We start from the raw sequence: 57,671 nt of genomic DNA on the forward strand, positions 1-57,671 counted from the left end.
TATCCCATAGTTTTACAGTCTTGTCATCACTAGCAGTTGCCAGCATTTTGCCATCCCGGCTGAAGCTGACGCCCCTAACCGCGTTTGTATGCCCAGTCAGGGTTTTAATTTCTTGATATGTGGCAGTATCCCATAGTTTTACAGTCTTGTCATCACTAGCAGTTGCCAGCATTTTGCCATCCCGGCTGAAGCTGACGCCCCTAACCAACTCTGTATGCCCAGTCAGGGTTTTAATTTCTTGATATGTGGCGGTATTCCACAGTTTCACCCTCTTGTCATTACTTGCAGTTGCCAGGATTTTGCCATCCGGGCTGAAGCTGACGCCAAGAACCGAGTCTGTATGCCCAGTCAGGGTTTTAATTTCTTGATATGTGGCGGTATTCCACAGTTTCACCGTGTTGTCATTACTTGCAGTTGCCAGCATTTTGCCATCCGGGCTAAAGCTGACGCCCCTAACGGTGTTTTTATGCCCAGAGAGGGTTTTAATTACTTGACCTGTGGCGGTATTCCACAGTTTCACCGTGTTGTCATAACTAGCAGTTGCCAGCATTTTACCATCCGGGCTGAAGCTGACGCCCCAAACCGAGGCTGTATGCCCAGAGAGGGTTTTAATTACTTGACCTGTGGCGGTATTCCACAGTTTCACCGTGTTGTCATAACTTGCAGTTGCCAGCATTTTGCCATCCGGGCTGAAGCTGACGCCCCAAACCCAGTTTGTATGCCCAGTCAGGGTTTTAATTTCTTGACCTGTGGCGGTATTCCACAGTTTCACTGTGTTGTCATCACTTGTAGTTGCCAGCATTTTGCCATCCGGGCTGAAGCTGACGCCCCAAACCCAGTTTGTATGCCCAGTCAGGGTTTTAATTTCTTGACCTGTGGCGGTATTCCACAGTTTCACTGTGTTGTCAGCACTTGCAGTTGCCAGCATTTTGCCATCTGGACTGAAGCTGACGCCATTAACAGCTTTTGCGTGTCCTCCTAAAGTGTTCGGTGCTGCGACATTGTGAACTGTATCCAGTAATGCCAGTTCTACCTGTGTGCGGGTATCAGCATCTACCAAGGGTATATGTTGCATTTGCACAACAGCTTTTAAACTTGCTTTCAGGGCTTTTCGCCCATCTGAGTTCAGCAGCGCATCTGAAGTAATAGTAAGAGAATTAATTTCTCTTATTGCAGCACTCCACCAACCAACACTAGCTACCCCAGCTAAAATTAGAGTAACCGCAGAGAAGCTACCTAGTGCGATAATTGTCCTTTGCCTGTGGCGATCGCGTTCTTGCTTATCCCGAACCCGTTGACTTGCGCTAGCCTGAATAAAGTCTCGCTCCTCCTGCGTCATTTCCAAAGCGCGTTTGTGCAACCAATCTTCTGCTACAGCCAACGGCACACCTCGCAACAACGCCCCAGCGTCATAATTGCTGTTTTTCCACTCCCGTAATGCTATCTTAAGCCGCTCTTGCCAAGTGCGAAACTGACGGTTGGCATTTATCCACTCGCGCAGGGTTCCCCATTCCCGAATTAGTGCTTCATGCACCACCTCTACAGTATCATCCAGTTCATTACGTCTGGTCACTACCAACCGGGCTTGATATCCTGCTAAATAAATCACTAATTCCCAGTTATTTTCCCCAACTTCTGCACGGGTAGCGATGCGGCGAGTATCTTCCGTTCCCTCTCCTGGATGCACTAATTGTAAAAAAATTCGCTGTGCTTGTTGTTGTAGATTCTCACTGAGTTTTTGATAAATTTGCTCCGCATGATTAGCTATAGCTTTTTTGACACCGCCAATTTCATCGTAGGCTTGGTGAGTTAAGACCCGGTTTTGCTGCTTCTCCCACAGTCGCGTCAGTGCAAATTCTAACAATGGCAAATTACCAGGCTCTTGCCCCACATCATCGAGAATGCGTTCTGTTAAATGAGAATCTAACTGTACTTCCAGCTTTTTGGCAGGTAGCTCAATTGCCGCTTGTAGCTCCTCTCGCCTCATGGAACTCAGGAACTGAGGTGTAAACTGTTGCAATACATCCCGAAATGGGCGATGGGAAAGCATATCGTCCAAAAAGTCAGCCCGTAAAGTTAATACCAGTGTGAAAAGTTTCTGATGGATAGCTTCTAGCAATATGTCAGCAAAGCTTTCCTGTTCTTCCTTCTGGCAAAGAGTGTAGAGCTCCTCAAATTGATCGGCAACCAGCAGAAGACGTTTATCTGGGTTACGTTCTATAATGCAAGACACTACCTGCTGCAAGGTCACTTTACCCTGCTGTATATCTGCTGCTAGTCCAACCGCTGATCGCAATTTTTCAGTTTCACCAATTTCTGGTTCTAATTGACGCACCAATGCCGAAGCAAGCTGATAAAATGGCTGATGACTAGGACGGAAAGATTCAATCAGCCAATTTCCTTCACCTCGCAACTGTGGAATCAGTCCTGCAAATACCACCGAAGATTTGCCGCTACCAGAAGGACCAATCACTGCTACCAAAGGCTCTTGGTGAGTTGCTTGCACTAAGCCATTCACAAACGTCTCTCGTCCAAAAAAGAATGCTGCATCCTCTTCCCCAAATGCAGACAATCCTTGGTACGGGTTGGGAGGAATAACTTCTGTTTGGGGTGCTATGGGGATAATTAACTGTTTTTTTCTCAGTACCGGAGTTTGCTGTTCCAAAAAACCAATCATTTGAGAGCAGCCAAGCTCATAAGCAAACTCCACCTCTTCCCCTGCGGCGATCGCATCATAAAACGCCACTGCAAAAGCAACAGCTGCTTTATCCCCTACTGTCGAATTCATGCCAATCACATAGTTTACGTGTTGGCTAATTGCTTCTGCTTGCACGAGTGAGTAACAAGCGTTTAAAAGGACACATTCAACTCCTTTGGTAGCAAACAGCTTAAACATACTCCCCAGTGCATCTGCGGAGATTAATGCAGGCTGTCCCATCTCATCGTTTAAAACAATACCATCTTGCCCAGCACCATGTCCGCAGAAGTGAACAATTTGCGGTTGACAATCTAACATGGCGCGGTAGAAGTCACGCTGACGCACTGCCCATTTTTGCTCTAACTTGAATTCCTCTCGTTTGTTAGCGCGTCGTAATCCTTCATCAATTTCCCGTACCTCTTCATCAAGTCGCAGCCTTGAGGTACTTGTCGGATTTGCTGCCAGAATTAAAATGGTTTTGACATGGGTGTTACTCATTTAATAAACGCCTCATCTCCTCGCACACTAGGACTTAGGCCAAAAATATGATTATGTGAATAAGACTTGTTTGCTGCCCTTCCTTCTTTAATTAAGTGCAAGAAAAATCAACTTATGCATGAGTGAGATAGAAATGGGAAATTCTTGCTCGCTCTGACTATTGCAGAACCGCACGGAAGTTGGCACTAGAGCGACTGCACACAATAGTTGATTTGTAAAGTGCGTAACCCCTAATTTATTTTCGTGGGTTCATGCCCAAACTCTACCGTGCTGGCTATCGTGACAAGTTTCGGCTGTTCGACAAGGATGCCATCTGCGGATTTCGGGTTGCCCTATCCTCAGCGCGGGTATTGTCAGGAAAAGTCTCCGGCTGACAGGAGATGGCAAAGGTAAGATTAGCAATCTGCTTAACGGGGCGCGCTTGTTACCAACTAAATTGACATCAAACACTGAAACGCTCTTAATAGTCTCAGTGTGCGTGTTCTTCAACATACATTACCATCTAATAAGTGTTGAAAATCCAACAAGGAGATCCGTCAATGGCATACATATTAAAAGTCACATTCTCAAGTGGAACGAATTTCAAACAGAGTCTCAAGGACTCAAGTCAGCTTGGACTTTGTGAGAAGTATAATGTTAGCAGTGGGAAGACATTTAGAGTTAGGGATAGAGCAGACGCAGACACAGACCACTACAGAGTCACTCTGTTTGATAAAGTCGGAAATGCTGGATGTCCTCAGTACGACACTTGGTATGTCTTTAAAAACCATGTAAGTATCCAGCCTGAAACATCTAGTGGGTCTGTTGCAGAAGTCATCGTCATCAATGCTACAAGTGGTTTGAATGTTCGGGAACAACCGGACACGAGTGCTCGTGAACTTGGTAAGATTCCCAATGGGTCAAGAGTCACCGTGTACGGTGAAGGCAAAGATAATGACAACTTTCGTTGGATTAAGGTTAAATCTAACCAATGGGTTTCTTCTGAGGGTTGGGTGGCTACTGAGTATCTGAAGATTTTATCTGTGCGTTGAGGCAAATATGATTCGGTGGTGCGGTACTCTTGCGCTTCGCACCCTACGCTGTACCTGTCGGTTGAGGCAAATTTGATGAGGTGGTGCGTTAAGGGACTTCCAAATTAAAAATATCCAACTTTTTTTTGTGGGATGGGCTTCTAGCCCGTCCTATAAACTGGGGGGACTAGATGCCATTGGTGTCAACTTAAGCTGAAACTCTTCTAAAATCTCGTTTCCAGGTTCTACCTGGAAATGCGGTTTAAGCGGCTCTGCCGCAAGTAAGGGAGGCAGAGCCTCCCAATGGTATTCCCAGCCAGAGACTGGGAACAAGGCAAAAATGCACCTACGCTGTACCGTGGTTGACAAATCAGCTGGTGCTGTACTCTCGCGCTTCGCACCCTACGCAGTACGAAAACGCGCTAATTCCTCACCCGTCTTTGCATCATGGGCGTGAACGGTGCAAACCAAACAAGAGTCAAACGATCGCGCTACATGACCCACTTCCACTGGATCAGTTGAGTCGTAAATAGGTGTCCCAACTAAAGCTTCCTCAATGGGTCCACGTATTCCTTCAGCGTCACGCGGTCCAATATTCCAGGTGCTGGGAGCCATAATCTGGTAATTTTTAATTTTACCACCTTCAATCTCCAACCAGTGACACAGGGAACCCCGCGCTGCTTCTGTTGCACCCCAACCGCGTCCATCTTTTTCTTTGGGTTTGATATACCAAGGGTCATTCAGGTGGAACTCGCGTAAGCAGCGTTCGGCTTGGCGATACAACTTGACAATTTCGTGAACTCGTGCTAATTGTCGCAGATGGATACTTGCCCCACCCATTTGCCTGAAAGCATCCAGAATAAAGCCGTCGAAGTGCTGCCAAGATTCTCCATGTTTACCACCCGCCACTAACTGACGTGCGAGTGGTCCTGCTTCCAAGCGTCCGAGTTCTTTGTGACGCACTGCTGTTGACCAAGAGTATCGCCCTGTGAAGTCTTTGATATTATCTTTGCTTGGTTTTGTTGTGCGATCGTACGGGTGAATGTCTGATGTCAGTTCCTCATACCAGGAGTGAGTGGTGTTTTCGCGGACGAAAGTTTGATCCATGAGAGTATGAGTGTCGGTGAAACTGTCGTAGACTCCACTCTTCATAATCAAGGCAGAATTGCGCCCTTCAATTGTCGGCTTTTGGTATTTTGCTTCATGAGGTAAATATCCCCAACTGACATATTTACCTACACCAGCACCATATTTATCCAAACCAATATCTAAACCCATGCGCCAATAAAAACCTAAATCAGAATTGGCATGGCTTGGGTTTTCGTCCAACCATACCATAAAGTCTTCATAAGTTTTGATTTCTTCGTAGCGTTCTAAAGAACAACCCAACCACACGGGTTCTAACCAATTGGTGCGGAAGTATTCCAGAATCGACCAAGCGCGAGTTACATCTGTTAAAGTCGGGGCGCACATCACGCCACCAGGAACCATGTAGCTAGAATGGGGCCATTGACCGCCAAATAAGGCGTAAATTTCTACTGGTTTGGCAGAAATTGTGATGCCAAGTTCGTAAGATTTGCCAGTAAAGGCAGCAAAGCGTCTGCATGCTTCTTGGTAAAAAGGGCTGTACCGATACTTTTTATTGGTCAAATCAATGGCATATAAACCGTAAAAGTAGCGGGGTATGCTTTGAATTGACTCGACAATTTGACCTAAGTTTCTAGCCAAAATCGCATTGCGCGGAACTTCTGTTCCCCAAGCGGTATCTAACGCCCAAGCTGCACTGGTGAGATGAGAAGCACCGCAAATACCGCAGACGCGAGGTGTGACAATTAATCCTGCTTGGGGGTCTTTACCGCGCAGGATAACTTCAAATCCTCGGAAGAGTTCGGCATGTGTCCAAGCGTTTACGACTTGTCCATCTTCTATTTCCACTCGGACATCTAAATCGCCCTCGACTCTCCCTAGGGGTGATATGTCTAATGTTTGGATTCCCATTTGTCCTTTGTCCTGTATCATTCGTCCTTTGGTGAAATTTATAGTGGTTGTTACTTGGTTCTCATACAGCCGGAACCTCACCCCCCAACCCCCTCTCCGCTAAGCAGAGAGGGGGAAGTATTTTCCCCTCCTCGCTTGCGGGGAGGGGTAAGGGGTGGGGTGAAAATCGTACTGCACCAAAATGGAAACCGCCATAACCACTAACTAAGGTGAAATTTATAGTGGTTGTTACTTGGTTCTTATACAGCCGGAACCTTACCCCCCAACCCCCTCTCCGCTAAGCAGAGAGGGGGAAGTATTTTCCCCTCCTCGCTTGCGGGGAGGGGTAAGGGGTGGGGTGAAAATCGTACTGCACCAAAATGGAAACCGCCATAACCACTAACTAAACTGTGAAAAAGTCGTCTTCTGCCCACTCGGGCATTGTGTCTTTTGCCACGATGGAGAGTAGGGCATAGTCTTTTTTGTTTACTCCTGCGGGCAAGTCTTTGGGAACTCCCATCACGGTCTGTGTCTTAAATACGGTTCCTGGTTTGAGGTCGTAGAAGGGAAATTCGGGTTCGGTGCAACCTAAACAGGGCATCCCGGCGCGGGTTTTGGAGGAAACGCGGTTCCACAAAATGCGGTTGCAGGAAGAACGAGTCATTGGTCCACGACAACCTAAGTCGTAGAACAAGCATCCTTTACGCTGACCAAAATCGGTGGTTGATGCTTTGTAGGCAAAGTGGATGTTACGGGTGCAACCTGTTTGGGTATAGGTGTTGAAGAAGGTTTGTGGACGATGCAGTTCATCAAGAACAATATCGCCAATTCGACCTGTGGCGATCGCCACTAATATTTGGCTAATCCAGTCCGGGTGCGAAGGACATCCAGGAATGTTGATCACGGGTAATCCAGATTTTGACCGGAATTCTTTCCCTAAAAAGCCCCCTTCTTTGCGTTTGAGAAATTGCAATCCCTCGGATTCGCTAGGGTTGGGTGCCATTGCGGGAATTCCTCCCCAGGTGGCACAGTCTCCCACGGCGACGACATAGTTGGCAACTTGCGATAAGTCGTTTAACCAGTCTTTCATTGGGCGATCGGCAAAACGGTTCCATTCTCCAGTGCCATTGGGCGCGTTGATCACGCTGCCTTCAAATACCAGGATATCCAAGGGTATTTTGCCCATAAGACATTCCCACAGCATCGTCTGCAAGTTTGCACCTAGTTCCAATCCTAGGGATGGATGCCAAAGGACGTTAATGCCAAAGTCAGTGACCAAATCACAAACTGTGGGTTCTTCAGCGTTAAGAAATGACATGGTGTTGCCTGAACATGCACCACCTTGCAGCCATAGTAAGTTCGTCATCAGCTATCTTTATTTCTATTGTTTACCCTGCATGATTCAGGTGGCGTTGTTTGTAGCCTCTCACCTGTTTTTTTCCCTTTATTTCTAATATCATGTATTTTTTGATTCAATTGTTTATTTCTTACATAAAAATTTATCTTGTTTGAATTTGAATATATTCATTTTTTGCCGAAACAGTTATTCAGTAACATTTTTATAGAAAAATTAGAGTTAATATATTAACAATATGGCGTTAATAAAAAATAAAAAATATCCCTCGTAAACAATTTTTCAATTTAAACTTCTAGTAAATCATTTTTTTAGAAAATAACTTTTGAAAGAGAAAAAAAATACAAATGTAGTTTTATGAATATGTTTTAGATGAAAGTTTACAAAAACATCTATTTCTTTTAAACGAAATGTTTTATATTAAAAGAAAATAGACTGAATAAATTCAAGGAGTATTCATCAGACTTCTGGCAAAAATACTAAGCGCTTAAAATCGCTGTACCTCCTTTGATCCATAAGCCTCTCACTCAAAGGGAACTCAAGCGCCTAATTTTGCAAAGAGGCGATTAACCGCAGTTGACTCATCATCTGTGTAAACAAGTTTGGTTGGGACAGCCCAAAGAGGTCCTCACTTTTCATGCCATGTGGAAAAATCCACGAAAAACCTAACCCCCTAGCCCCCTTCCCTACTAGGGAAGGGGGTAAGGTAAAAGCCTCTCTCCTTGTAGGAGAGAGGAATGGAAGCGAGGTTTTCCTATTCAGAAGTGAAAAGTAACAAAGACGCCATGTTCGTTGCTTCTTAACGGTGTGCGGGCTTGAAAGACTCAATAGACTTTTTGCAAAAGTCATGTATTGACAAGGAAAGTAGTCAGAACTGGTGAATTAAGAATTTCTCCTGCGTTCTGCGTTCTGTGTTCTCCCCTTAGGAACAATCTATTTTTGCCTGCATATTTGATTTTCTCCAACCTGCTTTAGGAAGGTAGTAATGACTCCCAGCATGACAGATTCAGCAGTGAAGGCGGCAATGGCTGTCATTGCTTCGTCTTCAGCAACGACACAAGAAAAAATTGAGATGCTGATTGAAATGGCGCAGGGCTTTCAAAAAAAGCCAAAAACTGCCCAAGATTTATGGAATGCAGTTTCGCTGTGTCATCAGGCACATGATTTGTGCGCTGAGGATAATCTGCTGTGGAAAGCTAGGGCAAAGGCAGGAATGGCAACTGCCCTAAAGGCAATTCCTGATGTTGGGGAACAACTGTTGTTAGAAGCGAAACAACGATTAGAAGAAGCCCTACCTATTTTGCTGGAGTTTGCCCCGCAAGAGGAAGTGGCGGAAGCCCAAATGAATTTAGGGTTAGTATTGCAATCGCTTGTACCATTCAATTTAGCGCGGATGACCGATAGCATCCAAGCTTATCAGAAAGCTTTGCAGGTGTTTACCTGGCAGAAGTACCCGCAGGAATATGCAATTTTACACAATAATATTGCAATTGCTTACCTTTCCATGCCCCTGACATCAGAAAAAGAATCGTTGCGTCAAGGGTTAGCAGTGCAGACATTTGAGGAGGCACTGAAGCATATTCGGTTAATAAACCATCCAAGGGAATATGCGATGTTGCAAAATAACTTGGGTAACGCTTTGCAATATCTACCGAGTTCGCATCCTTTGGAGAATATTTTGCGGGCGATCGCTGCTTATGACGAAGCATTAAAAGTGCGTGATGCCAAAGACACACCTTTGGAATACGCCAACACTATTTCTAATAAAGCCAACGCCTTATTCAATTTACCAGATAACCCGGAAAAACCAGAAGCCGGGAATCTGAAAAATATGCGGCAAGCGCGTACCTATTATCAAGAAGCTTGGGAAATTTTCACTCAACATGGACAAATAGAACAAGCGGAAGTTGTACTACAGATGCTGCAAGAACTTGAGACAGAAATAGACAATAGTTAGTGGTGCTTATTGTGTAGAGACGCGCTAGGGCGTGTCTCTACAACCAACAACTAACAATTTCCATTCAGGAGATGAGAATGACAGATATTCTGACAAATCAAACTTTGAGAGATTTCCTCACAAGCTTAACGGCTGGGGATTTGAATCTCATGACAGGATTTGTGTGGTTTTTAGTAGCAACAGCTTTATCTATAGTAGGCGGTGCTATTGGCGGGATGATTTTAGCCGGGAAAGATTTAGGCTATCAGTTAGCGGCACTGCTAGGCGGATTTTTTGGTCCGGCGGGCGTCATTCCTGGAATTATCTTAGGACTCATAGTGCTGAATGCCTTGAGAAACTTTTAGGAGGAATCATGTTAGAGATAGGATGGTTTAGCGCTAGGTTATTTTTTAGGGGAAAGCTACTGCGCGATCCCATGCAATTTGTCAAGCAAACTGCAATTGGTATTGGCTTCAGTGCGTTACTATTGTTTTTACTTGCACAAACTAGAGTTAGCCTTTGGATACCAGTTGTCATCTCAAGCTTTTTGACTGGTATACTTATGCCATTTCTACATAAAGATATCAAGTTGAAGTAATTTTTTAGCTTTATTAGTCTTGAAAAACTTCAAACTGAAAGCTAAAACCTGTTTTTACAGATTACAGACGATTAACTATCAAAGAGATTTCCATTATTTTCCACTTATTTGAGATTTTTGCCCAAATTTATTTGAGGGTAAAAAAGCCGCATAATCCCAAATCTACCGATGGACACAGGAACTGAAATGACTCTTACACCAATAGATGAAACAGAAGCGGCAAAAGTTCCCCAACTTTTACCTCTTTTTCCTCAAGGTGCAGAAGTCATTTTAGGAAAGACTCTTGAAGGTCAATTAGTCATGCCTGTTGCACCTAGCAGCAGAGAAATGTTTGGTCCTCGCGGTGCCTGCTTGATATCAGAAAATGGACCATTGTGGGTATCAGATACAGGACATCATCGTTTATTAGGATGGCAGAATTTACCCACTCAAGATAGTCAACCTGCTGATTGGGTGATTGGACAACCTGACTTTAATCATGAAGGACAAAATGCTAAAGGCAACCCTGGAAGGGCAACACTTAGTGTACCAACTGGAATTTGTGCTTGTGGTGAAGGTTTAGCAGTCGCAGACGCTTGGAATCATCGCGTTTTAATTTGGAAAAAACTGCCAGAAGACAACAATGTTCCAGCCGATTTAGTATTAGGTCAATCCCATTTTACGGAGAATGAACCCAACCGAGGAACCCAAAAAGCAGCAGCCAACACTTTGAACTGGTGTTATGGAGTTTTCTATCATCAAGGAAAGCTATTTGTTGCTGATACAGGAAATCGCCGAGTATTAATTTGGCATCAATTACCAGAAGAAAATGGTCAACCTGCCGATTTAGTCTTGGGACAACCAGATATGATCTCCCGCGATGAAAATGGCGGCGGTACTCCCTCAGCATCTAGTATGCGTTGGTGCCATGACATTACGGTTTGGGGAGAAAATTTAGTTGTCACGGATGCAGGGAATAACCGCGTGATGATTTGGCAGGGCATACCAACAGAAAATAATGCTTCTTGTGCGGTGGTTTTAGGACAAAAAACTTTTGATTCAGTTGAAATCAATCAAGGAGTTTATTTCCCTAGTGCCAAGAGTTTGAGTATGCCTTACGGGGTAGCTGCTGCTGGTGAGTGGCTGTTCGTTGCCGATACCGCTAATTCAAGGGTTTTAGGCTGGAGAAAGCCACAATCAATTCTGTCTTTACAAGGTGCTGAAAGTCATGCGCTTGTTGGACAAATTGGCTTTCAAAGTAAAAGCGAAAATCGCGATTTTGGACTTCCAAAACGAGATAGTTTGAATTGGTCTTATGGAATAAAAGTATGTGGAAATACTGCGGTCATAGCTGACTCTGGAAATAACCGAATTTTACTTTGGAAGATAACTAATAACTCAGAATCCCACAGTAGGAACACATAAGAAAAGGTTCTGTGTGACTGAGTAGCGAGTAGTAGGATGGGTTAGCAATAGCGTAACCCATGCTGTTCAAAGGATTGATGCCCTGCGGCTGCGCCTAACACATCCTACGTTTAATTATGTCTGTTTACTTAGCTAATTTATTTCTGGAGTCATTCTGTATTCTGCATTCTGAGTTCTGAGTTCTTTGTCTTCTTTGCATCTACGTGATTCATTAAAATCTTATGTCTACTGAAGAAATCAGGGTTCGCGGTACTGTTCAAGGAGTGGGATTCCGTCCCACTGTATATAGACTTGCAAAAGCATACGGATTGCAAGGCGAAGTTTGTAATGACGGTCAAGGTGTCTTAATTCGGGCATCTGGTCGTGAAGAATCTATAGAAGAATTTGTTCAAAAATTACAGAAAGAATGTCCGCCACTGGCGAGAATTGATGAAGTAACGCGCAAGCGTTATGAAGGCAAATCAATTTTCCATGATTTTGTCATTTCTCAGAGTGTCAGCAGCGTGGTGACAACAGAAATTCCTCCCGATGCTGCCACTTGTGAAAAATGTAAAGCGGAAATCTTTGACCCCTTCAGCCGCTGGTATCGTTATCCCTTCACGAACTGTACTCATTGCGGTCCCCGACTAAGCATCATTCGCGCCATACCTTACGATCGCCTTAACACAAGTATGGCTAGTTTTGCCATGTGTGCAGAGTGTCGTCGGGAATACAAGGATGTTGAAAACCGTCGGTTTCATGCCCAACCGGTAGCGTGTCAGGTTTGCGGTCCTAAAGCTTGGTTAGAACGTTCCGATAGTAAACCAATTACACCTCATATGTTTTCTATGCTTGACGATGTTGATGCCGTTTGTACCCTGTTACAAAAAGGCGAGATTGTTGCCATAAAAGGGCTAGGTGGATTTCATCTCGCTTGCGACGCCACGCAGGAAAACGCTGTGCAAAAACTGCGCCAGCGTAAACAGCGCAATCAAAAGCCTTTTGCTTTAATGGCGCGAGACATGGCAATTATTGAAGAGTACTGCACTCCCAACGCCAAAGAAAGAGAATTACTCGAAAGTCCCGCTGCACCTATTGTGTTAATTCAGGCAAAAGGGGGAGACGACGACGAAAGGGGAAGTGGGAGAATACAATTCAAAACCCAAAATTCAAAATCCAAAACCCCCCGCCTAGCGCCCTCAATCGCGCCCGGGCAAAACACCTTGGGTTTTATGCTACCTAATACTCCCTTACACCACCTCATTTTGAGGCGGATGAATCGCCCCATTGTTCTGACAAGTGGCAATCTTTCTGATGAACCGCAATCTATTGATAATGTCGAAGCGCGTGAGAAGTTAGGAAAGATTGCTGATTATTTTCTCCTACATAATCGCGACATTGTTAACCGAGTAGATGATTCGGTGGTACGGGTTGTTGATGATAAAGTGCTAACCATCCGTCGTGCTAGAGGATACGCACCAGCGTCTATCAATTTACCACCAGGTTTTGAAAGCGTTCCTCAAATTTTAGCAATGGGCAGCCAGCTAAAGAATACTTTTTGTTTATTGCGAGATGGAAAAGCAATTTTATCTCAACATCAGGGAGATTTAGAAAATCCAGTAACTTTCCAATCTTATCAGGATACGCTCAATCTGTACTTAAATATACTTGAGCATCAACCAGAAGCCATTGCTGTTGATTTACACCCTGAATATCTATCTACCAAACTTGGTGAAGAACTCGCAGTTTCCAATCAGTACGGGCACGGCAGTGCCGTGCCCCAACTCCACATCCAACATCATCACGCCCATATTGCTGCTTGCATGGCAGAAAATGGTTTACATATTAACTCACCACCTGTTTTAGGTATTGCATTAGATGGATTAGGTTATGGCGAAGATGGAACATTGTGGGGCGGAGAATTTCTGTTAGCAGATTATCGCCAGTTTACAAGGCTGGCGACATTTAAGCCAATAGCAATGATTGGTGGAAAACAAGCAATGAAAGAACCTTGGCGTAACACTTACGCCCAGTTAATATCTGCCTTTCCTTGGGACGAATTAAAACAAAAATACGGAAATTTAGAAATTGTAGAATTTCTTGAACAAAAGCCACTGAAACTTTTGAATCAGCTTATAGAAAAAGAAATTAACTCTCCTCTATCTTCATCAGTAGGACGTTTATTTGATGCTGTAGCCGCTGCAATTGGTATCTGCCGAGAAGAATGTAGCTATGAAGGACAAGCAGCAATTGAAATGGAAACTTTAGCTGATACCACTATTTTAGATAATAAAGAAAATTTAAATTATTATTTTAACTTTGTTGTTTCAGATAGTATTTATCATATAGATTCACGTTCCATGTGGCAAGCCTTGCTAAATGATTTACAGCAGCATACTCCTCAAGCAATGATTGCTGCTAAATTTCACACAAGCTTAGCTCATGCCATTGTAGAAATGGTTGATAATCTCCGTCAGAAAAATGACATTCATCACGTTGTCCTAACAGGAGGAGTTTTTCAAAATTGTATTCTGTTAGAACAAGTTACCAAACGCTTACAAGCATTGGAAATCAATGTCCTCACTCACAGCGTAGTTCCAGCTAATGATGGGGGTTTATCCCTAGGACAAGCTGTTATTGGCGCTGCACAATTAATGAATTAATACTTTTTGTTAGTTAATTGTTACTTGTTAATTTTATAAAAATTACAATATAGCAACACTAAATGCTTTACGCAATACTCTCTCTTTTTTCCTTGCTCTGCGTCCTCTGCGTCTTGGCGGTTCATAAAAAAACAGAAAATACAAAATGTGTTTAGGAATTCCCGGTCAAATCATAGAAATAACCGACGTTAAACAAAAATTAGCTGTTGTCAACGTTGGTGGTGTCAAGCGTCAAGTTAATATTGCTTGCATTGTTGACGAACAGCATCCTGTTGAATCTTGCGTTGGCGATTGGGCATTAATTCATGTGGGATTTGCTATGAATAGAATTAACGAAAAAGAAGCTATGGAAACCTTGCAAATTTTGGAAGAATTAGCAGAAGTCGTAGCAATGGATTCCTAGTCAGCGCTGATTACAAGTCAATCGAAAATTTTCATAAAAACTAGATATGAAATACGTTGATGAATTCAGAGAACCGAGAAAAGCTGACGCTTTACTTCGTGCCATTCAAGAATTGTGCCAACAGCTAGAAAAGCCTATCAAAATCATGGAAGTATGCGGCGGTCATACTCATTCTATTTTTAAATATGGTATTGAAGATGTTTTACCTCAAGCAATTGAATTAATTCATGGTCCTGGTTGTCCTGTTTGTGTGATGCCAAAGGGAAGGTTAGATGATGCTATCTCTATCTCCCAAAATCCTAACGTCATCTTCACGACATTTGGAGATGCCATGCGCGTTCCCGGTTCCACAACAAGTTTGTTGCAAGCCAAAGCACAAGGTGCAGATATTCGCATGGTTTATTCTCCTTTAGATAGCCTGCAAATTGCTAAAGATAACCCCGATAAAGAAGTTGTCTTTTTCGCCTTAGGCTTTGAAACAACCGCCCCTAGTACTGCTTTGACTATCCTGCAAGCAGCATCTGAAAAAATTTATAACTTCAGTATGTTTTGCAATCACGTTCTCGTGATTCCCGCCCTAGAAGCACTGTTAGATAATCCGGATTTGCAACTTGATGGATTTATCGGTCCTGGTCATGTCAGCATGGTGATTGGTACTGAACCTTATCAGTTTATTTCCCAACAGTATCAAAAACCTATTGTGATTTCTGGTTTTGAACCTTTGGATATTATCCAATCAGTTTGGATGCTATTGCAACAAATTGTTGAAAAGCGTTGTGAAGTAGAAAATCAATATAATCGATTGGTAGAGGAAGCGGGAAATTCTGTGGCGATCGCCGCCATGAATCAAGTTTTTGAAGTCCGAGAAAGTTTTGAGTGGCGAGGTTTAGATGAAATTCCCAATTCTGCATTTAAAATGCGTCCTGAATATGCTGAATTTGATGCAGAAGTAAAATTTACCATTCCTAATCTAAAAGTTGCTGACCATAAAGCTTGTCAATGTGGAGAAATCCTCAAAGGAGTTTTGAAGCCTTGGCAATGCAAAGTCTTTGGCACAGCTTGCACTCCAGAAACACCGATTGGAACTTGTATGGTTTCTTCTGAAGGTGCTTGTGCAGCGTACTACAAGTATGGTCGCTATTCTCATGTTGCTAAGAAAATGATGTCTAAGAGCGTGTTTATAAAATAAATTTTAAATATGTAGGGTGTGTAAAAGCGCAGCGTTACGCACCTTCAAACGTGCGGTGCGTTACGGCTCAAAATAATTGTAGGCAACCCAAAATATTTGTCGAGCCGTAACACACCCTACTTAAGATTTTCTTTATAAACACACTCTAAGAAATAGTGGTAGATATGGTGAGAAAACCATAACATAATTACGAATTACGAAGTAGGCATTACGAATTATTTTGTCACTTTCAGTATTAAAGTCAATCCTGTAGACTTTAACACTGTGACACAGACAACAACAGAATCATCTCCATGCAACTCAACCACGGCATCACACAACACAACTCAAAACGCCTCCGCGTCGTAATTGCAGGAGGTTCAATGGGTGGTTTATGTGCAGGGTTAGCCCTACGCGGCATCGGTTGTGATGTAGAAATTTTTGAGCGTGGTTCCTACAATGAAGCAAATCTTACGCCTAGTACTGTGCAAAGTCGAGGTGCTGGTCTTGTCCTACAAATGGAAATCAATCGGTTTCTGGCAGAACATGGTATCACGACAGCAGAAGCCCTGGGTGTGACTTCGTGGAAGAGACAGTACATTATTGGAGATGGCAGCATTATTTGGGAAGAATCAGCGCCTCAATTGATGACTTCTTGGGATATGTTGTATCGTCAACTGCGGAAAGTTTTCCCAGATCAACACTACCATCAAGGAAGTAAGGTTATTGGTGTTGAGCAGAGTGACCACTGTCTAGTAATCCGCTTTGAAGACGGACGGAAAGAAAAGTGTGACCTACTTATTGGGGCTGACGGTGTTGATTCAACCATACGCCAACAACTGCTACCGGATACCGTTCCGCAGTATGCAGGGTATGTAGCATGGCGAGGACTGATAGACGAAAGTCTTCTTTCCTCAGACGTTGCGAAATTTTTCGCCGAACAATTTACCTTGTTTCACGGACCCGGTATGCAGGCACTATGCTATCTGGTACCTGGACCAAATGGGGAATTAGACGAAGGGAAACGTCGCATCAACTGGCTTTGGTACTTAAATGTCGTAGATGGTGACGAGTTGAAGACAGTGATGAGTGACCGCGAAGGACGAGTGCGGAAGTTTTTCTTGCCTCAAGGAGAAGTCCGAGAGTCAGTCATCCAACAGATGAGAGTGGCGGCAAAGGGATATCTACCAGAAATCTTTCAGTATCTATTTGAACTGACAGAAAAACCCTTTATTCAACCCATCTACGACTTATCAGTGCCGCGTCTGGTTTTCGGGCGGGTGTGTTTAATCGGCGATGCTGCATTTGTAGTTCGACCTCATACGGCTGCTGGTACTTTTAAAGCTGTCACGAATGCGATCGAACTGGCACAAGAGTTACAGGAATCTGGCGGTGATGTGGTGGCGGCGCTAGAAAAATGGGAACCAATCCAGTTAGCGATGGGGAATTACCTTAGGCTTTTAGGAGTCAATCTCGGAAACCGTTCTGGATTGGGTCAGTATGTTTTGCCTAGAGTAAAGTCTAGGGTGTAGAAACTTTGTGGAGTAGGCATCTTGCCTGCCTCAAACCAGACGCCTGATATCATGTTCGCTTAGGTTTTCTGTAGGGTGGGCATTGCTTATTAATATTTCAAATGTGGATCAGACTTTTATGGGCAATGCCCACCCTACGAAGTCAAATATTTAAACAGAATTTAGGATGAATTCCTTCTCTAACTCAGCACAGCATTTCCTGTTTCAAAAAGTTGAAAAAGTTCGCCGCCATCCAAGTAAAATGCGAGATACTCATATCACCCTCGCGCATGGTAGCGGTGGCAAAGCAATGCGCGATTTAATTGATGATATCTTTGTCAAGAATTTTGATAATCCTACTCTCTCTCAATTAGAAGACCAAGCCAGCTTTGATTTAGCGAGTCTTATGAAACAGGGAGACAGGCTTGCTTTTACCACTGATTCTTACGTTGTAGATCCTTTATTTTTCCCAGGTGGTGATATTGGAGAATTAGCCATCAATGGTACAGTTAATGATTTAGCAATGAGTGGTGCCAAACCGTTATACCTTAGCTGTAGTGTCATTTTAGAAGAAGGGTTTGCTGTAGAAACTTTGCGGCGTGTTGCCGAAAGTATGCGAACAGCCGCAAAAAAAGCTGGCGTACAAATTGTCACTGGTGACACGAAAGTTGTTCATCGCGGTGCAGCAGATAAATTGTTTATTAATACTTCTGGTATTGGTGTCATTCCCACAGGAGTTAATGTTTCTGCCCACAACATTCAACCAGGAGATGCAGTCATTATTAATGGTGAATTGGGCAATCATGGCACAGCAATTTTAATTGCCCGCGGGGAATTAGCATTAGACACTGATATTGAAAGTGACTGTCAGCCGTTGAATGGTTTAGTTGAAACTATCCTCAATGCCTGTCCCGATATTCATGCTATGCGGGATGCCACACGCGGTGGTTTAGCCACAGTCTTAAATGAATTTGCTCTCAGTTCTGGTGTGGGAATTCGTTTAGATGAACAGTCTATACCAGTGCGTGAAGAAGTCAATGGTGTTTGCGAAATTTTAGGTTTAGACCCATTGTATTTGGCAAATGAAGGTAAGTTGGTGGTGGTGGTAGGACGCGAAAATGCTGACACTGTTTTATCAGCGATGAAATCTCACCCAGCCGGAAAAAATGCTTGTATTATCGGTGAAGTTATTTCCTCACCTCCTGGTGTTGTCTTGTTAAAAACTGTTTTTGGTACTGAACGTATTGTTGATATGCTTGTTGGCGATCAGTTACCAAGAATTTGTTAATTACGATTTTTTGCAAAAATTATGATGAATGGATATTTAGAACCACAGATGGACACAGATGGACACAGATAATTTATCGGTGTTCATTTGTGTACCCTCCAAAAAGTCGCCTTTGGCGTCTACATCTGTGGTTTCATTTTCCTAAATTTTATTTTTGCAAAAGGTATATTGTGGTACGTTACATTGCAAAAATATCCTTTGGCTATTGAAATTCAATGCACGAATTAGGAATTACTCAAAATATTGTGGCTATTGTATCTGAATATGCAAATGGTGTAAAAGTCAGAAGAGTATTATTAGAAATTGGTAAGCTTTCAGCCATTATGCCAGATGCAGTGCGATTTTGTTTTGATATTTGTACTCAAGGTACTGTTTTAGAAGGGGCAAATTTAGAAATTTTGGAAACTCCAGGATTAGCCAAATGCCGCCAATGCCGTGCAGAAATTCCTTTAGAAAATCCTTTTGGAAGCTGTCAATGTGGTAGCGTGCATTTGGACTTAATATCTGGGCAAGAACTGAAAATTAAGGAAATAGAAATAGAGGAACTATGTGTGTAACCTGTGGTTGTTCTGATGATGCCGAAGTCAAAATTACCAATCCTGAGACAGGTGAAGTAGCAACCATGAATTCTTCAAGTGATACTCAGCACCATCATCATACTCACACTTTACCAGATGGCACTGTCATAACTCATTCCCACAGTCACGACCCTATCACTGAAGCATTTCGAATTCATGCCAAGATACATAATACAACTCTCTCTTTAGAGCATGATATCTTAGCAAAAAATAACTTAATAGCCGCCCAAAATCGAGGATGGTTTAAAGGTCGAAATATCCTCGCATTAAATCTTATGAGTTCTCCTGGTGCAGGAAAAACGACTCTGTTAACTCGAACCATCAATGATTTAAAGCATCAGTTACCTATTAACGTTATTGAAGGCGATCAAGAAACCACAAACGATGCCAAAAAAATTCAAGAAACCGGTTGTCAAGTTGTTCAAATTAACACAGGAACAGGTTGCCATCTGGATGCAGCGATGGTGGAACGAGGGTTAGAACAACTGAATCCACCTTTAAATTCAGTAGTGATGATTGAGAATGTTGGCAATCTTGTTTGTCCGGCTTTATTTGATTTAGGAGAACTTTTTAAAGTCGTGATTCTCTCGGTTACAGAAGGAGAAGATAAGCCGATAAAATACCCCCATATCTTCCGCGCCAGTCAAGTGATGATTCTCACGAAAATAGATTTGCTGCCTCACGTACAATTTGACGTTCAGCGTTGCATAGAGTACGCCCAGCAAGTTAATCCCCAGATTCAAGTTTTTCAGGTTTCTGCACTAACTGGAACTGGATTAGAAAATTGGTATGAGTGGCTGTTACAGAAAGTGCTATATAGCTAATCTTACAGTAATTAGAGAGTACCAAAAAGTAAATTATCCATATATGTAGGGTGGGTTAGGCGCACGACAGTTAAGGTTTTACATACAGGACTTGCATTGCGCCGTAACCCACCATTGTTTGGGTGACTACAAATTGGAGATTTTTTTAATTGCAAATCCCTTTTCTATGATTACACCATACATCGTAAGGTGGGCATTGCCTACAAATCATCAGGTGGGCATTGCCCATAAAAGCTTATCTAATGGACATTTGAGATATCACTGAGCAATGCCCACCCTACAGAGAACTATAGCTAATAAGCTAGATGAGATGGAAGTTGAACTGCGAAATCGTTAATGTAAGTTTTGCCATTTACCAGAAAAGATACTTTCAGTTGCGATCGCTATTCTTAATAAATCTTCCTTTAACAGCGGTGGCCATTCAACTCCTACTCTGCGCCCCGCTGCAAAAAGCTGTTGACTTTTGATGCTTAACTGGTATAAAACATAAGCTAATTCTTTGTCTACAACAGTAGCATCTTTTAGACCTTCAAATACTACTTTCAATGCCAACAAAATCGAGGTTATCTGACCAGGTACTGGTGGTTTTCCTTGCTGTAGACGCATTAACAAGGCATCTGGGTTTTCCTCGTTTATGACTGTTTGGTCTATCAAAAATTTATACGCAGTTTCGTAATTCATGTTTGAGGGGCATCCATCACACCGTTGCCTACTTATTCTGTAGAGACGTTGTATGGAACGTCTCTATACGTGTGAAATTTTCACAAAAAATCCTTAACTCAACGGTATTGCATTTTAACGGATAAGCCAAAAAAATATAGAAACGCAAAATTAGGCGTTTCTACCTTGTATCTCTGCATTTTTCCACGAAATCATCCCAAAATCTGGGCAATCATCCGGTTCGCTTGCGACAGATAACCGCCACCGAATAAATTGAAATGATTCAAGACGTGATACAGGTTGTATAGAGTTTTTCTTTGCTCATACCCTTCATCTAACTGCCAAACTTCGTTATAACCCCGATAAAACGCTGCTGAAAAACCACCGAACAGTTCAGTCATGGCGATATCAACTTCGCGATCGCCAAAATAAGTAGCTGGATCAAAAATCACTGGTTCTCCTGAAACAGTACATCCAGCGTTTCCTCCCCACAAATCACCATGTACCAAAGAGGGCTGCACTTTGTGCGCCAAAAGTTCAGGAATTGCCTGTAGTAACTCTTTTTCTTGAGGAAAATGACCACCCTTGCGCCTTGCTAACTGGAATTGATACCCCAGCCGATGTTTGGCATAAAACTCTGCCCAATCTGCTGTCCAAGTATTGATCTGAGGCGTGGAACCGATAGTATTGTTGATGTCCCAGCCAAAATCCCCCTCACTTCCCCCCTTACCAAGGGGGGACTGAGGGGGGTTCCATCGGTGCATCGCCGCTAACTTTCGCCCCATTTCTTCCCAAGATTTGGTATTACCTGAACCTATTTCCAGCCACTCCAACACCAAATAGCTGGAATTACCAGCAGTACCCCAACAAATGGGTTTGGGAACGCGGATTGTTGCTGTTTTGTACATTTGCTGTAAGCCCAGCGCCTCAGCCTCAAACATACCAACTTGCGACGCTTGGTTAAACTTAACAAAGTAGGTGTGCTGACCATCAGAGATACTATAACCTTGATTGATACATCCGCCACCAACTGAACGCCGTTGCGACGATTGAAATTTTTCGCTCCTCGCTTGGCTAATATGGGCATCAATTTCAGTCCACATCATGGGAATAGGGAATAGGGGGATGAGGGAGATGAGGGAGATGAGGGAGATGAGGGAGATGAGGGGGATAATTTCCTCATCATCCCCAGTTTAAAATGGTTTGAGGACAACGACACCGTAAGCATCTGGGGAAAGAAATTCTTGTGCCGCTTGCATCAAGTCAGTTGCATCATGTGCCTGAATGCGGGCTGGATAGTTAAATGCTGGTTCCAAATCTCCCACCATTGATTGGTAGTAGCCGTATAAATTAGCGCGATCGCTTGGTGTTTCATTGCCAAAAATAAATCTGTTAGCCACTTTCGTCCGCACGCGAGCAATTTCCGCTTCTGTCACCATCTCTGTTTGTAAATTGCGCATATGTTGGACAATACCAGCCTCTACAGCTGGCAAGTTCTCCACCGCACAATAAGCTGCAATGTAAAAAGTTCCCTGCAACTGTTGCGTGATATTACTGACAGAAATACCGGAAACCAGCCCTCGTTCTTCCCGCAAATCCCGCACCAGCCTTGATGTCAGTCCATGTCCTAGAATTCCCGCTAAAATATCCAATGCATAAGTCTTCTTTAATTGCTTTAACCCAGGGACTCGCCAAACCATCACGAGTCTTGCTTGCTGGAGGCTTTCGTCAATAAATTCTCTACGGACAATTTCTGTAAACGCAGGTTCAGGGTTAGCGAGTAAGTGGTGAGTAGTGAGTGGAGAGTGCTGATTTTTAGCGACTTTTTCAAATCCATCCGCAACAATTTCAATCAACTCTTCCACGGGTAAATTGCCTACAGCCACAGCAGTGATTTCGCGCGGTTGATACCAAGTTGCATGAAAATCTCGCATCTGCTGAGGTTGCAGTTGAGAAATAACAGTTTCTGGTCCCAAAACGGAACGCCGATAAGGAAGCTCATCAAAAGCTGTCTCCATCGCCCGCCCAAAAGTGCGGCGACGGGGATTATCTTCCGAACGCCGAATTTCTTCCAAAACTACCAATCGTTCGCGTTCAAAAGCTGGGTCAGGTATGCTAGCGTTCAGGACAACATCAATTTGCAGAGGGGCAAGGTCTGCAAAATCCTTGGGAGCAGTCGTAATGTAGTAATGGGTATAGTCTTGACTTGTAGCAGCATTGGTAACAGCACCCCGCTCTTCTATTTGACGTTCAAACTCGCCGCTTGCTAGTCGCTCAGTTCCCTTGAAAATCATATGCTCTAGAAAGTGAGCCATACCGTTAATCGTATCTGACTCGGCGGCGGAACCAACGTTAACCCACAAGCTTAGGTTAACTGCTTCAACTGGCATCTGCTCTGCTATTATGGTCAAACCATTAGGCAACTGGTGCAGCTTTGGGGCATTAAGACGAGGAAAGTTCAGCAGGGTTGAGGTCATTTGTACTTGTGGGGTGAGCCTATACTTTTTTAATTTTACCTACCACTGAATTTCGTACCGAACTTCTCAGTACATAGCTAGGAGTTTGCTGAAAAAAGGTCTCACACCACAAAAACAGACAAATTGCCCCAATGTCTGCGAACTTGGTCAGCTTGCTTGGTGTCGGGTAGAGCTATGCTTTTCCTTAGAAGGGAGGGAGCCAACTTCGTGACTTTTTAATCAGTCAAGGAGTCTGAGCAAAATCTACGACTTTTATCACTTAATATAAAATTATAATTATAAATATTAAGAAATATGTCATAAACATCAATGCCAGGTTATCGTATTGGCAAAAGCAAATCCCGCGTCATAGTTATCGGTGCCGGAATAGGCGGACTCACTGCTGGGGCATTATTAGCACATAGAGGTTACAGTGTCTTAGTTCTGGATCAAGCCCTCGTACCAGGAGGGTGCGCTTCTACGTTTAAACGTAAAGGGTTTACCTTTGATGTAGGAGCCACCCAGGTAGCAGGGTTGGAACCAGGGGGAATTCACCACCGGATTTTCACGGAATTGGAAATTGACTTACCGCAAGCAACGCCTTGTGATCCCGCTTGTGCAGTGTATTTGCCTGGTGAAGACACACCCATTAACGTTTGGCGAGATCCAGACAAATGGAAAGAGGAACGACAAAATCAGTTTCCTGCTAGCGAACCATTTTGGCAGTTGATGGCAGCTTTGTTTAAAGCCAGTTGGGAATTTCAAGGACGCGACCCAGTGCTACCGCCACGTAACCCGTGGGATTTATTACAGCTTACCAAAGCAGTGCGTCCTAGTACATTCAAAACTGTACCCTACACATTGTTTACAGTTGGGGATGCATTGCGCGCCTACAAGTTGGCAAACGACCACCGCTTAAAAACATTTTTGGATTTGCAACTCAAGCTCTACTCTCAGGTAGATGCAGAGGAAACAGCTTTGCTTTATGCGGCAACAGCGTTGAGTGTGTCGCAACTGCCGCAGGGGTTGTATCATCTTCAAGGTAGTATGCAAGTCCTGAGCGATCGCCTAGTAGAAGCCCTAGAAAAAAATGGTGGCAAGTTGCTTATGCGCCACACGGTGGAACATATCAAAGTCGAAAAGGGCAAAGCGAACACTGTAGTCATTCGCAATCAGAAAACTGACGAAGTCTGGACAGAAGGTGCTGACCACGTAGTTGCCAATGTTACCGCACAGAATTTGGTGCAGTTGTTGGGGAATAAGGTTCCCAATGGTTATCAGCGACGAGTAGAAAAACTACCACCGGCATCAGGTGCTTTTGTTGTGTATTTGGGCGTAGACGAAAGCGCTATTCCTTCTGGATGTCCACCTCATCTTCAATTTATGTATGATGCCAATGGTCCGATTGGCGAGAATAATTCTCTGTTTGTTTCTGTGAGTCATCCAGGAGATGGGCGCGCTCCAGATGGAAAAGCAACAATTATTGCTTCTTCGTTTGTAGATGCACAACAGTGGTGGCTGACTGAGGATTATGAGGGGTTAAAGCAACAGTATACACAAGAAGCTATCTCCAACCTGGCAAAGTTCTTTTACCTGAAACCAGAAACCATTGTTCATGTAGAAGCAGCCACTCCCCGCACTTTTGCAAGGTACACAGCACGCGATCGCGGTATTGTTGGTGGTATTGGTCAAAGGATATCCACTTTCGGTCCTTTTGGTTTTGCCAATCGTACACCCATCAGCAACCTGTGGCTTGTTGGTGACTCCACCCATCCAGGCGAAGGGACTGCTGGTGTCAGTTACTCAGCGCTGACAGCAGTCAAGCAGATTGAAGCTCAAAAATATTAAGAACGCAGAACCCAGAACACAGAATGCAGAATAACAAGGAAAAAGCGGGGGTAAAGAACTGTAAGCTTAGCTTAGCTTGTTGGGTTTTCATACGGTAAACCCAACAGACTTCCTTTGTCTGAATCTAGTGCTTCATGTCATTAATAGTGAGGGTTTGTAGAGACGTTGCATGCAACGTCTCTACGGAATTTCTGCAATTTAACAACGTGTCAAAACTAATGACACAGACCACTAGGCGTTCCACTCAGCCATCCTGGACAGCAAATCTTCAAGTTGCCTATTATCCTGGATAACGTCCAAATCGGGGTCAGTCTTGACAAATATGTGAAAATTCGGGTTAATTTTCAGCGCTGTCTCAAGGCTTTCAATCGCTAGCGATTCTTTTCCTAATCGGGCTGCACAACAAGCGCTATTATACCAAGCATACTCATCGTCTGAGTTCAGTTCAATTGCTCTTTGATAGCTTGCAAGCGCCTCATCATAGCGCTCTAAATATCTCAAAGTATCTCCTATTTTGTAGTAAGTCCAAAATTCATCTGAACGGATATATTGGGCTTCGTTATAACTTTTGAGCGCTTCTTCATAGCGACCCAAATGTCTCAAGGCATCTCCCCGACGAAACCACGCCCAATAATCGTTACGACGAATTGATAAAGCCTCATCGTAATCGGAAATTGCTTCTTCATAGCGTTCCAAATGTCTCAAAGCATCTCCGCGACGAAACCAAGCCCAATAATCATCGCGGCGAATTGCCAAGGCTTTGTCAAAATTGGCGATCGCTTCCTCAAATTGCTCTAGTTCTTCTAGGAAAATATTGCCGCGATTATACCACGCCCAGTAATCATTAGGGCGAAGTGCCAATGCTCGGTCAAAGCTTGCGATCGCTTGCTCATATTGACCCAATTCCCGCAGGACGCTACCTCGGTCATACCACAGCCAGTATTCATCAGGGCGAATTTCTATAGCTTTGTTGTAATAGGCGATCGCTTCTTCGTAACGTCCTTGCTTTTCAAGCCGTTTCCCCTGTCGATACAAGTCTCTATAGTCTTGTGTGACGAGCGATGGAGTATCTGCCTCAGTTGGTGCTGCTGGACTCATTCTTGATTCCCCAAAAAGTTACTATCGTTACAGACAAGCGCACTATTTATATTATGGGAAAGTCCTAGAGTAATTTAAATATTCGGGTAAGAAGGCAAACAGATTGGCTAGTATTTCTGAGAGTGCAATGTTTCCCCACATGCTGTGATTGTATTTACACGCTTTTCACCGTGTTTTCACAGTGCATTAGTCTTTAAGTTCAGTTTCTTGGTTGAGCCTTAGTTTCTGTTAAGACAACCACCTAAATAATACGATGCAAAAGCTAGATAAGGTTTTTACGTACTCCCGCCCAACGTTAAGTTGGTGTGCAAAAACAAAGATTTTAATTTTCTGGAATGGGCAAGCCCCTAGTTGTAGAGATTATTAGAGCATTTTATTTATAACTAAACTCTATAACTAACCGAAGGGGATATAACCCCACTGTTGTAATCAAAAGCCCGGTCGTCGTGACTGGGCTTTTGACATAGGTGAATGTTCTGCTGTTTCAGGGTTTTGGGCAGCTAGCAGCAGGAGTCGCCATAGCATGAGCTTTGGATGCATCGGAGATCAAGGTTACTTGACCCTTGCCGTTGAATACCCAACCGGTAGCAGGGACAAATTTTATAGCCTCAGGTTTAGACTGTGGTAACTCCGCAGGTTCCTGTTTCGCTTGCTGTTGTGTTGTGATAGCTGATAGACGAGTATCTAACCATACGACATCAGTGCTGAGGGGTTCGTTAGGACTGGGGGGTAAACCGCCACGTCCCGTGACAATAAACTTACTACCTTCTGCTTCAGCAATAGCTGTACAGCTTGTGTTTATTACGCTTGACATATCTGTTAACACCGTGGGTAGTTCCACAAATCCTTTGCTTGGGTCAATATCTGGTGTATTGATAATTACTTGACCTTCTAAAGTTGGGCTGGTTTGGGAAAATGCCGTGATATCGTTTGTTTGTGAATTTTCAGGCTTCAATTGGTTTGGATCGGTGGTTCCCAACAGGCGGCTCAAGTCTTCTCGACTACGCTGTTGGATACCAAAATTACTTAAAGATGTGATTTTGATTTTGCCACCACCGCCAGTAGATGCATTAGCGGTAATGTCGCTGTTTTCATTCGGGACAGTAACAATAAAGCCATTGGGAATATTGATGTTTATGTTGCCACCATTACCACTACCAGTTGCAGTGGTGGAGATAGAACTTCCAGTATTCTGACGACGCAACAAAAGTAAGTTTCCTATCTGTAGCTCAATATCTCCACCCCTACCTGTATTGCTTGCATCGCTACGAATACTCGCATCTTGCATCTGCAATTTCTTTGCACTAATGTAGATTTTTCCACCGTCAGCCACGCCACTAGTGTTTGTATTTATACTTGCAGACTTGATATCAAAAGAGTCTGTGACTTTAAAGTTGATTTCTCCAGCTTTACCTGTGCTCTGTGTCACGCTATCAATCTTGGCACTTTCAATCTGCACATTCTTGGCAGTGATGCTGATAGTTCCAGCATCACCTGTACCTTCACTCTTAGCAGTTATACCTGATTTAGTCACCCGAAAAGAGTCTCTGGCATTAATAAATATGTTGCCTGATTTACCCGAAGCAGACGCACTGCTATTGATACCTCCATCAATCTGCACATTGTTGGCATCAATCCTGATAGTTCCAGCATCACCTGTACCAGAACTGTTAGCATTTATAGCTCCTTTGGTAACCCCAAAAGAGTCTGTGGCATTAATAAATATGTTGCCTGATTTACCCGAAGCAGACGCAATGCTACCGATCCCTCCATCTGAAATCTGCATATTTTTGGCACTTATGGTGATAGTTCCAGCATCACCTGTACCAGAACTGTTAGCAGTTATACCTGCGCGGTTCACGTTAAAAGAGTCTTCTGCCTTAATAAAGATGTTTCCTGATTTACCATTGTCAGTATCAGTCTTAATATTCCCATCTTCAATCTGCAAATTATTAGCGGTAATCTGGATAGTTCCAGCATTACCTGTGCCGGAACTTTTTACATTGATATCTGGATTATTGAGTACAAAAGAGCCTCTGACATTAATGTTAATTTCTCCGCCATTAGCCGTGCTATCTTTCCCCGTAGTGCTAGTAACAGCGGCAGATTGCAGTTGAAAAGAATTTGCATCGATCTTGATTTTTCCACCATTACTTCCCAATGAAGATTCATTTCCAATACCAGAATTGCGCATTAGCAAATCGCCAGCTTTGATCTTGATTTCGCCGACACTGCCTATACTAGTAGAAGTCGCATTAATACCAGATTCCTGTTCAAGCTGCAGGGAAGAATTACCTTCAATGTTTATCACTCCGCCATTACCAGTACCAGAGGTTTTGCTCTGTAACGCACTGTTATTCCTAACAACAAAAGAATTAGCTTTAATGTTTATCTGTCCACCATTACCTGTGCTATTTTCCCCCGTAGTGCTGTTTAGCCCACTTTTATCGCTGAGAACAAAAGAATTAGCTTCAACGTTTATGACTCCGCCATTACCTATATTAGAGGTAGTGCTGCCTAGCCCACTTTGATTGCTAACAACAAAAGAATTAGCTTTAATGTTTATAACTCCGCCATTACCTGCACCAAAGGTTTCGCTGCCTAGCCCACTTTGATTGCTGACAACAAAAGAATTAGCTTCAACGTTTATCACTCCGGTATTACCTGCACCAAAGGTTTTGCTGCCTAGGCCACTTTGATTGCTGGTCTCAAAAGAATTCTTAGCTATGACGGTAACGTCTCCTGCGCTTCCCGATGCTGTTGCCTGAGTTCCTCCGCCACCATTATTCTTAAACGTAATGTTGTTGGCTTCCAGCTTTATTTGTCCGCCATTGCCAAAACTGAAGCTGTTAGCGCCGATGTTAGATCTATCGACAACGATGGCATCGCCAACAATGCTGATTTGTTGGCCATTTTTGTCGCCCAGCGTATCAGATCGTACTATTGATTCCGAAGTGAAATTAATATTTCTACCAGTAACTGCAATTGCACCACCGCGATCGCCTGTAGCACTCAGAAACGATTTTTCTCTTAACTCGATGTCTGCAAAACTGGTTGTGCCTTCATAACCCAGCTTCCAACCTTGTTCTATCGGGACAAGACTTACTGTCCCATTGCTACCAACACTGCCGATTTCAATACGTCCTGCTGGTGACTTGAGAACGCCACCCGAAATTGACACATTCCCTCCCACCAGTGCTAAGGTTTTTCCCACCTCTAATCCTGGAACGTTACTGTTAAGACGGGGAGCGGCTTCTTTGTTTTTAGAGCCATTACTATACTCGATGATATCTTTTTCATATGAAAATTCGTGCCCTGGTCCGTTCACCTGAATTTCTTTAGGATTTGAACCAAATTGCAACCCCAATGGAACGCTGATCGTTAATAGAGGAGTGGTACCAGGATTGGTTGCGCTAAATTCCGTACCATCAGCAAACTTCAGACTGCTCGCAGTACTACCAATAAACGAACCTCCAATATTTAACCGTGCATTCGGTCCAAAAACAATGCCATTGGGATTTATTAGGAATAGGTTAGCAGTGCCGTTAGCTCGGATGAAACCATCAATATTAGATCCTAACCCACCTGTGACACGGCTAATAATGTTGGCAATATCAACCCCATTGTTAAAGAAAGCTTCGCTACCAGTGGGAACAGAGAACTGTTGAAAGCTGTGGAACAAATTGCCACCCGCTTGAGTTCCGCCAGTGATATTTATGGTATTACCAGAGCCTGTGATGATAGAATTATTAGGTAGAGTAGTATCCGGCGTAATTTGAGCACAAGCGCAATGTGCACTCCAAATATACACACCACCCATCGCAATTCCTGAGAGCCAACCCCAACCACGACCTAACTTGGACACTGCACCCTCCAGATTTTTACGGTATCTGCACTAATACTCAGTAAATCATAATTGCTACTGACATCGCTATTTACGCATGGTGCTGTAAGCAATAACTTTTGTGTACACTAGCAGTAAACCATTTAATGCACAGTTATGACTTCCCAAGGAACGTCAGTTGAGGATTTAGTACTCGTTGCTGGTGCTACAGGTGGAGTGGGGCAACTTGTGGTCAGCAATCTGTTAGAGAAGGGCTATAAAGTTCGTGTCCTCACACGCAATGCCGCAAAAGCCCAAAAGATGTTTAATGACAGAGTAGAAGTTGCCATTGGTGACATACGCGACGCGAATACACTACCAGCAGCGATGCAGGATGTCACCCACATCATATGCTGCACTGGAACTACCGCCTTTCCTTCTGCTAGGTGGGAGTTTGACCAAACTCCTAACTTAATTGAATGGGTTCAGGTGTTTCTTGACCCCAAATATGGTGAAGCAAAGGCAAAGAATACTCCTGCAAAAGTTGATGCACAAGGTGTCAGCAATATAGTAGCAGCAGCACCTCGCAACTTGAAGCGGTTTGTTTTTGTGTCTTCCAGCGGAGTTCTTCGCAAGGATAAGCTTCCTTTTAGTATCCTTAATGCATTTGGCGTACTTGATGCCAAACTCAAAGGTGAGGAAGCTGTCATGAGTTCCGGATTACCCTACACCATCATCCGTCCTGGACGTCTCATTGATGGTCCCTATACCTCATACGACCTCAATACCTTGTTAAAGGCAAAAACAGGAGGGAAGTTTGGTGTTGTGTTGGGTAAAAACGATACACTCTCCGGTCAGACTAGCCGGATTGATGTGGCAGCCGCCTGTGTAGAATGCATTTCTAGCCCTTTTTGTCAAGGGTTAGTTTTTGATTTAGTAAACCAGGGACCAAGACCGTCTGTGATTGACTGGGAAGCGCTTTTCTCCCAGCAAGGCAACCCTTCTGAATAAGAGCGTAAAGCGCTAATTGTCACTGCAAAAAGTGCATCAACTCTGACTGATTCGCGGCTGTTGCTTGCTCGACAGAGTGAAGCACCTCGCGTTGGAGTTGAGTGCGATTAGCAATGCCTGTGTCCCTTGAGTGATGGCGCAGCGGTTGAAATTCCTGCCAAATTTGCTCCCGCACGCCTTGTAAAAAGATTCGCCATTCACTCTCTACATCTTGAGTACGAAGTATGCAATCTATAAATTCTTCTACAATTGCGTAAATCGCTAGGCTAGGTTCGCTCAGCAACTCTTTCAAGGCTTTTTCGCACTTACCAATAGTTTCTGCATAAGCTATCTTAAGATTAAGTACTACTTGTTCAGCAGAAGGCGAGCCGGAAAGCTTTAGGGTTGCAGGCTCATTTGGAGTGAGTCCATCCAAATGTTTGCGAATACGGTACTGTAATAATCCCCGGTAAGAAAGCTTAAACTCAGCGAGCGTTTGGAACCCATACTTCAGTTGACTCGGTATCCCTGGTACGAGTTCATCGGGTATCTGGGCAGCAATGTCTGCAATAAATTGAGTTCCTTTAGCTTGCGTCAGTTTTCCCAAATGTCCCTTTTCCATCAGTACGTAAGCCACTTGCGATTTGACTTTGTCAAGCGATCGCTCCAAACCCGTATCTATTAACAACAGATGTTTCGATAAATGGGCGCGGATTTGATTGAGGTACTTTTCGTATACAATGGCGTAGCTCTTTTCAACACAAAAGCGCTGTTCTATTTCTTGAATTGACGGAATTCCTGTATCACTTCGACAAGCCTGCAAAGCTACTTCTACTTGCTTTTTAAAGTCCATATCAACTGCTTCTCGCTTTTTCCTCAGATCCTTAAGCAGTTTCTCCAAACTATTTGTCAAAGTCCACCAAAGCTCCTTGAATTTTACCTCGAACAATGCAAACCTATGAATATCATCATGGGTTGCTAAATCTATAGCCTTGCTGACTTTCTCTAACTCAGCTTTCACTTGGTTTTGGAGTAAAATTAATCGCTGTTGGCACAAGGAAGCGTATTTGTAATCTAAATCAGTGATGTTTGCCTTCAAGTAATCAAGAACTCGCTCAAGAACTTTGTCAGCTTCTTGAGTATTAGCGCAGTTAGCTGTTACGCATTCAACAACATCGATATTTTTGTTGGCAATGTCGCTCGCCAAATCTTGGCAACTTTTTGAGTTGTCGCGAAAGCGTGAATCAACTTCCGTACGGTTGAGTATCATGAAGGACCACAAGTTGATTGGCAGATCAGCTTGTAGTGCACGTACCGTGTCATACAGGCGTACATCTACATGTGTCCAAGAGTCGCCAGTTGACTTTGGCATCCGCACAAACAAGATCACATCAACTTGTTCCCCTAAAATTTTCATCAGATGCTGTTGCTCGCAAATGCCTGTATCACCCAAACCAGGCATATCGACAAAGGCTATTTGTCCAACATCAGCGTTAGGATATTTACAAACAATCTTCACTTCCCGTACTGCCAGATAGTGAAACTGCGGTGCTAATGATGGGTTTACCGAGCCAGGCGACGGCGTAAGCGCTACGCGCACACTTGGTGTTAGCGTAAGCTCTTCGCTCCGCGACGAGCCAGGCGCAGCGTCTTTGTACGAGAACCCCGAAGGGTTAAAAAATATACGCTGAACGTAGGGACTTTCCTGAGCCACATACTTCCGAATCTGATCTTTAGAAATGCGGCGAGGTGAGGGTTGCTGAAATAAGTGGCGATACTTATCCCAATGTATGTGATACTGTGCTAGTTGTTCATACATCCCTCCCTGCTCAGGATATTTAGGATCGTCACTGGGCAACAAAGGCAGAGGTTTTGCGGCAAACTCATCAATTGTCTTCGGCTTTTCGCTTAAGCGAAGTTTTTCATAACAAGGACTAATAACTTCATTTAGGAATGACTGCTCTGAGTGAAACCAAACCTCAGCGTAAGTTTCTTCATTATGATTGTTATAAATAATACTACGAGCCGCCGTGCAATAATGCCTTTCTCCATCTGGAATTTCAGCACCCGTCAGTCCTGTTAAACTTTGTAGCAGCCGACTCTTACCTTGCTTTGCTCTTCCAACGACTCCAATATTGAGTGTCTTGCGGCAAAAGCGCTCTTTGAGTTTCACTAGCGCTTCCAATTCAGTATTAATACTAGATTGTAATGTTGCCAAATTAATTTCTCCCAAAAGCCCAGCCACATTTGGGTCATCAACTTGTCTAAGCAACTGATAACGATATTTTTGAAGATGACGAATTGCTGAGTCAAGAGATTTGAGTTCCGCCTCTATACCTGCTATTTTTTCAGCCAAAGGTAGGCGCTTTTCAATAATGCTGGTAATGCTCGCAGTCTTATTTGTGTTCATTTAACAGCGTATTTTTCCGTTATTAAGTATATACCTAAAATTAGACTAAACCGATACATATAGCAGATACGAAAATCTACTTATACTTTTACTAAAGAAAGATTGATATTTGATATCATTTGGCAGCGCTAGTCATATTTTTCCCAACCAAACCAGCAAAATGAACAATCTTGTATAAAGAAACGGTAAAATAGCACAGGTTCTGATGCCGATAAGAAACGCTGACACCTATGGACAGTGACATACAACTTCCTTGGCAGCAAGAGAGAGTGATTCGCCACAGCCAACGCCTGATGCAAAGTTTTTACTATTGGACGGGACGTTCTCTGTTATATGCTAACGGTTCACCACAGGAAATAGCGCAGGCACTGTTTGATGCACCGTTTGTTTTAGTTTCTCATGGCACGCAATCAGATCCAATCTTTAATTATGGCAATCGTAGGGCGTTGCAACTATGGGAGCTTTCTTGGGAGAAATTTACCCAAATGCCTTCTCGTCAGACAGCTCAAGAGGTCGTGCAGGAAGAGCGTAATAGATTATTATCTGATACGGCAACCAAAGGTTTTAGCAATTTTTCTGGAGTCCGTATCACGAGTACTGGTAAGCGCTTTGAAATTCAAGACGGTATCCTTTGGAATGTTATAGGTGAGGAAAATCAGATGTTTGGTCAAGCAGCTGTCTACTCAAAATGCAAATTTATAACTTGACCTAGAAAAAATTTAGATGATAGCGGTTTTCATCCTACAGAGGCGTTTTGACAAGCTGAAGGCAGCAATTGCTACCCCATTAGAAAGATGCGGTTATCACCTTTATAGTTCTAGACTATTTCACGAAAATTCATTCCAAGTCAACACCCCTGCTTAAAGGCTATTGGCTCTCTAGCCTCAAACCTTTAGGATTAGTTGACCAGACTCAGTACCTTCGGGTACTACGTTATTGGTAAGTGTTTAAGTTCCTACCTTGGAATGCGTAGCTAGTTCCAAGCTCTAGAACCAAAAGATTAAACAAGTTTAGAGGGTTAAGCTAGTGTCTTTTGGAAGTGCCGACCAATAACATTGTCAAAGCTAACTTAACCGCGAAAGCGAGGCTCATTGGAGCAAAAGCATTATGCGTACAGGTGAGTCCAGTCCTGAAGGAGGGTTTCCCTCCGCAGGGAACTGGCTCTCCCGTTGGGGTGAAAGATATCAGTTCATAATTGCCTGAACGAAAGTAGATTGCAATACTACACGGTATTGAGTAACCCCAAGGCGGTAATGGAAAAAGCTAATAAATTAGCCGTGTCGTGTTTCCTCCTTGGTTTAAACACACAAGGTTTCCACACTCCCGGAGATTTTTAGATGAAGGATAAAAATTTTTATACTTCATACTTTTGCCTTTAGTAGCTCAGTCTTCTCCTATCAACATTTAAGGTAAAGATGCCGTGAAAGCAAGAAGCTTACTCATCAGTTGTGCTTTACTGTTGAGCATAACCCTTCCTGGCAATGCACAACAAGCGCAGGAACCAAGGGTAGAGCAAGTTGAGGGCTATTTGGTAACGCCTCAACAACTGCAATTTGACGAATCATTGCTGCAACAACTCCAGGTACCTGCGGGATTCCGCATCAATGTATTTGCCAAAGACTTGGGTAATGCCCGGATGTTAGCAGTAGCTCCCGATGGTACGATCTATCTTACCCGCCGCGAACAAGGTGATGTGTTGGCTCTGCTTGATTCTAATCAAGATGGGCGTGCTGACGAAATACGAACGGTTGCGTCAGGTTACAAATACATCAATGGCATCACGGTTGATCAGAATCGTCTTTACTTTGTCACAGACAGACAACTTTATGCTGCAGATTTGCAGTCGCCGGGGGTCATCGGCGAACCGCAGGTGTTGATTAATGACTTGCCAGATGCAGGACAACACCCAAACCGCACCCTTGCTTTTGGTCCTGATGGGTTGCTTTACATTACAGTGGGTAGCACTTGTAACGCCTGTAGAGAGACGAACCCAGAAAGCGCGACTCTGCTACGGGCGCAACCTGATGGTAGTAATCGCACGATTTATGCCACAGGCTTACGTAATACCATCGGCTTTGGTTGGCATCCGGAAACTGGAGAACTGTGGGGTATGGATCATGGTTCTGACTGGCGTGGTAATGAGCAACCGCCAGAAGAATTGAATCTCATCGCTGAGGGCGGAAACTACGGCTGGCCCTTTTGTTATGCCGATCGCCGTCCGGATGTGTACTTACCAGCAAATCCCACAGGTACGACAAAGGAGGAATACTGTGCTAATACACAACCGCCAGCACTCACTTACACGGCACATAGTGCGCCGTTGGGAATGATATTTTATACAGCATCCCAGTTCCCTGAAGAATATCGTAACGATGCTTTTGTGACTATGCGCGGTTCATGGAATCGCAACCCTCCCTCAGGTTACAAAGTTGTGCGGGTGCGATACGAAAATGGCAAACCAGTAAAATTTGAGGACTTCATCACAGGATTTTTGAACGAAGAACAATTGACACAGTTTGGCAGACCAGTGGGTATTGCGATCGCACCGGATGGTTCGCTGTTGTTCACAGATGATACCAACGGTGTGATTTACCGGGTGTCGTATGTAGGAACTAGCAACTAGCAAACATGTGTCATTTTTTCTTTTTTCTAGGTAAATAAACCATATCTTTTACCTCTCTCCAAACCTCTCTCCTAAGAGGAGAGAGGCTTTTACCTTAGCCACTTCCCTTGTAGCCAAGGGGATTGAGGGGGGATAACACACACCCTATTAACTATCTTCTGATTCCATTTGCAACGGCTTGCGATTGTTCTTCTGGTGGATAGTTTGACCTAAGAACTGATCCAGGCAGAGCAAGGCTGACATCAGCACCGTTGATCACAACTCCTAACAACCCAAGGTCAGATTCGATCAATTGGTCGATCGCCTCAGTCAGCATATTTTCCTGTGTGTGATTTGGTCTTGCCACCAAGACAATGCCATCGCTATAAGGTTGAATTAACAAAGCGTCGTTCGATAATCCTAAAGGAGTTGTGTCTAAAATCACCAAGTCAAAACGCTCGCGCACATCCTCCATCAGCCTTCGCATTTCACTAGATTCAAGAATTGCGGCTGATTGACGCACAGGACCAGCGCTGGGCAGGATGTATAAATTTTCGATATCTGGCACTAAGCGAATACATTCGCTCAAGCTGCCGTAATAACGCAAAGGTTCAACTGTGGCATCGGGGTCAGAAGTCACGCCCAAAGAAGAAGAGCGAGAGGGCGATCGCAAATCGGTTTCCACAATCAAGGTTCGTTTTCCAGCACGAGCAGATGCTATTGCTAAGTTATAAGCACTTACGGTCTTCCCTTCATAACTGCTGGTACTGGTAATCAAGACGACCTTCAAGTTTCTCCCACCAATGCGGCGCACATTACTGCGAAACCTTTCATAAAATTCCAGATAATAAGACTCTGGAGAAAGAACCACTGGCACTTCACCAAGATGCAACCCATCCACTGGCATCATAGGCAATTCCCCCAGCAGAGGAACTTCTCGTTGTTTGAGGGTGTCGCGGATATCTTCCTTGGTTTTGAAGGTTCCTTCCAATGAGCCAAGTAAAAATATCACTCCGCCACCTACCAACAATCCTAGTAAGCTGCCTACGCCCAAGGTCACAGGCACACCCAGACCCTGTCTTCTCGCTGCAAGCGCTACCGGTGGTCTTGCTACACCGAGACTGCTGACTGTTTCAGCTTCTGCTGTTTTTGCATCGGTGAGTTTTACCTGCATTTGGTCATAAACGGCTCTTTTAAGTCCAACTTCCTGTTCTAGACGCGATCGCTCTAATTGCTTATTAGGTATCAGAGAATACTCTCGCCGCAACCGTCCTTCTTCTTGCACTAAGTCAGTCTGTTGCTGTTGCAATGTCTCACGTTGGGTTTGCAAAGCCACCAGCTGGTTCGCCAGTTGTTGTCTAGCTGGATCTAGGTTGCTTCGAGAGCGAATTGCCACAGTCGTGGGAAGCGGTGCTGTTTCTTGATCACCGCCTACAACTTCACCACCTCGTTGCCGCAATAAGGTTTCATAAGCGTCTTTCTGACGCCGCAACTGAACCATTGTTGGGTGATCCGGACGCAAGTCTTTTCTAAAAACTTCTATTTGCGATTCAATTTGGTAAATTTGCGCTCGTAAGTTAGCAATAATCGGATCAGCGCTCAAAGCAGAAGAGACATAAGCTTGGTTGACGTTTAAGCCCAATTTTTCTTGTAGACTGCGAATTTGAGCATCAATTCCAGAAACAGTGAATTGAATTTGCCGTTGCTGTACTTGGCTACCATTAATGGCGTTGAGCAAACTTCCATTCTCAGCCGCCAATATTGCTGGTCGCTCTTTGCGATCGTACAGTTCTAGCTTCCGTTCAGCGACTTGCAATTCCTGTTTTGCTTGTGGTATGCGTTCGTTAACTTTGGTAATAATTGCTTTTAATCGCCGTGTATTTATTTCCGCGCTCAACTGTATCATTGCTTGCATCAATTCCTGCAATGTTTGTTCAGCTCGTTGGCTATCGCTATCCTGATATCTCAGTTCTATGAGTGTGGAAAGTAGTTGTCCTGTCTTTGGTTCTCTCTCAGGCATAGTCAGGACAACATTTGCACCTATCTTTGCTGGCTTAACATTGAGTTTCGCTGCCACACCATCAATGATTGGGTCTGATAACAAAATATCCCGGCTCAGTTCCTGCCCTTGCTGATTAATTTCACTACCTGTTGTCGAAAAAGACACTGTTGGACGATTGTAGGTGAGTGCGCCGTTCGCTACATATTTAGATTGTTGTGGTTGCAAAGCCACCACCGTTGAACCCGCTACAACTAAGGCGAAACTAGCTAGTCCAATCCACTTATACTTATCGAAAGCAATGAGGTAGCGTTTAACAATCGGTGGAGTCATAGCAGCAGCAAATAAAAACTAGGTATAAATGAGGCTACAGTTATTATAGGTTTCGGTTTTTACGACTTATAAATTATAAATTAATTCATTATGAATTCTAAGAAAAATTTTATGATTCATAATTGAAAGTTCATAATTTTACCTTGTCTCTCCCTTACCTTCTCTTCTAAAAAACCTACAGACACTGACTTGAGAAAGCACCCTGACTTGGGGAGATGAGAAAATTTTTCTTCTCTCTTGAGTGTACGCACTTCATGACGGCTACTTATCTGTCATATATATCAAAGAATTCCAGGAAGCTGCGAACATCGAAGAAAGGACGGGTAATTGTACTGAGGATATTAGTAATTTTAGCAATCAGGTTTCGACCCACTACGATAATATCGTTATCTTGAAGTGGCACATTTTGAGATACATCCCCTGCCAATACCTTTTTACCATTAATTGTTTGCCTGACGGCTCGACCTCTTTCCGGGTCAAAGCGAACTAGTGCTATTTCACTGAGGTTTGCACTGTCAGTATTGATTCCTGTCAATACGTCTATAAAAGTACTACCGTTAGGCAGCGGCACAGTGACAATCCCCCCTCCAGCATAATTTAACACACGAATTCTAATCTGTGGTGATGCTAAGGTTGAGCGAGACACTAAGGTGCGGTCATAACTAGCATCGTTTGCGAGTTCTCGACGCGGCACAATGACCGCATCGCCATCCTGCAAGCGGAAGTTAGGTATTTCTCCTCCATTTTGTAACGGAGTATACAGGTCAATATTTTGTGAAACCACAGAACCATCAACCCGTTTCCGACGGACTTGTACTTGCCGCAGATCTGCCATCATTGCAGAACCACCAGCTAAGAATAACGCATCACTTACACGAGGTGTTGCAGACCCAATCGGATAAATTCCAGGTCGATTAACTTCCCCACTGATTGTGACTTGAACTGGTCGCTGTCCTACGAGTGATACTGACACAACTGGGTCAACTAATTCGCGACTTAAAGCCACGCGGATTTTTTCTTGCGCTTCATCTAACGTCAAGCCTTGTACGGACAGTGTCCCTACTTGCGGCACGAATATGTTACCTTCTGGGTTAATTTGAGCCGAAAAATTTAACTCTGGACGCTGTCCTACTAGTGACAACGTCACAATAGGATCGACGACAAAACGATTGTACCCTGAGCGAATTTTTTCTTGTGCTTTTTCCAGAGTCAAGCCTTTGAGTGACACTGTTCCTAGCAACGGCACGACAATGTTTCCTTCTGGATTAATTAGGGATTGAAAGCTTAAATCTGGGAAGCGTAAAACTGAGACTGCAATGGCATCTCCTTGTCCTAAGCGATAGGCACCCGGAGGACGCTGAGTCAAAACATTAATGGCATCTCCAGGTCCTAAGACGTAGCGGTTCAATTGGGGTGACGTCCCATCTATGGAACCTGGGGCTACAAAGTCAGTACTACCAGGTGGAGGTGCGGGAGGTTGTCGTGGCGATTGTTCTTGTGGAGTACCAGGTACAAGCGCAGGAGGTTGTTGTGGCGATTGTCCTTGTGGAGTAACAGGTACAGGTGCGAGAGGTTGTTGTGGCGATTGTGCTTTTACACTACGAGGTACAGGCGCGGAAGTCTGTTTTGAGGGTTGTACTTTTACACTACGAGGTACAGGCGCGGGAGTCTGTTTTGAGGGTTGTTTCTGTGTTGGTCTTTGAGCAACAACAGGTTGGGCAATTGTTACCAAAAAAACGCCTACATAAAGACCAACAGAAGAGAGGGCGTTGAATACACGCATACGACAACCAGCAATTATGGACAATAGCACTTTAACTTACTTAATGTAACTTACTTAAGTAGTATAAAGTGCGGAAACAACAGAGCTTTAATTCTACTTTATTGACGATGCTAAAAATTACCCTTTTGATCGCAGAATTTTACTTTCTTTTATACAAACGCCTTAGTGAACGAGTCTATAAAAGACCTGTCATCAAAGCAGCTTGCACTGTTTGACCAATAGACTTAGCTTGATTCCAAGTTGTTTCCACTTGCCCCAATGGCTCCATAGGAATGAGAATACTCACAGCAACCCAAGGAGCGCGTTTTTTGTGCCACTGTGCTACTTGATCAACTACGAACCACCGTAAAGGTGATGAATGACCACCGTTGGACCAGGCATACCATTGTAAGACAGCGAAGGTTTGCTGCCCAGTTGAGGCACGAAAGAACCTAGCTTCTACCTTTGTTTCAGCATTTGACCCCGATCTTTGTGGTTTCACAGTAAAATCAGCAGAGCGATACTGAGCTATCTGCCACTGCCAAAAGCTGTTTATTTCTGTCCACTCCACCACAGGTTGGTCTTTTGATCCTGTTTGCGGTAGCAAAAGCAGAACTGCTTTGGTTTGGTCACTTTGTTTTTGAATGAGCTGGTAAGACCATTTGCGTTCCCCTATCTGTTGTTGGCGCTGTTCTACAGTTTGCCAACCAGGAAGGCTCAACCCTTTTTTAGGTAAATTTTGCAACTCCTTAAGATTAGTGATTCGTGGTAGTTCCTGCCAATTCCAGTGTGCTGTTAGGTAACCAGGAATTGCTCCTAGAACCAACAGTAGTAATAGCAACAAAAGCGCTACTACCTGAGAAAACTGGCGTTCCTTAAGAAACTTGGTAAAGGAAATCATTGGTGAACTCTACAGTACTTAAACTAAATTTTACTTTGAGAATCAACATCGTGAAACTAGCAATATTTATCTAGATTGAGAAAAATCGATACTCAAAGGTGATGCTCCAATACGGTTCGGATAAGCATGGGAGCAGGGAGAGGGGAGCATGGGAGAGAAAGAGGAAAGCCATTATTGGGGCGATGTTGCACCGGATCTTCGTGCCATTGATATCTGGATTGGGGAAGAAACAGATTTGGGCAAAGGCTACGGCACAAGAATGATGCAGCTTGCCCTAGCTCGATGTTTTGCCGACCCGCGTGTGACGACTGTCCTCATCGATCCACTTGCCAGCAATACTCGCGCTCACCGCTTCTATGAACGTCTTGGCTTCCAATTTGTTGAACCACGAAGGTTTGGCGACGATGAGTGTTTTGTTTATTGCCTGAACCGAGCAGATTGGCATCCTGAAAACACTTTAGCATCGGGGTAGCGGCAGCTAGTGAGCGATACCTTCTCCTGTCGGAGACGCTTTGCGAACGGCACACTTCGTGAACGCCGCATAACAACGCCCCACCGACCGCCGAGAGTCGATCGGTTATGATGCAAAGGTGATCTGCGGCGGGTGATGGGCACCGTTAGGCGCTTGAAATCATATTTAGGAGTTGCATACAAAAATGAAAACTCAGTACTTCACAGCGACAAGTCTTGATGGCTTCATTGCTACTGAGAATGACTCACTAGATTGGCTGTTTCCGCTTGGTGACCTGAATGACTCCAGCTATTCAGAGTTCATTTCAAATGTGGGTGCGTTGGCAATGGGATCAGCAACTTACGAGTGGATGGTACGCAACGCGGAAAAGGTTACCACTGAGACTGGCTCCGCGTGGCCATACACTCAGCCAGCCTGGATATTCTCTAGTCGCAAGCTTCCAATAACCGAAGGTGCGAACATCCGATTCGTCAATGGAGATGTACACCACGCCCACACTGAAATGCGAGCTGCTGCCGGCACCAAAAACATCTGGATAGTTGGAGGCGGAGATCTGGCTGGTCAGTTCTACGATGCTGGTTTACTGGATGAGCTTATCATCCAGGTTGGCTCGGCCACCCTCGGCAAGGGTAAGCCGCTATTCCCTCGCAGAGTGCTAAGCCCAGTTCTGCGCCTAGTGTCTGTTCATCAAATGGGTGCTGGCATGGCTGAGTTGCGCTATGAAGTACACAAAGGCGGTTTGAGTGGAGCCGCCTAACAATTGCAATGCAGCGGACTGTTGAAGATCCTGGTTGTGATGCAAAGGCTGTTTGCCGCCGCTGATTGCAACCGTAGTATGAATTGCTAAAGGAGGGAAACTGATGAGTTCATTTGTGCTTTGTTTTCAAGATATTGATAAAACAAAACTCAAGGTTGTTGGGGGTAAAGGCGCGAACCTGGGGGAACTTTCCAAAATTGAAGGAATCCGCGTACCGGAAGGCTTCTGTATTTCTACTGAAGCCTTTAAAAGAATCATTGGGGAAACGTCGTCGATTAACGAATTACTTGATCAGTTATCGCATCTATTGGTAGAAGACCGGGATAAAATCGGTGAACTTAGCGGTGAGATTCGCTGGGTCATTGAAGGGATAGCCATCCCTGAAGACATTAATGAAGAGATCACCCACCACCTCTCCGGGTTTGATGAAAAAAATGCTTATGCAGTACGATCCAGCGCAACTGCGGAGGATTTACCAACCGCCTCTTTTGCAGGTCAGCAGGATACGTATCTGAACATTATCGGAAAAGAGGCAATCTATCAGCATATCAGCAAGTGCTGGGCATCGTTATTTACCGAGAGGGCAGTCATTTACCGCCTGCAAAACGGCTTCGACCACCGTAAAGTCTACCTGTCTGTGGTAGTTCAGAAGATGGTCTTCCCGCAGGCAGCAGGAATCTTGTTTACTGCCGATCCCGTCACTTCTAACCGGAAAGTGTTATCCATTGATGCCAGCTTCGGACTTGGTGAGGCTTTGGTCTCCGGACTGGTGAATGCTGATAACTATAAAGTGCGGAACGGCAAGGTTATCGATAAGAAGATATCCACCAAGAAGCTGGCTATTTACGCCTTAAAAGATGGCGGTACGAAAGAACAGGAGATTTCGCCTGAGAGACAGAACAGGCAAGCGCTGACGGATGAGCAGATTGTACAGCTTGAGCGCATAGGCAGAAAGATCGAAGCACATTTCGGCAGTCCCCAGGACATCGAATGGTGTTTGGTTGATGACACATTTTATATTGTCCAGAGTCGTCCGATCACTACGTTGTACCCGATCCCTGAAGCAAATGATCACGAAGATCACGTCTTTGTTTCTGTCGGTCATAACCAAATGATGACCGATGCGATGAAACCATTGGGATTGTCTTTTTTCCTGTTAACGACCCGGGCACCCATGCACACTGCTGGTGGAAGGTTGTTTGTTGATGTTACAGCTATGCTGGCTTCACCTGTCAGCAGAGAAACTGTAGTAAATGTCACATTGGGAAAATCTGATCCGCTCATGAAAGACGCACTTACAACCATCATAGAGCGGGGAGATTTTATAAAATCGTTACCAGATGATAAAAAAGAATCAGGTGCCGGTAAAAGCAATAAAGGTCGATCGCCTGTGGATTTTCAAACCCTAAACGACTACGACCCAGCGATCGTTTCTGATTTAATCAGGAGTAGTCAAACATCGATAGAAACCTTAAAACAAAACATCCAAACGAAATCAGGATCGGGTCTGTTTGATTTTATCCTGGAAGATATCCAGCAATTAAAGAAGACCAACTCTGATTCACAGAGTTTTGGTGTGATTATGACTGGGATGAATGCTTCCTCATGGATCAATGAAAAAATGAACGAGTGGTTAGGCGAAAAAAACGCAGCAGATACGCTTTCTCAATCAGCACCCAACAATATTACTTCGTCCATGGGTCTGGCACTATTGGATGTTGCCGATGTGATTCGTCCTTACCCGGAAGTCATTGAGTATTTGCAACAGGTAAAAGATGATAACTTCTTGGATGAATTGGTGAAGTTTGAGGGTGGACAGGAAACCCAGGACGCTATCTGTGCTTATCTCAATAAATACGGAATGCGATGTGTCGGGGAAATCGATATTACGAGAACTCGTTGGAGCGAAAAACCAACCACACTTGTCCCTATGATTCTCAGTAACATCAAAAACCTAGAGCCTGGTGCAAGCGATCGGAAATTTGAGCAAGGGCAACAGGAAGCTTTGAACAAAGAACAAGAGTTATTAGATCGATTGAAGCAATTACCGGATGGTGAACAAAAAGCCCAAGAAACAAAACGAATGATCGACCTGATCCGCAATTTCGTCGGTTATCGTGAATATCCAAAATACGGCATAGTTAATCGCTACTTCGTTTATAAGCAGGCTTTACTGAAAGAAGCCGAACAACTTGTACAAGCCAACGTTATTCATGAAAAAGAAGATATATACTATCTGACTTTTGAAGAATTTCGCGAAGTCGTACGCACAAATAAACTTGATTACCAGATTATCAGCAAACGAAAAGACGAGTACAAATTATATGAAAAACTAACTCCCCCACGTGTTATCACGTCTGATGGTGAAATCATTGCAGGTCGGTACAAACGAGAAAATCTCCCTGCCGAAGCTATTATAGGTCTACCTGTTTCCTCCGGAGTTATAGAGGGACGAGCACGTGTCATTTTAAACATGGAAGATGCTGATCTAGAAGATGGAGATATATTAGTCACCTCCTTTACTGACCCTAGCTGGACACCATTGTTTGTATCCATAAAAGGCCTAGTCACCGAAGTTGGTGGACTGATGACCCATGGAGCAGTTATCGCACGTGAATATGGCTTACCAGCAGTTGTCGGAGTAGAAAGTGCTACCAAACTGATCAATGACGGACAGAGAATTCGGGTTAATGGAACGGAAGGCTATGTAGAAATCCTATATTAAATATTGATGACCAGACAGATCACTAAATGTGAAGGTAAAGCCCGCTTCCGTTCTTCATTACTATGTGTGTCTGTGATTGCCCTTGGGCACTGTGCTCCGCGCAATCGCTTGAGAAACTGCTCCTGTTGGAATAGCCGTTTCTAATGCTTTGAGTACCGTACCTGATTCAATCACTGGTAGTTGCGGTGAAAATTTTTTGAGTTGCATTCTTACTCAGTACACTCCAGGGCTAACCCTCAGTTTATCTGGTTTTTGGCTTAACCGAAGCGTATTGGGCGATGCTCCATCTTAGGATCTTAGGGTAGCTGTAGCGATCGCGTAGGAGGCGTGAAAAGTTACTATGCAAGGTCTGAGAGAATTTATCAATGAGGCGATGCAAGAGTGGAAAGTACCTGGGCTGGCGATCGCCATCATTAAAGATAGCCAAATAATTTTTTGTGAAGGCTTTGGCAAGCGAGATGTAGAACAAAATCTCAGTGTTACACCACAAACTCTCTTTGCGATTGCTTCTTGTACGAAACCCTTTACGACAATGGCGATGAGTATCCTAGTAGAAAGGGGTCTTTTAGACTGGGATAAACCTGTCAGAAATTATCTGCCCACTTTCAAACTTTATGACTCTTATGCAACTGAACATATCACACCCCGTGACCTCGTGACTCATCGGTCTGGTTTACCCCGTCATGATGCTGTGTTGTTTCAAAGTCCCTTCACCCGTAAAGAAATAATAGATCGCTTACAATATCTCGAACCCACTCACGAATTGCGTACTGTTTTTCAGTATCAAAATTTGATGTACATGACCGCTGGTTACTTGGTTGGTGAAATTACCGAGAGTAGCTGGGAAGAATTTGTGCAACAAGAAATTTTTAATCCTTTAGAAATGAGAGACAGTAATTTGTCTGTAGAGAAATCCCAAAAAGCTGCTGACTTTGCACTTCCTTATGCAGAAAAAGACGACAAAGTTGACAGATTACCCTTTTGTAATGTCGATGTTAGTGGTCCAGCAGGTTCGATAAATTCCAACGTTACTGATATGGCTAAGTGGCTTTTACTCCATCTTAATCAGGGTAAGTATGGCGATAAACAAATTATTTCACCAAGTCATCTGCAAGAGATGCACTCTCCACAAGTCGTGATGACTCAAACACTAGAATATAATGAACTTTTTTATTATTTTTATGGTTTAGGATGGGCGATTACCTCTTACCGAGGTCATAATTTAATTCAGCATGGCGGTAATATTAATGGATTTTCTGCACGGACAACTGTACTACCTCAAGACAATATTGGTATAGTGGTTTTGACTAATATGGATCAAAATCCAGTCATAAATACTGTGACTTATTATGTATGCGATCGCTTGCTCGGTCTAGACGAAGCTCTTTGGAATGAACGAATGCAGGAAAAATATGCTCAAGCCAAAGAAGCTACTGCAAAAGCTAAAGAGCAAATCACTTCAGATCGTAAAACTCCAACCCAGCCTTCTCATCCTCTAGAAGATTACACAGGCTATTATGAGCATCCAGCATACGGAATCTTATCAGTTGAAATTCATGATAATCGTTTAACAGCAACTCATAATTCAAATATTTTTAAATTAGAACACTACCACTTTGACATTTTTGTTGAATATGAGTTATTTGAGCAACCAAAACTTATATCTTTCTTAACTGATACCAAAGGCAATATTAGTAGCCTGAGCGTTCCCCTAGAGCCAACTGTGAAAGAGATTTTATTTACCCGGATGCTTGAAAGCAGATCTCGTTAAACGTAGGACGTATGTCCGGAAATATGCAGCAATATCAAAATTCACCTCAATTGCCTATGCTTCACCTTCGTGTTGAGTTTCTGAAACTTCTGAAAAATATGCATCAATCCAATTAAGAACAGGTATTAATAAAAGCAGCATAATCGCAGAATACACATCACCACCCCAACTATCATGCAGCCAATGAAAAGCCCCCTCTTGTCCTGTCCCATGAAAGAACGAGAGTAATGTGTTGCGAACAATATTAGCGGAAATACTCATTAAAACTGCAATAGATAAAAACCAGATACTTTTGCGGCGGGAAGACAAAGCACCCGTCCAATAAAGTAGCATCAAGCCAACGTAGAGAGTCGTGAATAGCATCTTTAACCCTGCACAGTAAGGCGCAACTTCTACAATCCTTCCTCCGACATATATATTTATCCCATCCACAATAACTTGCATCCCAATCTGAGTGAGTATAAATCCAGCAGTAGCGGCGATGAAACTTTGCAGGGGTAACGTGTAGGGAGTGATCAGATATGGAACGGAGGTAGGTGTTGCTAAAAGCACTAGTACCAGAGGAAATCCTTGCAATTTGAAGCCAGGAATTCCTTTAAGCCACAGGCACAATCCTGCCAGTATAGCTGGAAAGGAAATGTTTACCCACTCGCTGACACCGCTTAGATAAAAAATTCCCCCCACTACTAACAACGCAGCGCCCAAGGGATGGGAAATATTTGGCAGTCTTTGCCACTTTTTTCGGTTTAGCCAGCATAAATAGGCAGCGAACGGTAGACCAATAATACCGTGGCTAAAATATTCGTGTTCTATACTGATACTTTTTTTTACCCAACCGTCCCACCAGTACAGTAGCAGAGGAGCATAAAGCAGTACCAAAATACCTAATAGAGCTAGACTCATCAACTGTGAAGAATTTGTATTTTTAAGCTGACGCTGAATTTGCATGGCTTTATTTAGTAATAAATTATGAATAAAGAACTATGAATTATTAGTATGACTTTAATTCATAATTCAGTATTTCTGAGTCATAAATTTTTCAAATGCAGAGCAAATGCATGTTGTTCAGCACTGAGGCTTGATGCAATTGCTGCAACCACTTCCTTGACTTGGCTATGACTCAAACCAGGATACATAGGTAAAGATAATATTTGCTTCGCCAGCATTTCAGCATTGGGAAAGTCTCCGACTTGATAGCCTAGGTGGCTGAATGCTGGTTGGAGATGACAAGGAATTGGGTAGTGAACACCAGTTTGAATTCCTGCGGCTGTGAGTTCTTCTTGGAGTTGTTGACGTTGTACGGCACAAGAATCATCGACTTTGATCACATAAAGATGATAAATGTGTCCCTCGCCGCTGTGGTTTTGTATGGGAGTTATCCCGCTTGATGCTAAGGGCGCTAGTTCAATATTATACTGCTCGGCAGCATTAAAGCGATCGCGATTCCACTGTGGCAGATACGGTAATTTCTGCTGCAACACCGCTGCTTGCATTGTATCTAAACGGCTGTTGGTACCCTCTTCAACGTGAATATATTTTTGAGCCGCGCCGTAATTCCGCAAGCGTAACATTTTTTGGGCGACATCTGGATCTTGCGTGAGTAACATCCCTCCATCGCCAAATGCCCCTAAATTCTTGCTGGGATAGAAACTAAAAGCTGCTGCAATTCCCACTGAACCAGCGCGATATCCTTCGCGTTCGGCTAGGTGTGCTTGTGCGGCATCTTCAAAAATTAGCACTTTGTAAGTGTCAGCAAAGTCTAACAACTCGCGTGGTGATACCATTTGACCGTAAAGATGCACGGGAAGAATCGCTTTGGTTTGAGGCGTCACTGCCCGCGCCGCCGCCTGCAAATCAATTAAAGCTGTTTGTGGATCGCAATCGACAAAAACCGGCTTTGCCCCTGCACGTATCACCCCAATCAATGTAGCAACAAAGGTGTTTGCTGGTAAAATAACCTCATCTCCAGGACCAATCTGACACGCTTGTAAACCAAGAGCGATCGCATCAGTTCCCGAGGCAACACCAACGCCATATTCTACACCAGAAGCTGCTGCAAAAGCTGCCTCAAAATCTTTCAGTGCTTGCCCTAAAACAAAATCTCCCCGTTCGATTACAGCCTGGACTGCCTGTTGTAGCTCAGTTTGAATTGGTTGGTGCTGTAACTTCAGGTCTACAAAAGGAACCCTAATCGTCATATTATTCATTCTTAGGCAAGCCCCTAGTATTTCATCTTAGAAATGCTATTTTTTTAGCAGTTAATCCATTCTTGACTGAATACTATAGTTTGGGCAAATCTTCCTTATGAAGAAACAGTAAATTTTTTATTAAAATTATTTATAGTTGACATTTTTTTAGATTTTTATGAATAAACAGTTGTTTTTACCTGAGATTTTGACAAATTCAATATATAAAATTTACGAAACTAGAGCTATTCATTTTTGAATCAGTAGTCATTAGTCATTATTTTTTTAGTACATACCTCGCTCTTGGTGGGCGAAAAAACAAAGATTTTCAACTGCTTTAAACCACGCTTTCTTGTGGACATGGTTTACTCATGACTAGACCTGTTGCATAAATCTTATTTTGTCTGGCGTACACTCTAGACGTAAAGAAAAACACTAAGAAGCGGTTCTCAATTGTATGCATTAGATGATAAAGGCACGGCAATGCCCTGGTTTAGTATAAAAACATCAAAATCAGACTGATATTTCTGAAATCAGTAGCGTTGTGACTTGTTGTACTGCAGTCTTCGCTCCTAATAGAAAATTATTACCTACGCTGTTGTGGACTTTTTTACTACCTGCACCAGTTGTAAGTACAACGCTCAGTCATTGCAGATAGCGATTCAACACGACTTAATCATTTGGTGAAATAGAGGAAGCTAGAGGGTGGTGTTTTCCGTGACATCCCAAGACTTACGAGAGAAAAAATTTTTACTTCTGGCTTGTTCATTTAAGACAAAATTAGGGAATCTTAAGGATAGCAAATAACCGATCAACAGTGGTTATATAAATTACTGTAGCCAGAGAATATTAAGGTAGCGATCGCAATGGTAGATCCTGAGAACAAATTGTTTGCCCTAAAGGACGACTGGGTTTCCCAGGAAACGAGAGAACGACAACGTCTCAAGGTATTGTCAGATTTGGGTTTACGTCAACCAGAAACAATTCCAGTTTTTGAAGAAGCTACTCAAACTGCTGCCCATTTCTTAGAAGCGCCAATTTGCATTTTGGGATTCGTGGATCAAGAACGCCACTGGTTCAAATCATCTGTAGGTTTATCCAAGCTACGGGGAGGAATCATGAATCAGCTGGCACAAAGCCGTGAACTGTCACGCCAAGAATCCTTTTGCACTAAGGTAGTAGAGAGTTTGCAACCTTTCGTCATTAATGATACAGACACATTGACTGGTGCATCTGCTTACAGCAAGTTGATTGAGGATTATGGCATTCGCTCTTACTTAGGAGTGCCATTGTTTGATGCTTTTGGGTATTGTTTAGGTGCATTGGCAGTCATGGATACAAAACCACGCGATTTTACAAATAGAGACATTGAGTTTTTACAAATCATTGCTCGTTGGAGCATGAGCGAATTTGAGCGTAACCGTCTGTTGCAAGCAATTCCGAGTAGCACCATCCCCAAGAGTGCTTCTAACGAGCCACAGAAAGATGTTATCAATAGTACTGAAATCAAAATCAGTCCATCTATTTTACAAAAAGATTTAGTTCCTACCAACCAACTGAAATTGGAACTGTTAGGACAACTTATTCAAGAGTTGCGTACCCCTTTAACATCGGTGTTAGGCATGGCAAGTGTTTTAGGGCGTGAGATTTACGGTCCCTTAACAACGAAGCAAAGAGAATATCTAGAGATTATTCAACACAGTGGTCGGTACTTACTTTCGTTGGTTAACGAAATTTCTGAACTGGGGACAATGGATGAAAACCCCACAGAACTGAATCTAGTTCCTGTAGATATTGAAATGCTGTGTCAACAAGCTATCAATACCTTAGAAGAAGCAGCCCACCGTCGTGAGCAGGATATTCGCCTATCTGTAGAACCAGTGCGCAATCGCATTTGCTCGTTAGATAAAGACAAGGTGCGACAAATCTTATATCACCTAGTTTTTAGCGTGATTCAACTTTCTGCTACAGGTAGTGTTGTTCGGATTCATGTTTCTTCCAAAGACGATACGCTAAACATCACAGTTTGGGTATCACATCCTTGGCTGGGGGACGGTATGACAGAAATTGACCCCTACTTTCGCCTGAGCAATACACTACCAATGCTAAAGCTTATAGGTGCTATCCCAACTCATAAAGGTCATGCGGACAACCAAGAGCAAGCAGGGGACTTATCAGTCGTATTGGATAACTCAAGCGTAAATTCAAATCAGCCGCATGGTAATTTTTCTCGTGAAAGCTTGGGTCTTTTGCTCAGCTGCCATCTAGCAGAGTTGCATAATGGACAAATTGTTATTCAAGGGTCATCAGAATCAGGATATCGTTATGTGCTGAGTTTGCCACTGGATTTAGACGTAGCAGAAGCGCCTAGCGATACCTAACTCCGGTTTGCTTGCGTTGACGCCCAACTAAAAACGATTATTCAAATCATAGGCAATGGCTCTGATGGCAATGAGCAACGAGTGAATAATAAGAAGCTATCTGCGGTGTGAACTTTTTAGAAGACCCGGATTATGATTAAGTCCAAGTTCTACGCGGGAGTGCTAATTCATCACAGCTTAGTATTATGAATTTAGTTTGGCAACGATTCACTTTATCCTATCTGCCTCTAAGACAATATCTTGCCACGAGTTACCTGCACCGCTCTCTAGTAGGGCTGTTGCATTCCTGGCGGCAAAGCAGCCTATTGATGCAATGGGGAGAGACAATAGCGGCTATTTTGCTCACCCTGATCTATGGTCTTGCACCTTTTGTAGCCAATGAGCTATTGGGATTGATATTGCTTGGTTGTGCAGCATTTTGGCTGCTGTTAACTTTATCAGATGAAACAACAGCCAATGCTCGAAGTGTTACCCCCATTCACTTACTGGTCTTGCTTTATTGGGGAATTGCTTGCGTAGCGACAGCGTTGTCACCTGTGAAGAAGGCGGCGTTTACAGACTTGCGAAATTTCACACTGTATTTGCTACTGTTTGCCCTTTGTGCTAGGGTTCTCACCTCACCGCGCTTTCGATCTTGGTTGATTACGCTGTACTTGCACATATCCCTAATTGTGAGCGTATATGGGTTGCGGCAATGGTTTTTTGGAGCGCCAGCGCTGGCTACTTGGGTTGATCCAGAATCTCCTCTGTCAAAGTCAACGAGGGTTTACAGTTATTTGGGCAATCCCAACTTGCTGGCTGGATATCTTCTACCTGCGGTGGTTTTAAGTGCAGTCGCAATTTTTGCTTGGCAAAGCTGGTGGAAGAAAGCTTTAGCATTAACAATGCTATTTGTCAATGCTTCTTGTCTGTATCTGACTTCAAGCCGTGGTGGCTGGATTGGGTTGGTAGTTGCAACTCTAACCTTACTTACGTTGCTTTACTACTGGTGGAGTGTGCAAATGCCTCCTTTCTGGCGCACTTGGTCACTGTGGCTTATTTTAGGAAGTTTGTTTGGGTTATTGTTTGTTGCAATAGTATTTGTTGAGCCAGTACGTGAACGTTTCTTCAGTATTTTTAGTGGCAAAGGTGATAGCAGTAGTAAATTTCGCACGAATGTTTGGAATGCTGCTTTCAAGATGGTTCAGGATTACCCGATAACTGGTATAGGACCGGGTCACAACGCTTTTAATAAAGTTTACCCGCTGTACCAACTCCCCCGTTATAACGCTTTGAGTGCCTATTCAGTTTTCTTGGAGGTGACTGTAGAAACTGGATTTATTGGTTTAGCCTGTTTCTTGTGGTTGCTCATCGTAACATTTAATACAGCTTTTCTCCAACTGCAGCGGTTACGAGAACTCAAAAGTGTAGAAGGATTTTGGCTGATTGGGGCGATCGCCTCTTTAGCTGGTATGCTTGGTCACGGCTTGGTTGATACCGTTTGGTATCGCCCTGAAGTGAACACCGTATGGTGGCTGCTGGTTGCCTTAATTGCCAGCTATTACAAATCTTTACCGCTAAATCGAACCAGAGAATTCAATTCGCCTAATTCAGAACCTACAGCGAGCTAATTCTTGTCTAAAGAGTTGAGGATAGTCTTTACAACACCAGACCATCCTTGCTCAATGGAGTTAAATAAGCCTTAGATATACAGTCTAAGGCTTTGTGTGTTTTCATTGTTCCATTCTTTTTACATACACCTTAGACACACACTCAATTATTCTCTGTAGCCAGTTGTTCCAACGGCATTGGGGTCACGATAGCGAGTAGCTTCTTCGCGGCGTTTGCCAGCCAAACCACCTAAACCAAGTAAACCAAGTAATCCCAACCAACCCCAATCAAAACCATCATCACCACGATAGTTTGTATTTGTTGTGTCAGTTGTGGTGGTACCACCAGTGGTCGTTCCGGTCGTTCCGGTGTCACCAGTATTGGTTTGTGCCGAAGCAGGTACGGGTAAAACAGCCATACTTAAACCGATAACACTAGCACCAATAGCTGCTGTTAATTGACGTTTCATAATTTAACTTCCTCAACCTTTAACTTTTCACTCATCAATTTACCCATTCCATAGCTCAACAAAATCATCCCGTGGCTATAAAATAAGCACTATCTCAAGTCACGCTCAAGATATACAAAATTATCTCAACCTTTTCAAAAGTACGATGCTATCTCTATAGAGAATTATTTTTTATTTGTTATTAACAACGATTGATTGGATAAATAAAAAGATAGATGACCGAAAATAAGCAATCAGTAATAAAAAAGATTAATTAAGAATACAAACAAGCTAAAACAGTATAAAAAAGCTAAATTAGAAGGATAAAGCTAATATTCACAGAAACATTGGTGCTAATTTAACATTCCCATCTATACCCCCAAACTACCCTATACTATTTCTTTTGACACATATACCTACGCCAAATTATCAATGAGTGACAAGAACGAAGGTTACAAAGTTGTTAGCGACAATCGTCAAGCCCGTTATTTATACGAAATCCTCGAAACCTACGAAGCTGGAATTCAGTTGACAGGAACCGAGGTTAAGTCAATTCGTGCAGGTAAGGCTAATCTCCAAGATGGGTATGCCTTAATCCGTGATGGAGAAATATGGCTAATTAACGCGCATATCTCGCCGTACACTGCGAGTGGGCAGTATTTCAACCATGAACCGCGCCGCACACGCAAGCTGCTGCTGCACCGCGAGCAAATTCGTAAGCTGATAGGCAAAGTAGAACAGCAGGGTTTGACTTTAGTACCCTTGAAGATGTATCTCAAGCGCGGCTGGGTAAAAGTCAGTATAGCTCTTGCCAAAGGTAAAAAAGTCCATGACAAGCGCGAAGACATCAAACGACGCCAAGATCAGCGTGAGATGCAACGGGCGATGAAGAATTATTAAGCACTTGTTCATTGTTAACTGTTCACTGATTACTGTTAACTGTGCTAAATACCTCCACAGGTTAGAAGAAACAACACGAAAAATTAGGTACTGTGAGGCTGGTTCCTCAAAAATCGGAAAAAACGCCTGTGGTTCCTATCAGAGATGATAATCCTACGACAATCACGCCCTACGTCACTTATGGGCTGATTGCCGTCAATGTTTTAGCTTTTCTTTACGAAGCCAATCTACCTCCGCAACAATTAGATGGATTTTTACACCTTGCGGCTGTTGTGCCGCGAGAACTGAGTGCCAGCTTCGCGGGAATTTCAGTTCATCAGCCAGTACCAGAATGGGTGACTTTGATTACTTCCCAGTTTTTGCACGGCGGTTTACTGCACCTAGGTGGTAATATGTTGTTCCTGTGGATTTTTGGTAACAACGTAGAAGACAAATTGGGTCATGTCAAATATTTGTTTTTCTATATAAGTTGTGGTGTTTTGGCATCACTGGCGCAGTGGTACTTTTCACAGAATTCTTCAATTCCTTCGTTGGGGGCTAGTGGTGCGATCGCCGGCGTGTTAGGGGCATACATTCTCCGGTTTCCCCAAGCAGAAATTCTCGGCGTTATTCCCCTAGGGTTTTTCTTCCCCACATTCCGTGTCCCAGCGTACTTGTTTCTTGGGTTTTGGTTTCTTGAGCAAGCTTTCTACGGAGTCGCCAGTCTAGAAACACCTACTAATATTGGCATGGAAAGCGGCGGTATCGCCTACTGGGCGCATGCAGGTGGTTTTGTATTTGGGGCACTTCTTGGTCCATTGCTGGGGTTATTTAGCGACAAAGCAAGGGAAGAAGTTTGGTACGGTAACTACAGCAGATAGTACAAAGCAAGTGCCACGAATAAGGCTGGCACTTCTTATGATGTTTGCCAAATACAGGTTTCTTATGGCAGCTTACAGCAGTAGGTGAAATTCCTTTTATTCAACAACTGCCAGCCTCACAGGATATATTGCAGTTAATTAGTAATGAGGAAAAACACCTGTGTTTCCGCTATATGACGAAAACCCAACACGAATCACCCCGTTTATTACCTACGGGTTGATTGGCATGAACATTTTAGTTTTTTTTCATGAAGTTAGTCTATCAGGTGGACAATTAGATCAGTTTTTACGGCTGTATGCAGTAGTGCCACGAGAGTTAACCAACAACTTGCCTGGAGAGTGGACGACTTTATTTACGTCGCAATTCTTACACGGTGGTTGGTGGCACCTAATTTCAAATATGGTGTTTCTATGGATTTTTGGCAACAATATTGAAGACCGTTTGGGTCATTTTAAATACATAATTTTTTATCTCAGTTGTGGTGCCTTAGCAGCTTTATGCCAGTGGGTGATAGGTATCAATTCTGCGATTCCATCGTTAGGGGCAAGTGGTGCTATTTCTGGAGTTCTGGGTGCTTACATCATTCGCTTTCCCGATGCAAGAGTGATGTCATTAATATTTTTAGGTATTTTTATTACCACAATTAGAGTTCCTGCACTGCTTCTGATTGGGGTTTTCTTTGTCCAAAATGTCATCTCTGGTCTTGCCAACCTACAAGCAGCCGCTAACATGAGTGTGGAGACGGGCGGAGTTGCTTATTGGGCGCATATCGGCGGTTTTGTTTTTGGTGTGATTCTCGGTCCGTTGTTGGGGTTATTTAGGCGCGACGACTATTAGGCAATTGAGGAAAAGACGCAGAGTCATGCGTAGCATAAATCTGCCTTGAGAGTCTAGTTTTATTGATTGTTGTGAGCGATCGCGTCTAGCACTGCGCTTTAGGCGATCGCTTATGAAGATTGCAAAAGTCAATTGCAGGAAAATTAAACCACAGATGGACACAGATGGACACAGATGATTAACTAGTGTTCATCGGTGTGGATCTGTGGTTAGAAATATCGATGGATCATACTTTTTTTTAATTACGACTAGATCAGGACTTACGCAAAAACTCTCTCAAACTCTTATCTCTTCGTGTCCTTCGCGTCCTTTGCGGTTCGTTTTTTCATTAATTTGCGTAAGTCCTATGGATATGAAGGCGAAAGTGCTTCCTGTACTGTGGGAAGATTATTGTTGGGTTACGCCCAGTCAATAGTTTGATGCTGCATTTGAGCCATCGCATGTTCAAGATATTTAAATCCTGGTTGAATAACAGCCTAATTGCACTGCTGCTGGTAACTCTATTTTTAGGAATAAGTACAGCTGGATGGACTCCCTCTAGTAGCGCCGCGCTACCAGCTGGGAATGCTATTACTGACGGTAATGCTCTACTGCGGTATGCACTCCCTATAGATAATAAACCTGTACGGCAACTGCAAGCTTCTTTAGAGGACATTGCCACCCAATTGCGGGCAAATCGACGTTGGGGTGCTGTTTCCAAAGACCTCAGCAAAGCATCTCGGATTCTCGATAAACCCTCTCAACTTCTAGCAGGTGTTCCAAAAGAACGCCAACCTCAAGCTGAAGCTTTGATTGCTGAGTTGAAATCCGGTGTGAATGAGTTGCAAGAGGTGGTGAAAACAAAAGATAAAGAACAAGTTCGGGATCAACGTGCCAAATTGCTGAGTTTGGTTAGCCAACTTGAAGAGTCAATGGTGACGGAATTTCCTTTTGAAGTCCCAGCCGAATACAGCAATTTACCACAACTTAAAGGTCGTGCGACTGTAAAGGTGAAAACTAACAAAGGCGACCTTACTGTTGTTGTTGACGGATACAGCGCCCCTGTAACTGCTGGAAATTTTGTTGATTTGGTGCAACGGGGTTTTTATGACGGCTTAGAATTCACCCGTTCTGAAGAATCGTACGTCTTGCAAACTGGAGATCCACCAGGCAAAGATGTGGGTTTTATTGACCCAAAAACAGGTAAATACCGCGCTATTCCGCTAGAAGTACTGGCACAAGGTGATAAAAAACCTACTTACGGTATCACTTTAGAGGATGCTGGTCGTTACACTGATTTACCAGTTCTGCCTTTCTCTGCTTTTGGTGCTTTGGCGCTAGCACGTCCTGAACGTGACGTAAATGGCGGTTCTTCACAAGTCTTCTTCTTCTTGTTTGAACCGGAACTCACACCAGCAGGACGCAACTTGTTGGATGGTCGCTACTCTGTTTTTGGTTATCTCACTGAAGGAAAAGAAGTTTTGGATGAACTGAAGGCGGGTGACAAAATTGAATCCGCAAAAGTCATTCAAGGATTAGAAAATTTAGTTGAGCCGAATGTGGCATAGTGCCATGAGTTGTAGAGACGTGCCATGGCACGTCTCTACATTGCTATAGAATCCGAGTTTCAGGCGTTTGAACATTAGACTTCTTGTATTCATTCCAAAAAAAAGAATAATTAACCACAGATGGACAACGGACACTTGCTATCTCCTGCGGAGACGCTACGCGAACAACGGGGGGAACCCCCAAGGGCGCAGTGTCCTCCAGATGGACACAGATGGAATCTACTGATGCAATCTTGTCTATTGAAAATATTTACCAATCTTCTAATGTCACTGGCTCGCCTTTGTAACCAACTGCTTTTAATGCGGCATTAAAGCGTTCCAGTCCAATCTTTCTAATGTCATCAACCATCTCGCCTAACATCATGTAACCAAGTTTGTCTCCTTGGTCATCTAACTTTTGAGCCTCTATGTAGGAACGCGCTAGT

General features: G+C 43.5%; 44 protein-coding genes (1 of these 44 running past the window's edge). 27 read left to right on the forward strand and 17 right to left on the reverse strand.

Translation table 11 applies throughout. The annotated features are described in order from the left end of the window. A partial coding sequence (locus ACM0OZ_RS14115) for an NACHT and WD repeat domain-containing protein (RefSeq protein ID WP_414583447.1) occupies positions 1-3,196 on the reverse strand: 3,196 nt, incomplete at its 3' end. Between the two features lie 251 nt (positions 3,197-3,447). Here ACM0OZ_RS14115 and ACM0OZ_RS14120 point away from each other — a divergent pair. Together ACM0OZ_RS14120 and ACM0OZ_RS14125 are read left to right on the forward strand one after the other, a co-directional pair. Further along, positions 3,448-3,570 (forward strand): hypothetical protein, encoded by a 123-nt coding sequence (locus tag ACM0OZ_RS14120; protein ID WP_414583448.1) that lies wholly within the window; start codon positions 3,448-3,450, stop codon positions 3,568-3,570. A gap of 165 nt (positions 3,571-3,735) precedes the next feature. After that, positions 3,736-4,227 (forward strand): SH3 domain-containing protein, encoded by a 492-nt coding sequence (locus tag ACM0OZ_RS14125; protein ID WP_414583449.1) that lies wholly within the window; start codon positions 3,736-3,738, stop codon positions 4,225-4,227. Positions 4,228-4,608: 381 nt separating this feature from the next. On the opposite strand, the gene ACM0OZ_RS14130 is transcribed toward ACM0OZ_RS14125, so the two are convergent. Further along, on the reverse strand, positions 4,609-6,204 hold the full coding sequence (locus tag ACM0OZ_RS14130) for a nickel-dependent hydrogenase large subunit (protein WP_414583450.1): 1,596 nt from the start codon (positions 6,202-6,204) through the stop codon (positions 4,609-4,611). A gap of 382 nt (positions 6,205-6,586) precedes the next feature. Continuing rightward, positions 6,587-7,549: a hydrogenase gene (locus ACM0OZ_RS14135; protein WP_414583451.1), complete on the reverse strand. Its 963-nt coding sequence runs from the start codon at positions 7,547-7,549 to the stop codon at positions 6,587-6,589. 973 nt (positions 7,550-8,522) lie between these two features. On the opposite strand from ACM0OZ_RS14135, the gene ACM0OZ_RS14140 reads away from it, so the two are divergent. From ACM0OZ_RS14140 to hypB, 11 genes are all read left to right on the forward strand, one after another. Then, complete coding sequence (locus tag ACM0OZ_RS14140; protein WP_414583452.1) at positions 8,523-9,494, forward strand: hypothetical protein; 972 nt, start codon at positions 8,523-8,525, stop codon at positions 9,492-9,494. A 77-nt stretch (positions 9,495-9,571) separates the two neighbouring features. Further along, positions 9,572-9,838 (forward strand): hypothetical protein, encoded by a 267-nt coding sequence (locus tag ACM0OZ_RS14145; RefSeq protein ID WP_096567848.1) that lies wholly within the window; start codon positions 9,572-9,574, stop codon positions 9,836-9,838. 8 nt (positions 9,839-9,846) lie between these two features. Then, positions 9,847-10,071 (forward strand): hypothetical protein, encoded by a 225-nt coding sequence (locus tag ACM0OZ_RS14150; protein ID WP_414583453.1) that lies wholly within the window; start codon positions 9,847-9,849, stop codon positions 10,069-10,071. Positions 10,072-10,257: 186 nt separating this feature from the next. Then, positions 10,258-11,475, forward strand: coding sequence for a hypothetical protein (locus ACM0OZ_RS14155; protein WP_414583454.1), 1,218 nt, complete (start codon positions 10,258-10,260; stop codon positions 11,473-11,475). A gap of 221 nt (positions 11,476-11,696) precedes the next feature. After that, positions 11,697-14,117: a carbamoyltransferase HypF gene (gene hypF, locus ACM0OZ_RS14160; RefSeq protein ID WP_414583455.1), complete on the forward strand. Its 2,421-nt coding sequence runs from the start codon at positions 11,697-11,699 to the stop codon at positions 14,115-14,117. Positions 14,118-14,262: 145 nt separating this feature from the next. Continuing rightward, positions 14,263-14,520: a HypC/HybG/HupF family hydrogenase formation chaperone gene (locus ACM0OZ_RS14165; RefSeq protein ID WP_414583457.1), complete on the forward strand. Its 258-nt coding sequence runs from the start codon at positions 14,263-14,265 to the stop codon at positions 14,518-14,520. Between the two features lie 46 nt (positions 14,521-14,566). After that, positions 14,567-15,709: a hydrogenase formation protein HypD gene (gene hypD / locus ACM0OZ_RS14170; RefSeq protein WP_414583458.1), complete on the forward strand. Its 1,143-nt coding sequence runs from the start codon at positions 14,567-14,569 to the stop codon at positions 15,707-15,709. Positions 15,710-16,002: 293 nt separating this feature from the next. After that, on the forward strand, positions 16,003-17,220 hold the full coding sequence (locus tag ACM0OZ_RS14175; protein ID WP_414583459.1) for an FAD binding domain-containing protein: 1,218 nt from the start codon (positions 16,003-16,005) through the stop codon (positions 17,218-17,220). Positions 17,221-17,386: 166 nt separating this feature from the next. Then, entirely contained in the window at positions 17,387-18,487 is a 1,101-nt protein-coding gene (hypE, locus tag ACM0OZ_RS14180; protein WP_414583460.1) for a hydrogenase expression/formation protein HypE, read from the forward strand. 215 nt (positions 18,488-18,702) lie between these two features. Continuing rightward, complete coding sequence (gene hypA / locus ACM0OZ_RS14185) at positions 18,703-19,044, forward strand: hydrogenase maturation nickel metallochaperone HypA (protein WP_414583461.1); 342 nt, start codon at positions 18,703-18,705, stop codon at positions 19,042-19,044. Then, entirely contained in the window at positions 19,035-19,889 is an 855-nt protein-coding gene (gene hypB / locus ACM0OZ_RS14190; RefSeq protein ID WP_414583462.1) for a hydrogenase nickel incorporation protein HypB, read from the forward strand. The genes hypA and hypB overlap by 10 nt, the downstream gene beginning before the upstream one ends. Before the next feature lie 333 nt (positions 19,890-20,222). On the opposite strand, the gene ACM0OZ_RS14195 is transcribed toward hypB, so the two are convergent. The 3 genes from ACM0OZ_RS14195 to ACM0OZ_RS14205 form a co-directional block, all read right to left on the reverse strand. Continuing rightward, positions 20,223-20,570, reverse strand: coding sequence for a Dethiobiotin synthetase (locus ACM0OZ_RS14195; RefSeq protein ID WP_414583463.1), 348 nt, complete (start codon positions 20,568-20,570; stop codon positions 20,223-20,225). Between the two features lie 191 nt (positions 20,571-20,761). Further along, positions 20,762-21,652, reverse strand: a complete 891-nt coding sequence (locus ACM0OZ_RS14200) for a fructosamine kinase family protein (RefSeq protein WP_414583548.1) — start codon at positions 21,650-21,652, stop codon at positions 20,762-20,764. A 90-nt stretch (positions 21,653-21,742) separates the two neighbouring features. Then, positions 21,743-23,026, reverse strand: a complete 1,284-nt coding sequence (locus tag ACM0OZ_RS14205) for a M16 family metallopeptidase (protein WP_414583465.1) — start codon at positions 23,024-23,026, stop codon at positions 21,743-21,745. A gap of 309 nt (positions 23,027-23,335) precedes the next feature. On the opposite strand from ACM0OZ_RS14205, the gene crtD reads away from it, so the two are divergent. Next, complete coding sequence (crtD, locus tag ACM0OZ_RS14210) at positions 23,336-24,853, forward strand: C-3',4' desaturase CrtD (protein ID WP_414583467.1); 1,518 nt, start codon at positions 23,336-23,338, stop codon at positions 24,851-24,853. Positions 24,854-25,084: 231 nt separating this feature from the next. Here crtD and ACM0OZ_RS14215 read toward each other — a convergent pair whose 3' ends face one another. Both ACM0OZ_RS14215 and ACM0OZ_RS14220 read right to left on the reverse strand, forming a co-directional pair. Further along, positions 25,085-25,951: a tetratricopeptide repeat protein gene (locus tag ACM0OZ_RS14215; RefSeq protein ID WP_414583468.1), complete on the reverse strand. Its 867-nt coding sequence runs from the start codon at positions 25,949-25,951 to the stop codon at positions 25,085-25,087. Between the two features lie 484 nt (positions 25,952-26,435). Next, the gene (locus ACM0OZ_RS14220; protein WP_414583469.1) at positions 26,436-29,816 is read right to left on the reverse strand and encodes a filamentous hemagglutinin N-terminal domain-containing protein; all 3,381 of its coding nucleotides are present in this window, start codon (positions 29,814-29,816) and stop codon (positions 26,436-26,438) included. Between the two features lie 135 nt (positions 29,817-29,951). Here ACM0OZ_RS14220 and ACM0OZ_RS14225 point away from each other — a divergent pair, with 135 nt between their 5' ends. Then, a complete protein-coding gene (locus ACM0OZ_RS14225) occupies positions 29,952-30,785 on the forward strand; it encodes an SDR family oxidoreductase (protein WP_414583470.1) in 834 nt (277 codons plus the stop codon). A 19-nt stretch (positions 30,786-30,804) separates the two neighbouring features. On the opposite strand, the gene ACM0OZ_RS14230 is transcribed toward ACM0OZ_RS14225, so the two are convergent. Further along, positions 30,805-33,174 (reverse strand): hypothetical protein, encoded by a 2,370-nt coding sequence (locus ACM0OZ_RS14230; RefSeq protein WP_414583471.1) that lies wholly within the window; start codon positions 33,172-33,174, stop codon positions 30,805-30,807. Between the two features lie 230 nt (positions 33,175-33,404). Here ACM0OZ_RS14230 and ACM0OZ_RS14235 point away from each other — a divergent pair, with 230 nt between their 5' ends. Together ACM0OZ_RS14235 and ACM0OZ_RS14240 are read left to right on the forward strand one after the other, a co-directional pair. Beyond that, positions 33,405-33,881, forward strand: coding sequence for an MEKHLA domain-containing protein (locus tag ACM0OZ_RS14235; RefSeq protein WP_414583472.1), 477 nt, complete (start codon positions 33,405-33,407; stop codon positions 33,879-33,881). Between the two features lie 713 nt (positions 33,882-34,594). After that, positions 34,595-35,797: a PQQ-dependent sugar dehydrogenase gene (locus ACM0OZ_RS14240; protein WP_414583473.1), complete on the forward strand. Its 1,203-nt coding sequence runs from the start codon at positions 34,595-34,597 to the stop codon at positions 35,795-35,797. A 151-nt stretch (positions 35,798-35,948) separates the two neighbouring features. Here ACM0OZ_RS14240 and ACM0OZ_RS14245 read toward each other — a convergent pair whose 3' ends face one another. The 3 genes from ACM0OZ_RS14245 to ACM0OZ_RS14255 all read right to left on the reverse strand — a co-directional run bounded on the left by ACM0OZ_RS14245 (position 35,949) and on the right by ACM0OZ_RS14255 (position 40,771). After that, on the reverse strand, positions 35,949-38,108 hold the full coding sequence (locus ACM0OZ_RS14245) for a GumC family protein (protein WP_414583474.1): 2,160 nt from the start codon (positions 38,106-38,108) through the stop codon (positions 35,949-35,951). A gap of 265 nt (positions 38,109-38,373) precedes the next feature. Next, positions 38,374-39,891: a polysaccharide biosynthesis/export family protein gene (locus ACM0OZ_RS14250; protein ID WP_414583475.1), complete on the reverse strand. Its 1,518-nt coding sequence runs from the start codon at positions 39,889-39,891 to the stop codon at positions 38,374-38,376. 175 nt (positions 39,892-40,066) lie between these two features. Beyond that, entirely contained in the window at positions 40,067-40,771 is a 705-nt protein-coding gene (locus ACM0OZ_RS14255; protein WP_414583476.1) for a cyanoexosortase B system-associated protein, read from the reverse strand. Positions 40,772-40,919: 148 nt separating this feature from the next. On the opposite strand from ACM0OZ_RS14255, the gene ACM0OZ_RS14260 reads away from it, so the two are divergent. The 3 genes from ACM0OZ_RS14260 (at position 40,920) to ppsA (ending at position 44,725) form a co-directional block, all read left to right on the forward strand. After that, positions 40,920-41,243, forward strand: a complete 324-nt coding sequence (locus tag ACM0OZ_RS14260) for a GNAT family N-acetyltransferase (RefSeq protein WP_414583477.1) — start codon at positions 40,920-40,922, stop codon at positions 41,241-41,243. A gap of 184 nt (positions 41,244-41,427) precedes the next feature. After that, positions 41,428-42,000: a dihydrofolate reductase family protein gene (locus tag ACM0OZ_RS14265; RefSeq protein ID WP_414583478.1), complete on the forward strand. Its 573-nt coding sequence runs from the start codon at positions 41,428-41,430 to the stop codon at positions 41,998-42,000. 103 nt (positions 42,001-42,103) lie between these two features. Further along, entirely contained in the window at positions 42,104-44,725 is a 2,622-nt protein-coding gene (ppsA, locus tag ACM0OZ_RS14270) for a phosphoenolpyruvate synthase (protein ID WP_414583479.1), read from the forward strand. Positions 44,726-44,785: 60 nt separating this feature from the next. Here ppsA and ACM0OZ_RS14275 read toward each other — a convergent pair whose 3' ends face one another. Then, positions 44,786-44,932 carry a hypothetical protein gene (locus tag ACM0OZ_RS14275; protein WP_414583480.1) on the reverse strand — a complete coding sequence of 49 codons (147 nt, stop codon included), beginning with the start codon at positions 44,930-44,932 and terminating at the stop codon, positions 44,786-44,788. A 133-nt stretch (positions 44,933-45,065) separates the two neighbouring features. On the opposite strand from ACM0OZ_RS14275, the gene ACM0OZ_RS14280 reads away from it, so the two are divergent. Continuing rightward, on the forward strand, positions 45,066-46,496 hold the full coding sequence (locus tag ACM0OZ_RS14280; RefSeq protein ID WP_414583481.1) for a serine hydrolase: 1,431 nt from the start codon (positions 45,066-45,068) through the stop codon (positions 46,494-46,496). Positions 46,497-46,550: 54 nt separating this feature from the next. Here the strand turns inward: ACM0OZ_RS14280 and crtB are convergent, their stop codons facing one another. Beyond that, positions 46,551-47,444 (reverse strand): cyanoexosortase B, encoded by an 894-nt coding sequence (crtB, locus tag ACM0OZ_RS14285; protein ID WP_414583482.1) that lies wholly within the window; start codon positions 47,442-47,444, stop codon positions 46,551-46,553. Positions 47,445-47,524: 80 nt separating this feature from the next. Next, the gene (locus ACM0OZ_RS14290; RefSeq protein ID WP_414583483.1) at positions 47,525-48,703 is read right to left on the reverse strand and encodes a DegT/DnrJ/EryC1/StrS family aminotransferase; all 1,179 of its coding nucleotides are present in this window, start codon (positions 48,701-48,703) and stop codon (positions 47,525-47,527) included. Between the two features lie 845 nt (positions 48,704-49,548). Between ACM0OZ_RS14290 and ACM0OZ_RS14295 the strand changes: the two genes are divergently transcribed. Together ACM0OZ_RS14295 and ACM0OZ_RS14300 are read left to right on the forward strand one after the other, a co-directional pair. Continuing rightward, positions 49,549-51,063: a GAF domain-containing protein gene (locus tag ACM0OZ_RS14295; protein WP_414583484.1), complete on the forward strand. Its 1,515-nt coding sequence runs from the start codon at positions 49,549-49,551 to the stop codon at positions 51,061-51,063. Positions 51,064-51,248: 185 nt separating this feature from the next. Next, the gene (locus tag ACM0OZ_RS14300) at positions 51,249-52,673 is read left to right on the forward strand and encodes an IctB family putative bicarbonate transporter (RefSeq protein ID WP_414583485.1); all 1,425 of its coding nucleotides are present in this window, start codon (positions 51,249-51,251) and stop codon (positions 52,671-52,673) included. A gap of 146 nt (positions 52,674-52,819) precedes the next feature. Here the strand turns inward: ACM0OZ_RS14300 and ACM0OZ_RS14305 are convergent, their stop codons facing one another. Next, on the reverse strand, positions 52,820-53,122 hold the full coding sequence (locus ACM0OZ_RS14305) for a WGxxGxxG family protein (protein WP_414583486.1): 303 nt from the start codon (positions 53,120-53,122) through the stop codon (positions 52,820-52,822). A 411-nt stretch (positions 53,123-53,533) separates the two neighbouring features. Here ACM0OZ_RS14305 and smpB point away from each other — a divergent pair, with 411 nt between their 5' ends. From smpB to ACM0OZ_RS14325, 4 genes are all read left to right on the forward strand, one after another. Next, positions 53,534-54,001 carry an SsrA-binding protein SmpB gene (gene smpB, locus ACM0OZ_RS14310; RefSeq protein ID WP_414583487.1) on the forward strand — a complete coding sequence of 156 codons (468 nt, stop codon included), beginning with the start codon at positions 53,534-53,536 and terminating at the stop codon, positions 53,999-54,001. Positions 54,002-54,129: 128 nt separating this feature from the next. Beyond that, on the forward strand, positions 54,130-54,861 hold the full coding sequence (locus ACM0OZ_RS14315; protein ID WP_414583488.1) for a rhomboid family intramembrane serine protease: 732 nt from the start codon (positions 54,130-54,132) through the stop codon (positions 54,859-54,861). A gap of 160 nt (positions 54,862-55,021) precedes the next feature. Next, positions 55,022-55,699 (forward strand): rhomboid family intramembrane serine protease, encoded by a 678-nt coding sequence (locus ACM0OZ_RS14320; RefSeq protein WP_414583489.1) that lies wholly within the window; start codon positions 55,022-55,024, stop codon positions 55,697-55,699. A 419-nt stretch (positions 55,700-56,118) separates the two neighbouring features. Continuing rightward, the gene (locus tag ACM0OZ_RS14325) at positions 56,119-57,246 is read left to right on the forward strand and encodes a peptidylprolyl isomerase (protein ID WP_414583490.1); all 1,128 of its coding nucleotides are present in this window, start codon (positions 56,119-56,121) and stop codon (positions 57,244-57,246) included. A gap of 250 nt (positions 57,247-57,496) precedes the next feature. On the opposite strand, the gene ACM0OZ_RS14330 is transcribed toward ACM0OZ_RS14325, so the two are convergent. Then, a protein-coding gene (locus ACM0OZ_RS14330; RefSeq protein WP_414583491.1) for a hypothetical protein crosses the window boundary here: on the reverse strand, positions 57,497-57,671 show its 3' end. Its footprint extends 296 nt past the window's final position; only the last 175 of its 471 coding nucleotides appear in the window; the start codon falls outside the window, past its right edge; it ends in the stop codon at positions 57,497-57,499.

The organism is Scytonema sp. PCC 10023, from assembly GCF_963920835.1.
In the GTDB taxonomy this organism is placed as follows: Bacteria; Cyanobacteriota; Cyanobacteriia; order Cyanobacteriales; family Nostocaceae; genus Kalymmatonema.

What these genes read in the sequence shown, in the direction of transcription:
- ACM0OZ_RS14120 (WP_414583448.1), top strand. Translation starts at nt 3,448, where the DNA reads ATGCCCAAACTCTACCGTGCTGGCTATCGTGACAAGTTTCGGCTGTTC.
- ACM0OZ_RS14125 (WP_414583449.1), top strand. Translation starts at nt 3,736, where the DNA reads ATGGCATACATATTAAAAGTCACATTCTCAAGTGGAACGAATTTCAAA.
- ACM0OZ_RS14130 (WP_414583450.1), bottom strand. Translation starts at nt 6,204, where the DNA reads ATGGGAATCCAAACATTAGACATATCACCCCTAGGGAGAGTCGAGGGC.
- ACM0OZ_RS14135 (WP_414583451.1), bottom strand. Translation starts at nt 7,549, where the DNA reads ATGACGAACTTACTATGGCTGCAAGGTGGTGCATGTTCAGGCAACACC.
- ACM0OZ_RS14140 (WP_414583452.1), top strand. Translation starts at nt 8,523, where the DNA reads ATGACTCCCAGCATGACAGATTCAGCAGTGAAGGCGGCAATGGCTGTC.
- ACM0OZ_RS14145 (WP_096567848.1), top strand. Translation starts at nt 9,572, where the DNA reads ATGACAGATATTCTGACAAATCAAACTTTGAGAGATTTCCTCACAAGC.
- ACM0OZ_RS14150 (WP_414583453.1), top strand. Translation starts at nt 9,847, where the DNA reads ATGTTAGAGATAGGATGGTTTAGCGCTAGGTTATTTTTTAGGGGAAAG.
- ACM0OZ_RS14155 (WP_414583454.1), top strand. Translation starts at nt 10,258, where the DNA reads ATGACTCTTACACCAATAGATGAAACAGAAGCGGCAAAAGTTCCCCAA.
- hypF (WP_414583455.1), top strand. Translation starts at nt 11,697, where the DNA reads ATGTCTACTGAAGAAATCAGGGTTCGCGGTACTGTTCAAGGAGTGGGA.
- ACM0OZ_RS14165 (WP_414583457.1), top strand. Translation starts at nt 14,263, where the DNA reads ATGTGTTTAGGAATTCCCGGTCAAATCATAGAAATAACCGACGTTAAA.
- hypD (WP_414583458.1), top strand. Translation starts at nt 14,567, where the DNA reads ATGAAATACGTTGATGAATTCAGAGAACCGAGAAAAGCTGACGCTTTA.
- ACM0OZ_RS14175 (WP_414583459.1), top strand. Translation starts at nt 16,003, where the DNA reads ATGCAACTCAACCACGGCATCACACAACACAACTCAAAACGCCTCCGC.
- hypE (WP_414583460.1), top strand. Translation starts at nt 17,387, where the DNA reads ATGAATTCCTTCTCTAACTCAGCACAGCATTTCCTGTTTCAAAAAGTT.
- hypA (WP_414583461.1), top strand. Translation starts at nt 18,703, where the DNA reads ATGCACGAATTAGGAATTACTCAAAATATTGTGGCTATTGTATCTGAA.
- hypB (WP_414583462.1), top strand. Translation starts at nt 19,035, where the DNA reads ATGTGTGTAACCTGTGGTTGTTCTGATGATGCCGAAGTCAAAATTACC.
- ACM0OZ_RS14195 (WP_414583463.1), bottom strand. Translation starts at nt 20,570, where the DNA reads ATGAATTACGAAACTGCGTATAAATTTTTGATAGACCAAACAGTCATA.
- ACM0OZ_RS14200 (WP_414583548.1), bottom strand. Translation starts at nt 21,652, where the DNA reads ATGTGGACTGAAATTGATGCCCATATTAGCCAAGCGAGGAGCGAAAAA.
- ACM0OZ_RS14205 (WP_414583465.1), bottom strand. Translation starts at nt 23,026, where the DNA reads ATGACCTCAACCCTGCTGAACTTTCCTCGTCTTAATGCCCCAAAGCTG.
- crtD (WP_414583467.1), top strand. Translation starts at nt 23,336, where the DNA reads ATGCCAGGTTATCGTATTGGCAAAAGCAAATCCCGCGTCATAGTTATC.
- ACM0OZ_RS14215 (WP_414583468.1), bottom strand. Translation starts at nt 25,951, where the DNA reads ATGAGTCCAGCAGCACCAACTGAGGCAGATACTCCATCGCTCGTCACA.
- ACM0OZ_RS14225 (WP_414583470.1), top strand. Translation starts at nt 29,952, where the DNA reads ATGACTTCCCAAGGAACGTCAGTTGAGGATTTAGTACTCGTTGCTGGT.
- ACM0OZ_RS14230 (WP_414583471.1), bottom strand. Translation starts at nt 33,174, where the DNA reads ATGAACACAAATAAGACTGCGAGCATTACCAGCATTATTGAAAAGCGC.
- ACM0OZ_RS14235 (WP_414583472.1), top strand. Translation starts at nt 33,405, where the DNA reads ATGGACAGTGACATACAACTTCCTTGGCAGCAAGAGAGAGTGATTCGC.
- ACM0OZ_RS14245 (WP_414583474.1), bottom strand. Translation starts at nt 38,108, where the DNA reads ATGACTCCACCGATTGTTAAACGCTACCTCATTGCTTTCGATAAGTAT.
- ACM0OZ_RS14250 (WP_414583475.1), bottom strand. Translation starts at nt 39,891, where the DNA reads ATGCGTGTATTCAACGCCCTCTCTTCTGTTGGTCTTTATGTAGGCGTT.
- ACM0OZ_RS14255 (WP_414583476.1), bottom strand. Translation starts at nt 40,771, where the DNA reads ATGATTTCCTTTACCAAGTTTCTTAAGGAACGCCAGTTTTCTCAGGTA.
- ACM0OZ_RS14260 (WP_414583477.1), top strand. Translation starts at nt 40,920, where the DNA reads ATGGGAGAGAAAGAGGAAAGCCATTATTGGGGCGATGTTGCACCGGAT.
- ACM0OZ_RS14265 (WP_414583478.1), top strand. Translation starts at nt 41,428, where the DNA reads ATGAAAACTCAGTACTTCACAGCGACAAGTCTTGATGGCTTCATTGCT.
- ppsA (WP_414583479.1), top strand. Translation starts at nt 42,104, where the DNA reads ATGAGTTCATTTGTGCTTTGTTTTCAAGATATTGATAAAACAAAACTC.
- ACM0OZ_RS14275 (WP_414583480.1), bottom strand. Translation starts at nt 44,932, where the DNA reads ATGCAACTCAAAAAATTTTCACCGCAACTACCAGTGATTGAATCAGGT.
- ACM0OZ_RS14280 (WP_414583481.1), top strand. Translation starts at nt 45,066, where the DNA reads ATGCAAGGTCTGAGAGAATTTATCAATGAGGCGATGCAAGAGTGGAAA.
- crtB (WP_414583482.1), bottom strand. Translation starts at nt 47,444, where the DNA reads ATGCAAATTCAGCGTCAGCTTAAAAATACAAATTCTTCACAGTTGATG.
- ACM0OZ_RS14290 (WP_414583483.1), bottom strand. Translation starts at nt 48,703, where the DNA reads ATGAATAATATGACGATTAGGGTTCCTTTTGTAGACCTGAAGTTACAG.
- ACM0OZ_RS14295 (WP_414583484.1), top strand. Translation starts at nt 49,549, where the DNA reads ATGGTAGATCCTGAGAACAAATTGTTTGCCCTAAAGGACGACTGGGTT.
- ACM0OZ_RS14300 (WP_414583485.1), top strand. Translation starts at nt 51,249, where the DNA reads ATGAATTTAGTTTGGCAACGATTCACTTTATCCTATCTGCCTCTAAGA.
- ACM0OZ_RS14305 (WP_414583486.1), bottom strand. Translation starts at nt 53,122, where the DNA reads ATGAAACGTCAATTAACAGCAGCTATTGGTGCTAGTGTTATCGGTTTA.
- smpB (WP_414583487.1), top strand. Translation starts at nt 53,534, where the DNA reads ATGAGTGACAAGAACGAAGGTTACAAAGTTGTTAGCGACAATCGTCAA.
- ACM0OZ_RS14325 (WP_414583490.1), top strand. Translation starts at nt 56,119, where the DNA reads ATGCTGCATTTGAGCCATCGCATGTTCAAGATATTTAAATCCTGGTTG.